Source organism: Agromyces bracchium (genome assembly GCF_009709675.1).
GTDB classification, from domain to species: Bacteria; Actinomycetota; Actinomycetes; order Actinomycetales; family Microbacteriaceae; genus Agromyces; species Agromyces bracchium.
This window is the reverse complement of the sequence record NZ_WMLB01000044.1, coordinates 1-46,810: the sequence shown is the minus strand read 5'-3', so window position 1 is coordinate 46,810 and position 46,810 is coordinate 1. Positions and strand designations below refer to the sequence as shown.

The window sequence follows — 46,810 nt, the reverse complement described above, 5'->3', positions numbered from 1 at the left end:
GGTTCGAGTCCCCTCAGATCCACCAAAAACCCCTGATGAATCGCAAGATTCTCAGGGGTTTTCGCGTTGCTGAGGGGCCTGTGGAAGGCCCATGCGGCCTTTTTGGGGCTCTTTTCGATTCGGCGGACGGCTTCCACAGGCATCCACATCCGGATCCCACTGACGGTCGGCATCGCGGCATGACGCGCACTCCTACGGAGTATGAGCAGATCACCGCAACCCAACGTCCCGGCCTACCGATTCGTCGAGAACCTCGGCGACTACCTCAGCGTCGACGAGCTCGCGCAGTACCTCCAGCTGTCCAGGGAGACGATCTACCACTGGCGGCTCGAGGGCGTTGGCCCGAAGGCCACGAAGCTCGGCAAGCACCTCAGGTACAGCCGCGAGAACGTCGCGGCCTGGCTGAGGGATCGGACGGACCGACGGTGACGGCGTTGACGGAGCGTCTGCTCTGCTCCAGCAGAGGACGAACACCATGGCACGACGCAAACTGGAGCCCGGATCGCACGGCGAGATCTCATTTCAGGAACTGCCGGCCGGGCGGGTGCAGGGCACCATCCGATTCCGGCGCCTCGACGGGACTCACGGCCGGCTCCGGACCCGGGCCTCTTCCAAGGCGCAGGCACGTAGGACCCTCCTCGAGCTCGTTCGTGAGGAGTACGAGGCCGTCCCCGTTGTGCCCGGTGGGCTGACGCGGGACTCGCCGTTCATCGACCTCGCTCGCGAGTACATGGAGCATGTGGCCTTCACCGGCGAGCAGCGCGACACCACGCGGCACGAGAACCTCAGGTTGATCGAGAAGAAGCTCTCGCCGCTCATGGGCGCGCTCACGCTTCGGGAGATCAAGGCGACGACGGTGCTGCGGGTCTACAAGGAGATCCACGCAGACACCCCTCGGCAGGCCGACACGTGTAAGGCGCTGATCAGCCAGATCTGCTCGTACGCCGTCATGAACGACCTCATGCTCGCGAACCCGGCGCGCGAGGTGAAGAGCGTGAAGCGTCGGCCGAAGCCGATCTACGCGCCGGACGCGATGCAGCTGAGCGAATTCCGCTCGATCATCCGCGACTTCCAGGAACGCGAGGATCGGCTGGGACCGAGACCGTCGGACCTCCTGGGCGATGTCGTCGACCTGATCCTGGCCACCGGCGCGCGGGTCAGCGAAGCCGTGGGGCTCAAGTGGCAGTTCGTCGACCTCGACACGACCCCGCCGCAGGTGACGATCGCCGGCAAGATCGTCGACTCGAAGGGACAGGCGAAGCGGTATGAGGACTATCTGAAGTCCGAGGCCGGGTGGCGAGTCGTCACTATCCCCGTCGAGCTGGTGCCGATGCTCCGGCGCCGCAGGCTCGCCGGCGGTGGGAACGAATTCGTCTTCCACACGCGGACGGGAGCGCCGAACGGCACGCAGGATGTCCACCGAGCCCTGCGGAGGGTTCGCGAATGGGCCGGCCTCGATCAGGAACTCGTGCCCCACGCGCTCCGGAAGTCCGCGGTGACTGCAGTGGCGGATGCTCTGGGCATCGAAGGGGCCGCGCAGTTCGCCGGGCACAAGCGATCCCGCGTGACCGAGCAGTACTACGCAAAGCGTGCGGTGCTGGCGCCGGATACGTCGACCGTTCTTGGCGCGCTGCAGCAGTCGCGGCAGCAGGATGGCGCGGTGCTCGACATGACCGCCGGCCGGGATGGCGACGAACGGGGCGCACGCGCGGCTGAACGATGAGCGGATCGTGGTGGGCCTGCACGGTGCCCAGGGCTCGAGACTCTATCAGCGAGATGGATCGAAACCCGTTTCGGACCTGCGCCGGCGTGCCAAGTCCGCCATGACGCTCTCTGCAAAGTCCGCGTCACGATCGGCGATAGTTGCGTCCTCGACTGCATCGGCGGTGGCCTCGCCAGGCCAGGTGGTCTGTCGCGTTGGTCGGTCGCGGTCGAGTCGCGTGCCCGAGATCGCGACCCAGTCGTGGAGGCGTTGACGGGCGTCGGCGAAGTCGCGGTGCCAGCCGAATGGCGCGGAGGCGTGCTGGTCGGGGTCATAGGCGCTGAGCCAGTGCAGGTGGAGAGCGGAGAGTTCCCATACGAGCTCGGGGTGGCGGTGCCAGAAGGGTGGCACGACGGACGCTGGCAGGCCGTAGGTTCGGCGGAGCCAGTTGACCCAGCGGTTGAGTTCCATCCATTCGATTTCTGCTTCCTCGGCGGTGAGGAGGTTCCAGTTGATCGGGTGGGGCGGCTCGGGCGTCAGCGGTCCGTCGAGGTCGTCGAACGCGTCGGCTCCGACGGCGCCGTCGTCGACCTGCCAGGGGAAGGAGGCATCCGCCATCTTCGACTCACAGCCCGAGGTTTGAACGGTCGTCCCGCACGAGCGCGGGCCGGCGGGATGCCAACGCATCGGGTGCAGCGTGCTCGACGGTCGGTCCGGCCCGGCGGGAGCGGTCGACGTCGTAGTTCGTGCGGGCGAGGTCATGGCCGATCTTCTTCGCCACGAACTCCTCGCGCTCGACGATCGCACCCTCGCGCTCGACCTCGAACGTTCGGACATAGCCCTCGGCGACGAAGCTGTCACCCTTCGCGAAGCGAGCGAGTGCGCGGTCCGCGGTGGCGCGGTAGGTCACGAGGTCGTGGAAACTCGGCTCGAGCTCGCTGAACGTACCGTCGTCCTCGCGGCGGAAGTGCGGCTGGCCGACGCGGACATAGAAACGCGTGTCGCCGCTCTCGGTGACCGACTGCTGCGGATCCGAGGCGATGAACCCGGAAAGCGACTGCTGCGTGTGAAGAGCCATGGGACCCAACCTCCTGTTTCGCGAGCGGCCACATGGTCGCTCGCGAAACAGGTGTGCCGCCAGCGTCACGACCGTGAACTCGAGGGCGCCCTGTCGGGTCATGTTCGAATGCGGCCCCTTCATCGAACGCCAGTGCGGGCACGTCAATTGAGATCCCAGGGGCGTGCAAATCATTGAGCGGTTGGTGCGAGGTCCACTTATCAGTTCGGGACCCGCATTCGGGCTGCGGGGAACCCTCAACCGACACCAACGGCCGGGTGAGAGCGGCCAAAGAGCTCGGCCGCTTCACTGTCGGGGATTGGCGCTAGCGTCGATTCGTGATCGAGATTGCCCGAACCCGCCGCACGTCCAGTGCCTCGGCCTCGTTGTACTTCGAACGCTGGTGCGCTATCGAAACACACCCCGAGTGGGCGCCGAGCATGGAGTACTTCAACCTGTCAGAACCCTTCGGCGCGGGCGCCGGCGGAGTCCTGAAGACGGTCGGTGGTCAAGAATCGCCGTTCCGTATCACGACGGTGGGGCCGGGCTTTGTTTATGCCGACACCACCGAACTCGATGGGGCGGAGTTGACCGTGCACCACGAGGCCGTCGAAGGGCTCGACGGTACCGAGGTCACACTGTCTGCATGGGTCGACGGGCCAGGCGAAGCGCAACTAGCAAGGGAGATGTCTGACGAGGTTCAGCACAGCTGCGAGCGCGACCTGGCCGCGCTCGCAGCGCTGCTCGAGGGCTAGCATCAGTCGGCGAACCAGGCGACGGTGCCAGCGGACGCGGAGACACGATCGAACGAGCGCTGCTGGTTTCCCAAGCGCTCAGGAAACCGTCTCACGTTGCTCGTTCGCGGACCCCGGCGCGGTCGAGGAGCTGCCACAGCACCTCTCCGGCCATTTGTCCGGCTGACTGGCGCAGGTTGCGCAGCCGGCAGTCAACGCCAAGCGAATTGCTCGACGAGCCACCCGGGCGGCCCACCAGGCATCAGATCCCCGCTGCCTCGGGTTCGTCCGAGCATTTCCACTGCAGGGGCCTCAGTGCCGTCTGGACGCCATGTCACCCAGCGGGCGAAGGGGGTGAGCCACAGGAAGTATGGCTCCTTTGCTGGGTCGTTGCTTCCGGCCGCAACGACTTGGTCGGGCGCGGTGGCACGGTAGAAGTTCAGGCCCTGGTCGTCCGTGCCACGAGCTGCGGTCACCTTCACTCCCAATGCCATCGCGATGTGCCGTGCGACGCCGGGCAGAACTGGCGGACTCCCCGTGCCGAGCAGATTGAACCGGAGCTGGTAGGCATTCATCGCAGGATCGGTGTCCCCGATGAACCGAGCCGTTTCGAAACCGCACCGGCACCCCCACACCTGCCACAGTGCGTCGGCGCGGTGCTTCGCCCGGAGCGCGTCCAGACGCTGTGGGTCGATGTGATCGAGCACTGGGGGAATGAGGGCGTCCTCAGCAACCAGCGCTGCCCTAGCTCTTGCCAGCGCCGAGCCCGCTGCAGAGTTCCAGGCGGCCGCAGCCGCGGCTGCGCGGCTACCCCCATCGAAGTCATACGCGAGGAAGAGTCCTACAGCGATTCCGTGTGTCACGACATGCACCTGCCGCACCGGCCGGGCAGCACGCAGGATCTCGTCGAGGATCCGGTCTTTGTGCCAGGCCTGCCGGACGAGAACCTGGTCTGCGGGATACTGACCTTTCACACACGAAGCAATCGTCGTGGCCGTCAGTTTCATCTGCTGGTTCGCATCGTTCCCATCTGGCCACGCGGGGGTTTGGCCGTCTCCTGAGTACCCGTAGAAGACGAGAACAGTTGCTATCGGTGACGCGACAAGGCGAAGTTCGCTTGGTGACCATTGCTGGTCCAACGCGGTCCAGTTGTCCAGCTTTACTCCGGAGACTCGATGGAATTGCCCGGAGATTGCCGCCGCCGACACCAGCTGAAGCGAGTCGCCAGCGGGCATCGTCGCGCCCTGCGGATCGACGATCAATCGGCCAGAGAGGTCGGCGTTCCCGGTGACACTCAGGCTGGAGGCACGGTTCGCGCCGGCGACGTTCCCTATCAAGATCCGCAGAACCGCCTTTGGCGTCTGCGAGTAGAACCCACGCACTTTCAGGGTGCCCGGACCTGCTCCTTGCCGAGGGATAGTTGCCCCCGACTGGATGACGTCGGCAGAGACCGTGCCGGCGCCCTGAAGCGCGCCTCCTGCCAGAACGATCGGGGATGTGTCAGAGACGGTTGCGCCATCTGCCACTTCGAGTACCCCGCGAGCACCCTGCGCGAACGCACGTCGCGTATGGTGCATCGCTAACGTCCCGCGAGCGACATGGATCGTCCCGTCGTTTCGGATCGGCACATCCTCAATGTCGACTGTCCCGTCGTCCTCGAGTCGGACAACACCGCGGTTGCGGATCGCAAACGTCCGCCCCTCCTTGAATTGCGCGCCCGCGCGCAACCGCGCCTCTCCATTGATATCGAGTCGTCCGTTGTCGGTGTCGTGCTCACCGGAGCCGAAGTCTGCGGCGCCGGCCACCGTTACGACACCCTTGCCGAAGGTGCGGGTGTTGGAGCCTGCAGACCTGAGGATGCCGCCTGGGTTGATAGTGACGCGCCCGTCTATCGTCCCGCCCGTCCAGAGAAGCTCCCCATCTGTCTTTAGGTGTTGAGGAGCGACAGCCCCGATGAGCTTCTTTGCGAGGCGTCCGGAGTGGGTGTCTTCAATGCTCCCGTCGCGGAGCTCGAGGACGGATCCACGGGCGAACTGCACGGTCGGCTCAACGTAGAGCCGGCCGCCCGCTTCCACAACGACTCGCCCGCTGCGGACAACGCAAGTCCCGGCGAGAACCACCGGTTGAATGAAGCCCCTGAGGCTGAGCGCCGCGTTTCCCGCGATCGCAAGAGTCCCGGTCGCCCGGAAGAGCATCTCGGTGACGCTGAGCTCACCGTCTCGGACGACCAGCATGCCGCTGACGAGCAGCGCCGGGTTCGCCCCGCCTCCGGCCCAAGCGATGGAAGACGTCCCGGTGGATGTGAGTGTCCCCTTGACTTCGATGCTTGCTCCGAACGAGCAGTCGACCCTCGCGCCGTCGATCACCCCATTTCCGATCACAAGCGAGCCCGTCATCCCTTTCGGGGCAGGTCCACTGATGGTGACCCGCGCGTTCAAAGGCGCGTCTATTCCGCGATGCTGACCTCCGCTCCAGAAGAAGGACTCGCGCACGCGAAGCGGCGACTCGAGGAGGCCTCCTGAAAAGTCGAATCGTTCAACGGTAGCGCCAGATGGTGGGACACACGCCCAGTTGGTTCTGCCGTCGAGTACGAGAGTGTCGTCGGAGCCGGGCGGCGAGCCGCCATCCCAGTTCTTCGTCCGATCCCACCGTGTGGTGCGATCCCCGCCTGTCCAGACGCACGTCGACATCGCGGGCCCCCAACGCTAACGACACTCGAACACACGTGACTGACAGCCCATGTAGTCTTCGAGGCTGATTCAGCCGGGCGCAACCCTGAAGCGCCTACGTGCGAGTATCCCACTCGGGGAGCGGAACGCGCTTCTCCCCGCACACGACCATCGCAGTGTGCGCCGTGCCTGAGAGTCGACCGGACAGCGACCGTCTACCGGGCGGTTCAGCCGGACGGCTCGTCGAGGGGATTGGGTAGGTAGGCCGTAATGTCGATCGGTTGTGTCGGTGGCAGCGCGGCCGCGGCGGCATCGATTCGGTAGGTCTTCATCGGTCTCTCCTTTGCGTGCTGATCAGACAGTCAGGTGCAGGCTGGCGCGTATCTGCAAGTGGTGGACGCACCTCGGTTGGTGGGCGCTTCAACTGGGCGTGCGATCGTGCGCGACCGGTGGGTGGAGCGATGCCGCGGAGGTCCGCCACATGAGTCGGAGTGCGTCGAGGACGTCGTCGGGTTCGACGTGGGCGGAGTCGGCGGCCGTGATGAGGTCGCGCAGACGTCGCACGATCGGACCGGGTAGTACCGCGGGGCCGTCGGCGACGCGGGTGCCGGCGCCGGTTCGGGTGACGACCAGGCCGTCGCGTTCCAGCAGTTTGTATGCCTTCGCGGCGGTGCCTGGGGCTACGCCGAGGTCGGCGGCGGTTTGGCGCACGGTTGGAAGTCGTTCGCCGGCGCCGAGCTGCCCGGACACGATCAGTCCACGGAACTGGCGGTAGATCGCCAGCGCGGGACTGCTCTCGTCCGACGCAGGGGCGGCCGGTTGGGCGGTCATCGTGCCGCCGCGGTCTCGACGACCGGATCCGCGTTCGGTGTCGCGTGGTGGCGTGACCGTGCGATGCGGAGGTCGCTCACCGCTAGCAGGAGCACGGAGAGCGCGGTGATCTCGACTGCGGGCGCGAGCCAGCCGGCGGCGAGGGCGAACTCGGCGTACCGCCAGGTGGTGTCGAACGTCTGTTCCTGCGCTCCGTCTTCGATGACCACCCGCGAAATCTTGCCTGCCTCGGCGATGAACCGCCATGCTCCGCCGAGCGCGAGCAGCATTCCGCCGGCCGCGATTCGGGCGATGGCGGTCGCGGTGCGGGTCCGGGCCAGGCGCTCGACGTTCACGGTGTCCGCACGACGGTACGGGCGGTACGCGTTGGCGCTCAAGGCAAGCCAGGTGACCGCGACCAGGGCGACGGTGCAGATGAGCACGGGCACCCCGAAGTCCCAGCCGTAGAACCAGGGCCTGACGGTAGGCATCGACGCGTTCGGCGCGATGAGGTCGAGGTAGATGAATCGACCGGCTGCGTCGGCCGAGGATGCCGAGCCCGCCGCGATCGTCGTCCCGACCAGCGCGACCGCTGACACGCTCAGCCCGATCAGGCCCATCTTCCCGCTGAAGCTCGCCCAGGTGCGTCGAGTCGGCGCGAGGACCGGTTGCTCCGTCCGACCGGACCGCTTGGACGCGATCACGACGAATGCCGCGGCGACACCGACTGCGGCCGCGAAGACCGGGGTCGCGTACTTCCACCACTCGACGATGTTCACCAGATCGAACAGGTATCCCGGCACGTGGTAGACGAAGACGAACGCCACGATGACCGCACCCGCAGCGACACTGAGCGTGACGCGCTCCGCCCGGTACCACGCCTCGACCGCCGGAGCCGACCCGACCGATCCACGCTCGACCTGTCGGTCTTCGCGGATCCTGGCGACGATCAGAATCACGGGCGTAACCAACGCCGCGACGACCAGCGAGAACGTCTGGATCGAGAAGGCGATGCTCAACAGGCCGACAAAGCCGATGCTCGAGAGTGATTCGTAGGGGGGCATTGCGCGACTCCATCCTGAAAGTTGTGACGCATGTCTAGCACAATTTGTACCGAGTGGGCGACACAATGCGTGGGCAGCCCTGCGTACGGCCACGCCAGAGGGGCAAGGGCGCTTGCGCGATCATGCGCCTGGCAGCGGCCAAGTTTGGCATCCGGGCAGGACCCGGAACGTGGAATGCTCAGGTCACTGCATTTGCCGAGAAGGGGCCCTCAATGAAGCCTGGTACTAGAGGCCTGGTCCTGGGCGCCGGCATGGCGGCCGTCGGAATCGGCCTTGTGTTCGCAGCGCTGTTCTCGCATTCGAGCCGCGTGTTCGCGCTGGACCACCTCGCCGGCACCGAGCATCACGACCTGATGGTCGAGCTCAGCGCTGCCACCCCGACCGAACGCTGGCTACTCACTCTTGGGGCGTTGATACTCGCGTGCGGGCTGCTGGTCCTCGCGCTCGGTTGGATTCGTCAACTGGCCCTGAACCGCAAGACCGCTGGCGAACGCTCGGGCGCCCGCTAAGGGATCCCGAACGACAGAAGTCACTCAGTCGGTCGCTTCGCTCGCTCGAGTTCCAACGGTGCCTCGACTGCGGTTGCAGTCCGCTCGGACGACTCCCGGATCACACGGAGCGAACCGGTCACACTGATGAGTCCGAGCAGGAACACGACGAGGACGCCCCCGAGAAGAGGATCCATTCTCAGACGCTACCGCCGGTGCATCGGCGGCGGGCCGTTCTCACTGACGGATCGAGATCGGACATAGGGTCGAGGCGTGAAGGAGACGGCATCCTCAGCGGTCGGAAGCATCAGCGTCTTCGCGCTGCTCGTCGTCCGAGGCGTCCTTCTTTGGATGGTCGTCCCGGTCGGCTTCATCGCTTGGATGCCCGTCGGCTGGGTCCTTGGCGTCGGACCTGGTCAGTTCCTCGGATGGGTCGACCTCAATCTGATCGCCGCACTCCAGCGGGTCCTTGTCCGCCGCGTAAATGGCGAGTGGCCAATGCCCCGAGTGGCTTTCGTACCGATCGGCAAGGTGCATTCCGTTCGTCATCGCGTTAGCGTCATCGATCCCGTCTGAGGGCGTCGTCATTGAGGGATCGGCTACTCGACGGCGACGGCCCAAGGCGAAGCCAACGACGGCAGCAAGTCCGATGAGGCCCACGATCGCGAGGACCCCGCCGACGATGGCTGCCTGCGACAGGACGATGAACCCGCCGGGGACGAACACCGCATCGGAAAGCGGCTGGTAGGCGAACCATCCGAATGACGCTGATGCCTGAGGCGCAAGGAGGATCACCAGCACACCGGTGACCACGAGAACGCCCGAAAGGATGAGCGCGACGAGTAGGGACGCCGGCATTCGCTGCATGGCGCCACAATACTGAGCACGCCGCCTGCACGCTCGCAGTGAGGGATCCGAACTAGGCGTTCTTCGCGATCATGGATCGCACGAAGCGCTGCGTATCGATCCACTCGCCGACGTCGCCGAGTGCCTCATCAGGAAGTGTCCAGTCGCTCGGCAACGCGACGAAGGAACGCGCGGCGTAGATGGTGCGCTGATTCACCTGCTGAGCGGACAGGTACTTGCGCGCGTCGCCATGATGAAGATGAAGCGCTACCTGTGTCGTGAGCGGAATAGTGAACGACGCCGCCTGATGCTGCGGGACTCCAATTCCGTGCTTCGCCCAGTTCTTGGCAGTTTTGTCGTAGGCCGCCTCGTACTCGGGCGCGACCCCGTACTGCGCCGCAAACCCGTCTGATACCACGAGGCGCGGTTTCTCGTACCGAAGCACATCCCACCTGAGATAGCCCAAGACGGAGACCATCGAGTCCCATTGATCCTTCGGTCTTGCGTACTCGTCCTTCGATGACTCCCAGGCACGGAGTACGTTTCTGGCCGTGACGTCAAGGATGGCGGTTTGCGTTTCGAGAGCGGAGCCCGTCATCGACTCCGCTTCAAGCCTGGCCTTCAGGTACCCCATGAGGGCGCGGCTTCTGTTGTGCTGCAGGCTCGCGAGCCATGGAAGCGCCGGATAGTCCTTGAGATCGACCGTTAGCTCATTCGAGGCCACCAGCTTCGCGATATCATCTGCGGCCGCTCCTTCGAGACTCGACATCCATTGCTCCAGGAACTCGCGGTCCACGGTCCCGTCCGGACGGACGCGGTTGTGACCGCCCTTAACCTGCCCGAGCCCCAGCGTCTTCGACGTGTAGGTGGCTTCGCGGTCAATGGCAAACACACGGAGGCTTCCGTCGGCGGATGCAAACTTGCGGAGCAGCATCTGCGGAACGAAATGATGCTTCTTGGGTGCCGTCACATCCTTAGTATCGTGTGTCGCGTTCATTCGCCGCGGTAGATGCGCGGCAGCGATCCCCGCGGGTTAGCGGCTGGTTCGCGCAACGCGTCGATTTGGACGCCACGCTGGCCTGCGCCCCACCGCTCGCCACGGAGCCTCATGCGGGCGATGCCCGCAAGGGGATCGTGCCTGCGATCGCGATCGTGAGCCACGAATACTGCCCGTCGGGAGAAGCTCATAGTCCGGATCGATGAGCAGGGATGTCATGCGGCTCAAGGCCGCGGCACGGGCCCGTGATCGAATGGCCGGTGGTGCTGCGTCGCACGGACGTGGGCGAGGTGGACGTTCTCGGCCGCGGTTCGGAGCCGATCGAATCGGCCGATCGGATTCCCTCGGTACTGGGCGAGGTAGTAGACGTCCGTGCCTTGGCGGGTGATGCGGATGCCGCCGTAGGTGTGGCCGTCGGCGTCGCGCAGGGTCCAGAAGCCTGGGCGGTTCTCGTCGGCGTTGAGGAGCGGGTGCCACTTGTCGGGGCCGTGCTGTCTGGCGTTCATCGTGATGTCCTCCGGCGGGGCGGTGGTCGCTTCCTGGTAGAGGCTCCAGACCATCTCGGCGCAAAGGCGGAGCTCGTCGATGGGGAAGTAGCCGATGAAGTCCCGCGTGGCGTCATCCGCTGCCCACGTGTCGGCGCGGAGCAACGGTCGCGGCGGGTAGCCGGCGTTAACGGTTCGGATGACGGCAATGCGCCGGCTGCCGTCGAACTGCAGCCAGGTCCCGGGTCGGACGCCCCGGAGCTTCGGCTGCCAGTACCGCATGCTTCGAACATACATTCGAAGACTGATGTCCGGAACTCAGTTGTCATCCACCGACGGCGTGTCAGTTGGCACCGCGCGTGGAGGCATCCTCAGGAGCTGCTCGATCTCGGTTCGATGAGCCCGCAGCTGCGAGGCATCCGCTCGGTTCGTCCACATGCGCAACTTGGCGATGACCGGGGGAGCGGCGCGCAGCAGGATGAGCCCGGTGCCGAAGGGAAGCGTTCGGATGGCGTCGGGCGGCATGGTTGCCACGCGGCGGGTCGAGCGCTGCGAGGAGCGGGATCCGCGGTCGCCGACGGTGGTGGCGTCGGTTGCTTCGTCGCGCTCGCCGATGAGGGTCGAGAGGTCTTGCAGGTCGCGTGAGTTGGATGCTCCGCCGAGGACGATCTTCACGATGGAGGAGTCCCAGATCGCGTTGGCGGCGTTGTCGCTCCACTTGGTGCGGGCCTGTGCCAGGGACTGCAGGACGGGCATCGTGGTGATGCCGGTGCCGCCGCCTTCGGCCATCAGGCTCGGGAGTGAGGGCAGCGGTGCGAGGTTGCCGATCTCGTCGAGCGCGAGCAGGAGTGGCGGGTCGAGGCGTGCGCCGGCGTTGCGGGCGGCCATCCTTCGGGCGGTCTCGATTAGGTCTTCGACGAATGCCGAGACGAGGGCGGCGGAGTTGTTCGCGCCGGCGCCGGTGGCGAGGAGGTACAGGGTGCCGTTGCTGCGGAGGAACTGTTCCGGGTCGAAGGCTTCGCCGTCGCCGGGGGAGACGGCGTCGAGCACGCGGGGGTCGGCGAGGGCGCCGAGTGAGAGCGAGACGCCTTGCCAGATGGCGTCGCGGGTGCGGGGGTCGGCTTCGAGCATGGCCTGGAGTGAGTCGCCCCAGCCGGTCGCGGCGTTCGGGTTGCTCAGCAGGATGGAGACGGCGTCGTGGGCTGCGGACGGGTCGAGGGTCCACCGGAAGAGCTCTGCGGGTGGGCGTCGGTCCAGGGCCGCGGCATGCAGCAGTGATTGGAGGGCGGTACGGGTCTTGGCTTCCCAGAAGCCGCCGGCGTCGACGCCGCCCGCGGAGAGCCCGGTTCCGGCGGCGAGCCCGGTCGCGCGGATCATCGCGGTGAGCGGGTCCTCGCAGCCGCGGATCGGTGACCAGCGCAGGCCGGCGGGGACGCCCGCCGCGAGTTGCTGCGGGTCGAACACCGCTACGGGGCCGACCCGCTGCCGGGCGCGGATGGTGACGGTGAGGTTGTCGGGTCGGGTGGAGGTCGTCACGACCGGTCCGGGCGCGTCGAGGATCGCGTTGATCACGATGTGCGCGCCTTTTCCGGATCGCGGCGGGCCGATGACGAGCATCGAGTCTTCAACGCTCGCCCAGACGGTGGTGCCGCGGGCGTGGCCGAGCGCGTAGCCGACGTCGGTCGGGCGTGCGTCCGTCAGGGAAGGGCGCAGGTGTGCGGCGCGCTTCATGAGTGCTGAGCGGGAGGCGGCCCGGGTCACCTCGGCGCGTGTCGCGATGCCAGCGAGCCGGTGCGGGTCGAGCTTGCGCGCGCGAGACGTGCGGCGAAGCATCCGCCACACCCAGGCCGCCGCGCCCATCGCGATCGTGATGAGCACGACGGCGGTGAGCCAGAAGGCGACGGGCTGCAGTCCGGGGGCCTCGAGGGCAGCGGATGGATCGGCCGGGTTCAGGAGCACGGCGAGCCCGGTCTCGGGCCCGCCGGCCGGCTGAGCGAGCCCGGTGGCCCAGGCGGCGATCGTTCCGGCGACTCGGAGCAGGAGGGCGAGTCCGGTCGCGCCGATCAGGAGCGCGATGCCGAGGTTGGCGAACTCGTCGCCGAGCGTGCCCGTTCGCGTCGCGGTCATTGGTCGAGTCTCGGTGGCCGGGTTCAGAGCACCAGGCCGGGACCGGCTCGATCGAAGCGTCGGGTGGGGGAGTAGGCGAAGATGCGGTCGCCGGAGAAACCCGAGGTCGAGTCGAGCAGGTCGGTGACGTCCTGTGCGTCGGTCACGAGGCTCGCCACGCCCTCCTGGATGAGCCGGTGGCATCCGGCACTTGCTGCGCTGGTCACCGGTCCGGGCACGGCGCCGACGGGCCGGCCAAGCGAGTGGGCCTGCCCGGCCACGCTGAGGGATGCCGACCGGTGCCCGGCCTCGACGACGACGGTCGCGCCGGAGAGCACCGCGAGAATCCGGTTCCGCTGCTGGAACCGCCAACGGGTGGGCGTCGCGCCCGGGGGCAGTTCGCTGACGATCAGGCCGCCGGTCTCGGCGATGCGGTCGAAGAGCTGCTCGTTCCCGGCGGGGTATGCGCGGTCGAGGCCGCTCGCGAGTATGGCGACGGTGGATCCGGGGGATGTCGCGGTCGCGGCGCGGTGTGCCGCCCCGTCGATGCCGTACGCCCCGCCGGAGATCACGACGCGTCCTTGCGCGGCCAGGTCGGAGACGAGCTCGGTGGCGACGTGATCGCCGTAGCTCGTCGACGCGCGTGCGCCGACGACCGTGACTCGCCCGGGCAACGGTGAGGCGAGCAGGCTCGGGTTGCCCTTGAGCCAGAGCGCGATCGGCGCGCCCGCGCCGAGTTGCTGGAGCTCGCCGGGCCAGTCGACGTCGTCCGGTGTAAGCAGCCGAAGGTCGTGGCGTTCCATGTCCGCGCGAATCCGCTCGAGCTGACCGGGGTTGAGTCGTGGCGCGAGTCGTCGCCGCCACAGCTCGCCCTCGGCGGGATCCACGCCGTTCGGCAGCCGGTCGCCGGTCGTGACCAGTTCGACAGTGGCAGTCGCGCCGACGTGCGCGACCAGGGTCCCGGTGATGATGTCATTCGGCTCGGACAGGGCGGCGAGCATCATCCTCGCTTCGCGGTTCTGCATGGCGCTCTCGGCCATCTGGGGTGCCTCCTCGTGCATGGGTGTCATCGGTTCGCGGTCATCCGGGCCGTGGTGTCGAACGCCGCGAGCTCGTCGGGGTGGAGCTGGTGCTGGACGACGAAGCTGCGGTCCTTGACCCGCCAGAGCCCCTGGCCTGTCCCGAGTGCGGGCAGGAGCTGCTGCTCGGTGCCGCTGAGTCCGAGAGCTGTCGCCGTGGAGCCGAGTTGGTCGGGTTCCTGCCGGTAGACGATCCGGGTCTCCGCGTTCGCGAGTAGGGAGGACGCGAGGGCACGCATGGCGGATCCGGAGTCGCCGACGTTGTCGAGGTCGCTGAGCTTGTGGAAGATCAGCATGTTCGCGATGCCGAAGTGGCGGGCGAGCCGCCACTGCGCGTCCATGCGGCGCAGTAGCGCCGGGTAGGCCATCAGCCGCCAGGCCTCGTCGTAGACGACCCAGCGTTGGCCGCCGGCGGGATCGGCGAGGGCGGATTCCATCCACGCCGACGAGCACGTCATCAAGACCGAGATGAGCGTCGAGTTCTCCGCGACTCGGGAGAGGTCGAGGGAGACCATCGGCAGCGACGGGTCGAACCGGACGGTCGATGGTCCGTCGAACAGACCGGCCAAGTCGCCGGCCACGAGCCGACGCAGCGCGTGGCCGACGAGCCGGCCGTCCTCCGCGAGCCGGCCGTCGCGGTCGTCGCCCGCGGGGGGCTCGAGGATGCGGTCTACGACCATCGGCAGGATCGGCACCTCCGCGCTTCGGACGGCGTCGGCGAGTGCGAGGTCGACCGCGGTGTGCTCGAGCGGGGTCAGCGCGCGGTCGAGCACGGTTTCGGCGAGTGCGCCGATGAGTTCGCGGCGCCGTGACGCGAGTTGCGCGGTCCATTCGGAGTCTGATGCGGATGCCGCGCGGTGGCCTTCATCGAGGGGGTTGAGGCGGTTGCGGAGGCCGTGGCCGAGGATGATGGCCTTGCCGCCGACGGCCTCGGCAACGGGCGTGTGCTCGCCCTTGGGATCGCCGGGAACGTAGACGCGGCGGCCGAACGGCAGCGACCGGGTGTAGAGCGACTTCGCGAGGGATGACTTGCCCGAGCCGACGATCCCGGCGAGCACGATGTTCGGGGCGGTGATCATCCCGCGCTGGTACAGCACCCACGGGTCGTAGACGAAGGAGCCGCCTGAGTACAGGTCCTGCCCGACGAAGACGCCGGCCGATCCGAGCCCTGCCTCGGCGAGGAACGGGTAGTGCCCGGCGAGCGTGGCGGAGGTGTCCTGGTGCTTCGGGAGCTTCAGCCGGCTCGGCATCCGGAGCTGTTCCGGGCCGACGTCGCCGGCGGCTGGGAGGTAGGCGGCCGATCGGGCTTCCGCTCGCTCGGCCTGCCACCGCTGGCGTGCCTCGAAGGTCTTCGCGCGCCGCGCATCCGCCTCGATCTGCGCGCCGTGCGCTTGCGTGCGCGGCGGTCGCTGCGGTGCTCGTCGCGTGGTACGGCGAGTGCCGCGGTGTGGAGCCGTTCGTCGACGGTGTTCACAGTGCGATCGCATGCCGGGAGCGGTGGGCCGACAGTGCCGGGTCGGCATCCCAGTGGTGCGGGACGGTGTCACGGAATGGTGCGGAGGTCTCGACGGATGCGCCCGGCGCGACCGTACCGGCATCCACCAGAGGTTCGTAGCGGCGCAGCAGGGAGACGTACCCGTAGAGCTCGCTGTAGGTGAGCGCGTACGGCGAATCGGGATCCTCGACGGTGCGATCGGCTGATCCCTCGGGGATGCGGTCGTAGACGTAGCCGTTCGCGAGCGCGGCATGCGTCGTGTCGTCGCCGACGTCCCACTGCTTCAGGTACTCGATGGCGGCGGCTTCGCCCTCGCGATCGATCATCGCGAGTAGCTCGCCGGCATCCTCGTCCTGGAGGAAGACGACGCTGATCCATCGGGACGGCGCAGCGCCCCTTCGTCCGTCGATCATGATGACTCCAATCGGATGCCTCGCACGGGAGGTGCCTTGCACAGCAGGTGTGCCGACCTCACACGCTCCGGCACAGTGGCAGCGCGGCCGCGGTGAAGGCCTGAGCCTGCTGGCCGATCAGGCGGCGGACCTCGCACGAGGCTTGGATCGCGGCCTGCTCGATCGTGGACACCGCGGCGTCGAGGTCGTCGATCGTGGGTGCGGTGACGCAGACGAGTCCGGTCGTTCGGAGGACGCCGTGGCCGGCGGTGAGGTCCGCCTCCTGCTGCAGCACGTCTTCGTACTCGGCGCTCGAGGTGGCATCCTCGATCTGGCCGATGCGTCGGCGCTGGTGGGCGTCGCTGATCAGTTCGGTCTTCTTCTTGCGGAGGTCTCGCGCTGCCTGGTCCGCGCGCACGGGGAGGTAGTGCAGCGAGACCGTGCGGAGCACGCCGTTCGTGAAGACGAGCGGCGAGAGGAACCCGGGGTAGACCTGCGAGCGTGGCCACTCGCTGATCCAGAGCACGGCGTGGAATGCGCTGTCGGTGCGGAGCCGGTCCCAGCGTTCGGCGACGGCGACCGGCCCGGCAGCGTCCAGTGAACGTCCGACGTCCGGATGGCGGTCGAGGTCGACGCCGACGGCTGGGTCGTAGGCGGTGCGCAGGATGCTTGCGAGTTCGTCGGCGGTGAGCCATCCGCCTACGGTCAGGTCGGCGGCGCGGAGCGCGCCTGTCAGCGCTGCCATCTCCTGTCGGAGCACGGTCGCCGCGCCGCGCATGCCGCCGCCGGAGGTGCGAACCTGTCGGGAGGCGGCCTTCAGGTCGAGGGAGAGGCTGATGGTGGTCGCGTGGCGTTCGCCGGCCGGGCCGGCGCGCTCGATGAGGTCGCGGTAGGTGGATGACGCCCAGCTGTCGTCTTCGATGCCGTGGCGTTCCCACCACTCGGCGAGCCCGGTGCCCGAGTCGGGGAGCGTGCGCTCGGTGACCTGCAGCCGTGCGATACGGCCGGACCTGCAGGCGCCGGCGAGGACACGACCCCAGCCGGCGACGCGGCGATGCTGTTCGCCGGGATCGAGGAGCGCGAACGCCGGGTGCGACACGGTGACGATCGCGGTGAGCGTCTGCGCGTGGGGGTCGTGGATCATGACGGCGCCCGATTCGGGGTCGTTCCACTCCCGCAGTGCGGCGGCGTCGCCGGGCAGGGCGAGGGTGCCCGCCGGCCGCGGCTTAACGATGCGGCGACGGTAGGTGAGCTGGCCGTGCGCGGCTCGCCATACCCAGCGGCTGACGATCGGTACCCATTCGACGACCTTCCGGCCGCCGATCGGGATCGTGGCCAGGGCGGCTGAGGTTACCCAGATCGGGCTCGTCCAGGCGACTCCCGTCGCGCCGGCGGAGTACAGCGAGACGACGAGGGTGAGCACGGCGATCGAGAGTGCGACGAGCTGGGGGAGTGAGAGGCCGAGCAGGATGCCTCGTCGGGTGAGCCGTGAGAACTGCACCGGCGCGAGCGGGAAGGTGGCGTTCGTGTCGGAGCCCATGGCTAAACGTCCTTTCGTGCGCGGCCGGCCGCAGAGGAAGCAGCATCCGGCCAGGGTTCGGGAGTCTTCGGCTTCGTGGGGCCGGCGACCGGCGGCGGCGCGCTCGGTGGCATGGTCGTGCCGGGGTCACCGGCGGCTGCCGAGTGCGCGTCAGCGGTATCGCCGACGGCGTGGCCGACGGATGAGCCGGCTTTCGCTGTCGCCGATACGACGGCAGCCCCAGCCGCGACGCCGGCGCCCACTCCGCCCGCGGCCGCTCCTGCGGTGGATGCGCCGGTGCCTGCGGATGCGCCCTGTGCAGCCGGTCCCGCCATTCCGCTGCTCGGAGGCGCCGACCCGCTGGGTCCGATACCGCGTGGCGATCGACCTGCGGATGTTCCGCCTCGACCGAACGCGGAGGCGGGGCCACGACCGCCGGTGCTCGCGCCAGCGCTGCCATCCTCGGAAGGCCCCAGGATCTTCTTCGCGCTGTCGGTCATCGGCCCGCTCGGCACGGGGACCGGACGGTTCAACGCCGACTTCGCCTCCTGCTCACTCGACATCGCGTGATACATGTCCAGACCGACGAAGTTGAGGAACTTGTACGTGATGTACGGCGCGAACGCGGCGATGAACATCAGCACGATCCCGGCAATCGGGTCACTGATCGAGGCCAGATCCGCATCGATCGGCGCAGAGACCTGCGCGACCGCGACCAGAAAGATCACGACCAGCACGAGCTTGGACAGGAGCAACGCGATCACGAACGCGACCCACTTCGAGAACCAACCCTTCGCGGCATCCCACGTCGCACCCGCCAGCGCGACTGGACCGAACACGATCGCGACAAGCAGCAGCGCCTTGCGGATCAGCAGTGAGAACCACACGATCGCCGCCGCGCTGATCGCGAGAGCGGACAAGAAGATCGTCACGATCGCACCGACTCCCGGCGCGCCGATGTTGATCGCCGCGAGTCCGGACGCGAGCAGAGCGATCCGATCGGCCTCACGGATCTCTCGCTTCGTACGAGCGAGCTCGATCGGCTCGACCTCGCGCCCGAACGCGCCATCATCATCGAGAACGAAATCACGTTCCTCAGCGTCACCGTTCCACAGGGCGGCGTGCTGCTCTGGGGGAAAGGCTACGATGCGAACCAGCCCGCGAGCCTCAGTTGGCTGCGGGGCACCCCAGTCGCCTATTGGGGCGATATCGACACGCACGGATTCGCAATCCTGAATCGAGTACGCACCCACCTACCGCAAGCGACTTCACTGCTCATGGATAGGGCGACGCTACTTGCGCACGAAGACCGCTGGGGGCAGGAAGCTTCGCCGACCTCCGCCTCGTTGTCCGACTTGTCCCATGCCGAATCCGCGCTCTACGAGGACCTCGTCACCGATCGGTTCGGCGCGTCGGTCAGACTGGAGCAGGAGCTCATTGACTGGAAATGGGTGACCGAGGCACTGGGCGATTGAAACGGAGGGTATGGCGTGCCTCTAGTGCAGGAGTCGAGCCTAGGCGATCCTGAGCTGTGTTCTTGGTTCTAGTCAATCGATGAGCCTGGAGGATTCGTGCGACTCTCAAGCGAGCGCCCGAGGACTGAATCCTGTTGGCACGGCGGGGCCCCTGCCCGGCTGACCAGAGCACGTTGCCCGACGTCTGTGGCTGTTGCGGCTCTCTTCATTCGCAGACACAGAATCGACCTCGCTTTCGATCCGTACTTCAAGCAAGGATGGAACACGATGAACAGGGGCAGACCCCGTCGCCCTATCGTGTTGGGCATGGTTGATGCCGAACGTCCCGAGAAGTACCGATTGTCGTTTCTCGTCGGAGAGATCGTCCGCAACGACGTTTCGACCGAGAACGAGACCCGGATGCTGTGGCGTCGGGGCAGACCCTGTCCGACGCACCGGATCACACGCTCAGTATAGTCCCGCAGCGGATTCCGCCTTAAGAAGTGCGCGAGCACTGGAATGCTGCACTGGATCCCGTAAGAGATAATGACCTCGAGGACGCCTATCGCATGCTGTCAGTCACCGAATGGGTCAGCGCCGTTCGCGCGCGAAGAAATCGGGTGCCGTGGACATAGCTAGGTGATGCCCACGGTGAGCATGTCCTATTAAATGAGGACTACTCGACTGCCGGATCGACGAGTAAAAAGACGTAAGGTCGGCTCCTTCGAATCAGATGCCTTCGAAATCCACGCTCCACGGCGGATGACACCGCGCGCTCCGGGACTCCGCGCTCATGTGTTCCCACATTCGGTGCTGCGTTCACGCCCGTCGCCGGCATCCGGATACGAGAGAGGCGGCGAGCCGATGATCGAGGTCGTACTCGTGGCTCCGGTGCGTGCCTATCGGGAGGCGATCACCGCCGCGTTCGCGGTCGGCGAGGAGTTCCACATCGTCTCCCACGGTCAAACGGTGGTGGAGGCGATGTCGTGCGTCGCCCCACGCCACCCGCACGTCACACTGGTCGACTTCGCTCTCAGCGACTTCCTCGGGGTGCTGCGCGCCGCCCGCGGCCTGGCGCCTTCGACGCTGCTGGTCGGCTACGGCATCGACGTGTCACGGCACCAGACGGATCTCGTCCTCAGAGCGGCCGAAGCGGGTCTGACCGCGTTCGTCGAAGCCGAGCAGCCCATCGACGATATCGCCGCGGCCGTCCGGCTCGCGCTCCGGGGCGAGTCCTCCTGCAGTCCACGGGTCGCGACCATCCTGCTGCAGGCGATGCGCCGGCATCCGGAGCCGCCTCGCAGCCCGCTCGCGGTCATCGGCGCTGCGGAGCTCACGCCGCGGGAGCGCGTCGTCGCCGACCTCGTCGCGCGAGGGCTGACGAACAGGCAGATCGCGTCTCGCCTCGTCGTCGGCGAGTCGACGGTGAAGACACACGTGCACTCCGTCCTCGCCAAGCTCGGCGTCGCGCACAGGACAGAGATCCCGGTCGGGATCGACGCCTTCGTTCCCGCCACTCGCGCGTCTCACCCGGTGGAGGTGGAGGTGGAGTCGCGACCGTAGATCGCGCTTCACCCGCTTCTCCACCCAGGCGGCCGACGAAGGCGTGCGCGGGCGACGTGAGGCTGGGGCCATGCCGACCGTGGATGCCGCCCCGAGCGCGGCCGCGACGCGCGACCGCAGCGTCGCCCACTCGCTCGACGAGCTGATCGAGTGGTGCGCCGCCGTGCTGCGGGACGGGGTGGGCGGATCGCCCGCGGCCTCACCGCCGATGCCTCCCCACCTCCGCGACCCGCTGCGTCTGCACGGCTTCGAGACGTTCGACGAGATCGCGCTGAGCATCGTCCTGGCTCCCGACCTCGACCCGGTGCTCGGTCTCAGGATGAGCGAAGTCACCGGTGTGCGCGACTCGCGGTATTCGACGGTCGGCGCGATCGCCGCGCTCATGGGAGCCCACGCCGAGCGCACTTCGGTCACCGTGCGGCTCAGCGAGTCGGGGCCGCTCGCGAGACTCGGTCTCATCACCGTGCACGCCCCGCTCGACGCGGCGGCCGAGCGCGGGCCGTCCACGCTGAGTCACGTGGTCGCGACCCAGACCCTCCTGCGCTGGGCGTTCGGCATCACGCAACTCGATCCCCGCCTCTTCCCCGCCGTCCGCGACGACCTCACCGCACCCCCCACCCCCGCCGACGCCGACCTTGTGAACGAGATCGCCGGCCGCGTCCACGCACGGGACCCGCACCTGGTCACCCTTCGGACGAATTCGACCGCCGCCGCCCTCGGTGTGGCTCTGGATGCGGCGGCCCTGGCACGCCGGCCCGCGCTCGTCGTCCGCGCCGCCTTCCTCGCCGACGCGGCCTCCCACACTCGTCTGGCTGCGGAGGCCCTGCTGCGGGATGCCGTGATCATCGTCGACGGAGATGCCACGCGCGTACCGCCCCACCATTGGGATGCCTTCGCGACGGTGATCGCCATCGGTGCGGAGCCGGTCCTGTCCGCTCGCAGCGCGCACGATGTCGTGTCCGTCGACGTGACGAGCGCCACCGGCTCCGCCACCGGTGTCCACCTCGTGGACCTGATCCGCTCGCGTGGCTTGCAGGTCGCGCCCACGGAGGCCGATCGCATCGCGCGCTGGCAGCATCTCGAGTACGGAGACCTCGACCACGTGGCCGGTGTCATCGCCGCACGCGCCGCGTCGCGTGGCCGCACGGGCGTCACCGCACAGGATGTCGCCGACGTCATCGAACCGGCTCGGGACGAGTCCCTGCGGCCGGACCGCGAGCTGGATCGTTCCCGATGACCACGCTCGCACTGCTCGACGCCACCGCCGGCAACGACGGCGACGTCTACGAGGACGTTCGCGATCGCGTCGAGCGCTTCCTCCTCCGGGCCTGCGCGGGTGACGCCTCGCCCGCTGCCGGCTGGGCGGACGTCGACTCGCTCGTCGCCGGCGACCCACTACGACTCGGCGAGCGGCTCGCGCTCGATCCGGTCGACCAGGCGATCGTCGCGCTGGCCGTCGTCACTGAGCTGGAGCCGCGGCTTGGCGATCTGCTGGATCGGGTGAGCGGCTTCCTGCTGGGATCGCTGACGGTCGACCTCGTCGTGCAGCTCCTCCACGGCGAGGATTCGCGACGACTCGACGTGATGCGCCGGCTCTCGTCCGAAGCGCCGCTCGTCGCGACCGGCCTCCTCGTCGACTGCGGACCGGATCCGGGCCCCCGATCCCTCATCCGGACCACCCCGGGGACGATCGCGGGTGTGCTCGGCGCGGCGCCGATCCCCGACGTCGCGGGCCCCCGCCACGGGCTGTCCGCCGCACAGCTGGCGCCGATCGAGCACGCCTGGAATCGGGCGCTGGCGACGATGATCCATCCGCGTCTGGTCCTGTTCGGCAGCGACGACCACATCCGCCGCGGCGTCGCGAGCGCCCTCGCCGCGCAGGTGGATCGTCCGCTGATCGCGTTGACCGATGCGGCCGCCGGTGCCGCGGAGGTGCGCCGTGCGAGACGGGATGCCGCGCTCGCGGGCGGTGTGCTCTACGGCGTCTCGCCGGCTCACGTGGAGGGTCTCACCGCTCCGGCGATCCTGGGATCCGGCGACCCGCTTCCCGGCGCTCCGGCAGTGGCCGTTCCCGACGTGGACGACGGCATCCGGCTCGGCCTGTGGGCGTCGCACCTGGGCGGGGACGCCGGCCTCGCCCGGGCCGCGCTCGCCCGTCTTCCCCTGGATCCTACGGGAATCGAGTACACGGCCGGGCTGGCGGCCGGGCTGGGCGCGGCGCGCCGGCGGCGCCCTGGGCTCGCCGACATCACCACCGCGGCCGGCGTGAACGCGGCGCGGCGGCTGACGCGCTTCGCCACGACCGTCCCCGCTGATCGGAAGTGGAAGGACCTGATCGTCGCCCCGTCCACGCGGCGAGGTCTCGACGAGCTGACCCAGCGCGTGCGCCAGCGCGCGGCCGAGTTGCCGCGTCGCACGGCGCCACCGGCCGGAATCTCCGCGCTCTTCGCCGGATCGAGCGGGGTCGGCAAGTCGATGGCGGCGTCGGTCGTCGCAGGACGCATCGGGATCCCGCTATGGCGGGTGGAGCTCGCGCGCGTGGTGTCGAAGTACATCGGTGAGACGGAGCAGAACCTGGAAGAGGTCTTCTCCGCCGCCGAGAGCGCGGCGGCGATGCTCCTGTTCGATGAGGCCGACGCGCTGTTCGGCAAGCGGAGCGAAGTGCAGGATGCACGCGACCGCTACGCGAACCTGGAGATCTCGTACCTCCTGCAACGGATGGAGACGTTCCGCGGCGTCGTGGTCCTCTCGACCAATCTCGCCCGCCACCTCGACGCGGCGTTCGCACGGCGCCTGACGTTCGTCATCCACTTCCCGTTCCCCGACGAGGACACTCGGCAGAAGCTGTGGCGCGCGATGCTCCCCGGCGAGCGAGCCGGCGGAGCGAGGGTCTCGACGGCGGAGCTGGCGCGGCATCCGCTGTCCGGGGCGAACATCGCGAGCGCTGTGGAGACGGCCCTGCACCTCGCCCACACGGACGGGGTCGCCGTGTCGCACGAACTCGTGGAGCGCGCGATCGCCCAGGAGCTCGCCAAGCTGGGCGGCCCGACCTCGGCGGAGGTGCCGCGATGAAGGCGCACCTGACACGTCCGCTCGTCGCAGGCGACGGGAGCGAGAACGCCGCACTGGACCTGGCCGGCGGCGCGCTCGCGGAGACCGTCTCCGGCCCCGGATCGCCCCTGCCCGACGCCATGCGCGCCGCGTTGGAATCGCGCCACGGGATGGACCTCGGGGACGTCCGCGTGCACCGGGGCGGGTCCGCCGAGTCGGCCACCGCGCTGGCGAACGCCCGGGGGATCTCGGTCGGCGACGACATCGTCCTCGCCGGCGACGCGGATCACGGGACGATCGAGCACGAGGTCGCGCACGTGGCACAGCGACGCCTGGCCCCCAGTGTGCGAGACGGGTGGTCAGAACCGGGAGACGCGACAGAACGCGGCGCCGACGCGCATGCCGCGGCGCACGGTCCCGCGGCGAAGGGCTCGGCAGCTCCCGCCGGCCCGGTGACGGCCGTCGGCCGGCAGAGCAGGTCGGCGGAGGCCGATGCGCAGAAGGTCTACGCGGTGTTCCTGAGCGAACTCATCGTGCTGCGGGCGGCGGACCCCTTCCGTTTCTCCAAGTACCTGCAGTCCAACGAGGCGCTGATGTACAAGCTGATGGCGCCATACGGCTACCGCGGGTGCTGGAACGATCTCGACAAGTACGACGACGACTTCGACAACGCCCTGAACGCGTGGCTGATGGCGCAGAAGTTCACCGTTCCGCCCGAGGTCAACCGCGCGTTCGGCGAAGCGCGGATGCTCGAGTGGGAGCGACGCCAGAACGAGGTCATCCTCGACCGGCTGCCCGACGGCACGGGCTACATCGGCACCCGGCGGGGCTTCGAGGCGACCGCGCGCGGCCAACGGGCGGAGCGGGCGTTCCGGACCCTGGACAACATCCGCGGCGGCATCTTCGGTGCGATCGGATACGCGATCGATGGCGACAGGGGATCGGATGCCGGTGCCATGGCCGATGCCGTCGCCGGCGGTCTTGCCGGGATGAAGGGCCAGCGCGACGCGATGCGCCAGCCGATGGGCCCGCAACCCCTCCGACGCGACAACGGTGCGGAGGTGCGGCGCGCGTCCCCGACTCCGACGGCACCGACCGCCAAGCCTCCCGTGGCCCAGACTCCGCCGCCGGCCCCGCCCTCCCCGCCGGCGATGCCGCCCGCGAACGCCCCCGCGCCGGTGAACCCCCAAGTTCCGCAACAGGAGCCCCCGCGCACGTACTCGGAGTTCCCGCCGATGCGGGTCGAGCAGCCCAAGGCCGCCCCGGTGCCGGTCACGCCCACTCCGACTCCGGTCAAGCCCGCCCCGGCACCGGCGAAGGCCGATGCGAAGTCCGTCGCCCCCACCGCCTCGAAGGCGTCAGTCGGCCCGGGCGCGACATCCGGGAAGACTCCGACCGAGAAGAGCGCCCCGACGGAGAAGAGCGCCCCGCCCGAGAAGGGCGCCCCGACCGAGAAGGGCGCCCCGACCGAGAAGGGCGCCCCGACCGAGAAGAAGGGATCCGCCTCGAAGCCGGCACCCGATGCGGCGAAAGGGAGTGGTGCGACCGGGAAGTCGTCCGCGTCCACCAAAGGCGGAAAGGTGTCCGGGAAGGCGGGCCCTCCGCCCGCCGACCGATCGGCGCTCGCGAAGAGCATCCCCTCGCACGCATCCCCCGAGCAGGTCAAGCGCATCGAACGGCTGCTGGACGACATCGAGAAGTCCGGAATCTCGCTCAGTGATGCCCAGTTCCGCGAGCTGATGCGGCGGATCTCGACCACGTCGTCGTCCGCGGAGCTCGACGGCCTCCTCGGGCGCCTCGAGAAGCAGCTCGCCTCCGCCGCCGACGTCGCCTCCGTCGCGCGTGAGGCGCAGCGGACCGGCAAGGGGTCCGGGTCGCGTGAGGGTGCCTCCAAGTCGACGCTTCCTGAAGGAACGCAAGCCAGCGGAACCACCACGAAGCCGCGGACCAAGGAGATGTCGGATGCGGCGGTGTTGGCTGCCAACCTCACCAAGGCCGTGGGGCCGAGGCCACCGGGCCATGAAGCGCACCACGTCGTCCCGAAGGGCATCAAGTCAGCCGAGGAGGCCCGCGAGATCCTCCGCAAGGCGGGGATCGGCATCAACGACGCGGAGAACGGGATCTGGCTCCCGAAGGACCCGTCGACGCCGAATGAATCGACGACCGAGGTGCACTCCAAGGTCCATTCCGACAAGCAGATCGGGTGGATGACGGACCTGCTCCGCGAAGGTGCAAAGAACGGCCCGGAAGGGGTCCGCCGTGCTCTGCAGGACATCAGGACCGAACTGGGATCGGGACGGTACGGCCCATGATCGACGTGATCGACGACACGATCCGCTCGGCGCTGCTCGCGACGGTGCCGGGGCTCACCGGTCAGCAGATCGGATTCCAGCCTCCCGACGCCGAGTGGCGTGCCGGCCTGTCCGGCGCGCAGGGGACTAGCGTCAACGTCCACCTCGCCACGATCGACGAGGACAGCCGCTACCGCTCGAACGCGGTGCACCGCGAGATCGTCAACAGCGCCACGACAGTGACGCGGGCGCCCGAGCGGCTGCGCCTGCGCTACCTGATCAGTGCGTGGCACAGCGCGAGTGAAGCCCCGCAGACACCGGCGACCCAGTTCGAGCATCGGATGCTGGGTGCCGTCGCGGCCGGGTTGTTCGCCTGTGCCCCGCTCAATCCTTATCGCCTGCTCCCCGCAGTACAGGCGCTCGCCCTGCCGGACGCGTTCCGCGACGACCTGCCGACCGCGATCGCCGAGGACGAGATGCTTCGGCTCGGCGAGTTCTGGGGGACGATGGGCCGGCCTCAAGCGTGGAAGCCCGTCATCACGCTCGCGGTGACGATGCCGATCGTCCCGGCGACCACCCCCGTCGACGGCGTGGTCGAGACGATCCTCGCCGACCTGGTCCTCGGTACCGGGCTCGAGGCCGACCCGCTCCCCGAGGAGCGCATCCTCGTCGTCGCGGGTGTCGTCACAGCGGCGGGAGCCCCCGTGTCCGGCGCCGTCGTGCACCTGCGCGGCACACCGGGCGGCGCGACCCAGGGTCTCACCCAGGACGAGATCGCCGACCACGAGGGCCGCTTCGACTTCTCCGGACTCCGTGCGGGCGAGTACCGCCTGCAGGCCGTCCACCCCTCCCATCCCACACCGCCGCCGGTCGCTGTGGTCCTGCCCCTCGTGGCCGGCCACGTCGACCTCAACCTCTAGGAGCCGAAATGGCACAGCTGCTGCATCCAGGCGTGTTCATCGAGGAGTTCACGCCCGCGTCCCCGATCGTCGGAGTCAGCACCTCCGTCGCCGCCTTCATCGGCGTGACGCAATCCGGCCCGATCATGGATCCGCAGGAGATCACGAGCTGGGACGAGTTCGTCGCGACCTTCGGCGGACCCCTCGACGAAACCTACGCGAACGGCGACAAGGCCTACCTCACGGCCTCCGTCAAGGGCTTCTTCGTCAATGGCGGGACCACGTGCTACATCGTTCGCACGTCGAGCGCCGTGAACGCCTCGGGCGAGCTCGTCACACGGAACGCCCCGAACGATCCCGTCATCATCGCCACGGCGCAGCGGGAGGGTGCGACGGCCAACGGGATCACGGTCACCGTCGCCGACCGCAGCGTCGTCGAGGATGTCCTGGCGGCGCAGCTGAACCTCGCCGAAGGGACCACCCCCATCGGGGCCGTCCCCGACGCGCGCACCCTCACGGTCGGAGCGACCGGCGCCTTCCAGCCCGGCGACGACGTCGCGGTCTCCAAGAACGGCCTCGCGACGCTGCGGCGGGTCGTCGAGTCCGTGGATGCGACCACGCTCACGCTGACCGCACCCCTCGGACCGGGCAACTACGCGAACGGCGCGGTGCGCATCGCCAACCTCGACGAGACGACGGGACGGATCCGCGTCGATCTGCCCGCGGTCCCGCTGCGGCGATTCCTGCTTCCCGGCACCATCGTCGAGATCGACGTGGGCAACGCGAACGCCGAGTTCGGCGTGGTCGCCACGGTGACGAACGACTCGTTCACGCTGCGGAGCAAGCTCACGAAACAGCACGTGACGACGGCGCCGATCGCGATCACCTCGCGCGAGTTCGATCTGCACATCGCAGACCCCGCGACCGGGACCGTCGAGGACTTCACCGGACTGTCGATGGACAGTGGGCATCCGAAGTGGTGGCATCGCATCGACTCCGCCATCGTCAGGCTCGCGGCCCCCGCGCTCCCGCCGGGCGGAGCGATCACCGACCCGCGACCTTCGCTTGCGGCCCCCGTCGTGCTGGCGAACGGCACCGACGACGACCGTGGCCAGTCCTGGACCGACCTCATCGCCGATCCCACGGATGTGCTCGCCACCCTGGCTCCCTTCGATCGCGTGTCGATCGTCGCGATCCCCGGGGCGACGACCGCCGCGGCGCACGCCGCCCTCGTGGCGCATTGCGAGCTGCTCGGCGACCGCGTCGCGATCCTCGATCCGATCCGAGGGTCGGAGCCGTCCGACGCCGTCGCGCAGGCGGCCGGCGCCACGGGCGACAACCGCGGCTTCGCGACGCTGTACTACCCCTGGATCCAGATCGTGAATCCGGCCACCAAGCTCCTCGAGTCGTGGCCGCCCTCAGGGCATCTGGCGGGGATCTACGCCCGGACGGATGAACAGGACGGCGTCCACAAAGCCCCCGCGAACACGAACATTCGCGGGGCACTCGGCCTCGAGCGCCGGCTGACCGACGCCGATCAGGACGGCCTCAACGACTTCGGCGTCAGCGCCCTGCGCATCCCACCGGGGGGAGGTGCACCGGTGGTGTGGGGCGCGCGGACCACGACGATTCAGAACCGCAACTGGCAGTACGTCAACATCCGTCGGCTCTTCAACTATCTCGAGGAGTCGATCGCCGATGGAATCCGCTGGGCGGTATTCGAACCGAACGATCGGTCGCTTTGGCGCGGGCTCGAGCGCTCGATCGGGGCGTTCCTCGTCGAGGAGTGGCGAAAGGGCGCGCTGTTCGGTGACCGCCGCGAGGAGGCGTTCTACGTCCGGATCGACGACGCGCTCAACCCTCCCTCGACGAGGGCGACCGGCCGCCTCTACATCGAGATCGGCGTCCAGCCGACCTACCCGGCGGAGTTCCTCGTCGTCCGCATCGGCATCTGGGACGGCGGTTCGGAAGCATCCGAATCCTGAATACACGACACCACGAGGAGTAGATCATGCCCGTATCCGAGTTCACCGACCCGCAGCTCAGCCACAACTTCCATGTCGAGATCCTCGGCATCAGCCGCGGCTCGTTCCACGAGGTCACCGGCCTCGACTCGACCGTCGACGTCGTCGAGCACCGCGAGGGTGGCTGGAACCAGTCACCGCGCAAGCTCGCCGGACAGACGAAGCACTCCAACATCGTCCTCAAATGGGGACTGAACGTCGATCGCGACCTCGTCGATTGGCATCAGCGCATCGTGGACGGGGACATGGAGCGTCTCGATGGGTCGATCGTGCTGCTCGACCGGCGGAATCAAGAGATCGCGCGCTGGAACTTCGTGCGCGCGTGGCCCGCGAAGTACACCGGACCGTCGTTCTCGGCCGAGGCCGCAGAGGTCGCGCTGGAGACGCTCGAACTCGCTCACGAGGGCGTACGGAGGGCGAACTGACATGGTCCGCATCGAGCACGAATTCCTGCTCCCCGTCGGCATCCTCGGCGAGGACGGCGCCCTGCACCGGGAGGGGACGATGCGCCTCGCGACCGCGGGCGACGAGATCCTGCCCCTGCAGGACCCCCGCGTGCAGCGCAATCCCAGCTACCTCACGGTCATCGTCCTCAGCCGGGTGGTCATCGCGCTCGACGGGATCGACCCGATCACACCGAAGACGATCGAGACCCTCTTCGCCGCCGACCTCGCCTACCTGCAGGACCTCTACAACCGCATCAACGCGATGGACGACGACACCGGGACCACGGTGGCGGTGTGCCCCGCGTGCGGAGAGGAGTTCGCCGCCGGGCGTGAGCGCCTGGGGGAATCCGCGCCTACCCCGTCGCTCAGCTGAGGAGCGAGATGGCGTTCATCGCGTATCACTTGCATTGGCCCCTGGCGGAACTGATGGATCTTCCGCACGGGGAGCGGCGCGCCTGGGTCGGCGAGGTGTCGTCGATCAACTCGAGCCTGAACGCCGCAGCACAGGGGGGTCTGACATGATCGTGGTCGCGCAGCCGCCGCGTGCGGGGCAGTTCGCGGACGCCGTCCGGCGTCGAGCGATGCTGCGGCTCGCGGCGCGGCCGCAGCGCCCCCCGCAGCGCGCGCGCGATGCCCATCCGCCCGTCGACCTCGTCCTGCGCGTCGCACTGCGGCCGCTCGTCCAGCATCGGCACGAGCATCGGCGCGCCGTGACCACCGCCCACGTGCGGATCGCGCTCGCCGCTTCGTACATCGCATCGACGACCCGGATCCTCCGTGCGGGGCGTGCGCCGGACCACCGGACGCCCGCGGACGGTGCTCCGACACGGGCCGCCGCGACGTGGTTCCCGATCGTGAACGGCGCGCCGGCCGCCATCGATGCGCCGTCGCTGACGCCTGGCCACCCCGCGCCCCTCGTGCGGCGCGCCCTTCCCCGTCGGGCGGCGTCGCCGGCTCCGGCACCCGCAGTGCCGATGATCCCGGTGCTGCCCGCCCGCATCCCTTCGGCGGACGCGCCGCCGGCGACTCCCGCGACGATCCCGCCGATCGCCGCGCGGTGGAGCGACGAGCAGGCGCCGACGGCCGTCCCCGTCCTCGGCGCCGCCGACATCCCGGCCGTCGTCGAGCGGGTCGTCGGCGAACTCGACCGGCGCGTCACCGCCGCGCGCGAGCGCAGGGGGTGGACCGCATGAGCTCACTCGAGAAGGCCACCCTGACGAATCTCGTCACGGGCCGCCGCGTGTCGGTGCAGTTCAACCCGGAGGAGTACACGGTCGACCGCGAGTCGACCTTCGCCCAGCTCGCCGTTCCGGGGCTGTCCGCACCGCTCGTGCAATTCGTCAACGGCAACGCGCAGACGATACAGCTCGATCTCCTCGTGGACACGACCGAGGAGAACCCGGCCGGCCCGGCCGGAACCGACGTCCGCGTCCTGGTGCGCGACGTGACCTCGCTCATGGACATCGATCCGGATCTGCACGCGCCGCCACCCGTCGTGTTCGCATGGGGCGAGTTCACCTTCACCTGCATCGTGCAGAAGGCCTCGCAGAGCTTCGTGCTGTTCCGCGCGGACGGGACTCCGCTGCGGGCGCGTCTCAAGGTGACCCTGAGCGAGTACCGCAACGTCGAGCTCGAGGCGAAGGAGATCAAGCGGCAGACGGTCGACTACACCAAGACCCACGTCGTGTCCGAGGGGGACACCCTCGCCGTCCTGGCCTACTGCGAGTATGGGGATGCGACATCCTGGCGCCCCATCGCGATCCGCAACGGCATCACGGATCCGCGTTCGCTGACGGTCGGCGCGGTCTTGACGATCCCACGGCTTCCGTACACCGATCCGCAGGGCGTCGTCCACGTCGCACGCCCCGCCCGGGAGGCGTCATGAGCCTGGCACCCGGGTACGCCCCCGACCTCCGCCTCGTTTTCGACGGCCGGCCATCGCCTGCGACACTGCGGGCATCGGTGACGGGCGTGAGCGCGACGGGGGGGCTGGGCGATGCCGACCGGCTCGAGATCTCGGTCGCGAACGAGGCGCTGCGCTGGCTCGACGATCCGCTCTTCCGGCTGGACACGCCCGTCGAGCTGTGGCTGGGATACGCACCCGACCAGCCCCGACGCGTCTTCGCCGGACAGATCGTCGGCAGCGACGCGATGTTCCCGAGCGGCGGGATGCCGACGATGACCGTCGTCGCGCAGGACCGCCGCACCCGTCTCGCGGAGTCGTCCCCCTCGCGGTGGTTCGGCATCCCCATCCCGACGGTCGGTGTGATGCCGATGCCGGATCTCGCGGTCGCTCCGATCGTGACGCTCGAGCACGGGATGCTGCCGATGATCGACCCCGTCGGTGCAGCGATCTCGGCCGCGGTGGGCGGGGTGGGCGCGGCGGCGTCTCTGAGCGATCCGAAGATCGCCCAGAGCCTCGTGCGCCACCAGGCGGGGCAGACCTCGCTGGAGTTCCTCAAGCAGGTCGCCGCGGAGAACGCGTGGGAGCTGGCCATCGACCACGAAGGCGAACCCGCGGGGCTGAAGCTGCGGCTGATGTCACCCGCGTCGCACATCAGCGCGGACACGACGCTGCGCTACGGGCATTCGCTGCTCGACTTCGCTCCGCGATTCAGCCAGGTCGGGCAGGTCGCGAACGTCACGGTCCGCGTGTGGGTGCCGTCGATCAAGCTGCAGCTGACGGTGAGCGTCGGCTACGACTGGGACCGGCAGGCTCTCGACATCGACGTGTCGCACGGTTTCGGGAAGAAGGCCGGCAAGAAGGCGGAATCGACGCTCGTGAACGAGGCGGTCTCGCCCGCGACGGCTTCCCGGGTCGTGCTGGGCAAGCTCCTTCCCATCCTCAACAAGCGGCTCACGGCGAAAGGGACCTGTGCGGGCGACGCGGCGCTCAAGGCCGGTCACGTCGTCCGGATCGAAGGCGTGGGCGAGACGTACGGCGGCCTGTGGCGTCTGACCTCCGTGACGCACACCCTCGACGGGGGTGGCTGGCGCACGGGTTTCACCGCGCGCAAGGAGATCTGGTTCGGCGCGATCCCCGCACCGGCCCAGGGCGCCGTCCCGGTGCGCGGCGGCCTGCTCGATCTGGCTCTGGGGAGGTGACGGCATGCAGTGGACGGATCAGTTCCTCGAGGATGATGCGTCGACGCGGGAGACCCGCGTCGAGGGCGTCGTGATCGCCGAGGTGGTCGAGATCCTCGATTCCCTCATGCTGGGGCGCGTCAAGGTCCGCCTTCCGTGGAACCCCGACGTCGAGGCCTGGGCGCCGGTGTGCGCGCCGTTCGCTGGCGAGGGCTACGGGCTGTGGTGCATGCCGCAGGTCGGGGATGCGGTCGTCGTCGCATTCGAGCACGGGCATCCCGACTGGCCGGTCGTCGTCGGCAGCGTCTGGAAGGCCGCGGGCGATCCGCCTATCGACCAGCCGCTCGACGCCGAGTACAAGCGCGTGCTGAAGACCCCCGGCGGTCATGCGCTCGTCTTCGACGATCTGGAGCAGAAGATCTCGCTCACGCACGCGCGGGGACACACCCTCGAGCTCGGCGCCACGAAGGTGCACATCTCCTTCGCCAACGGCATGGGCTCGCTCACGCTCACGATCGACGGCGACGTCTCGCTGGAGGGGGCGAAGTCCGTCGAGGTGAGCGCACCGCAGGCGAAGCTCTCCGGCGATGTGACCGCCGACGTGTCCGCCGCGACTACCACCGTCAAAGCCGATTCGACCCTCCGAATCAGCGGATCGCTCGTGACCATCAACTGAGGAGGGATGAGGATGCCACCCGCAGCCCGCGTGACCGACCAATCGGGTCACCCCGGCGTCGTCACCGGCCCCGGCGTCGCCACCGTCCTCATCGGCGGCCTGCCGGCGGCCGTGCTCGGCGATCTGCACACCTGCGCGTTCCCGCCGCCGACGGTGCATCCGCCCAGCCCGATCTCCAAGGGCAGCGGATCCGTGCTGATTGGCGGACGCCCTGCGGCGCGCCTGGGGGATCTCGCCGCGTGCGGCGCCCCCATCGTCTCGGGCTGCGTCACGGTCCTGGTGGGAGGCTGAGATGAGCAACGGCGCACTGGGCACGCCCCACGACGCACGCATCCTCGGGCGAGGCTGGGCGTCGCCCGCCGCCGTCGAGACCGCCGGGGAGGCGGCACTGTCGGCGGGCCCCGACAAGGTGGCGCAGTCCATCCGGCTGATTCTCGGATGCCGCAGGAACGAGCGGGTTCTCAGACCGGACTTCGGCGCCGGACTGGAGGACTTCCTCTTCGAGCCCATCTCGAGCACCACGGCGGCGCTCATCCGGCATCGCGTGGAGACGTCGCTCGTCCTGTGGGAGCCGCGCATCGACGTCCAGGAGGTGCGCGTCGAGGTCGCCGATCGCGCGCGGGGCCGGCTCGATGTGCGCATCGCCTACCGGCTGCGCTCGGCGAACACCTTCTACAACCTCGTCTATCCGTTCTTCCTCCACGAGGCAGGTGCGACATGAGGCTGCCCCCGGCATCCGACCGGCTCCTGTCCCGGAACCGCGATGAGATCCTCGCCGAACTGCTCGACGCGCGCACGTCATTCGTGCCGGAGTGGCTCCCCGAGGAGGGCGGACCGGGGCGCGGCCTCGCCGAGATCGCGGCGGGGCAGTTCGAACTGCTCCAGCGCCGCCTCGCCCAGGTGCCCGATCACCGCCTCGCCGTGCTCCTGGACATGCTGGGCGGATCCCGCCTGCCCGCGCAGGGCGCCCGCACGCACGTGGTCATGATCGCGCCGCCCGGCACCCGCTCCAGCCTGGTGCCGCGTGGCGCACGGATCGGGGCGGCGGTGCCGGGGCGCGACGCTCCCGTCGTGTTCGAGACGCAGGACGATGTCGCGATCTCGTCGGCGGCCATCGCCGAGGTGCACAGCGTCCTCCCGGGATCGGATGCGGAGCAGGATCACTCCGCAGACGTCCTCGGGCATCGCGCCTTTGCGATCTTCGGCGACCCGCGCGCCGTCGATCGGGAACTGTACGTCGGCCACGACGAGCTGCTGGCCTTCGACGGCCGGTCGGTCGTCGAGCTCGAGTTCGGGATCTCGGTGCCGCCGCCGCATCCCCTTCCGATCGAATGGGAGTGGTGGGACGGCACGACCTGGCGCCCGTTCGCACGCAGCGTGGCGTCGGCCGACGCCGCCGGCGACGACGACTCGGTCGACGGCACCGCCGGGCTCACCCGCTCGGGCACGGTCCGTCTCGTCGCTCCCGTGGCCACCGCGGTGCCTCTCGAGGTCGACGGGCACCGCACCTACTGGATCCGCGGCAGGCTCACCGCCCCCTTTGACCTGCCAGACGGCGCACCGCTGCCGACCGTCTCCCGATTGCGGCTCGCCGTGCTCAACGAGCATCGGCGGCTGCGCGTGTTCCGTCGCACAAGCCCGGGCGCGCCCGCGACGGCGACGATCGCGTGGGCCGATCGCAAAGACGATCCGGGGCTCGTGCTCGTTCAGCGCGACGAGAGCACCGGGACTGACGACCTCCAGCTCGTCCCCGGCGACCCCTTGGCCGCGGATCCCGTCCCGTCCTCCCTCGGTCCCACCCACCGGGAGGGGCTCGCGGTGGGCCTCGCGCAGCTCCGCGACGTGCGATTCGGTGTGGACGTCTCGGCGGCTCGGCGCGCCAGTGATCCGCGCGACAAGACGACCCCTCGGCGCGTCGTCCTCAACGCCCTGGACGATCTCACTGCGCCGCAGCGGATCGATGAGGGGACGCAGCTGACGCTCGTGGTGAAACGAGGGCTGGAACTCGACAAGGGCGTCGCGGACCGACGGGCCGTCGACCTGACGAAGACGTTCGCGCCCCTCGGACCCTCCCCGGAGCGGGGGACGGCCTTCCACTTCGCCTGCGCGACGGCGACGGCCCGGCCGGGCAGCCGCGTCACGCTCGTGATCGAGCGCCCGAGCACCGCGTCCGAACAGGCGGATGCGAACGCCGACCTGCAACGGGATGCCGCGGCGACGACGATCAAGGAGCGCGACGAGATCGTGACGCTGCTCTCCACCGGGGTCGTCGCCGACCTGGAGCTGGCCATCGTGCATCTCGATGACGCGAAGGCCCACCTCCCCGATCTGCTCGGACCGGCCATCGACGCGGTCGGGGAGACGGCGACGGCGTGGTTCGCGAAACTGCGGGTGGACCTCATCGTCGGCATCCAGGCGGTCCGCGACGAGGTCGACGACATCCGCGATGCGGCCGCCGTCGCCGGCGGCGCGCTCGCCACCGCGAACGTCCCGGTGGCGGCGGGGGCGCTGGTGTCGCAGGGGTTCGACATCGACTCGGCGTACACGGCGCTCAATGCGCTGACCCCGCTGCTTCCTCCGTTCGCCGTGCCGAACGACCTCCTCGCCCAGGAGCCGCGAGTATTCCTCGACCAGACCCGCGCCCGCCTCGACGTGGTCCGCGCCGACATCGACCGGGCGAAGGCCAAGCTCGCCACCGCCATCGATCGGCTGTCGCGGCTCAGCCCGACGGCGCTCGCGGTGGAGCTCGCCCGCCCGGAGACGACGAAGCTCACGCCCCCCAGGGTCGACTGGGAGTACTACGACGGAACCACCTGGCGGGCCCTCGGGGTGTCCGGCGACGAGCGCGTCGTGTCGTTGATGGACTCCGGCGCCCTGCACTTCACTGTGCCCGACGACATCAGCGACGTCGACCTCGACGGCGACGTCCGTCGCTGGCTGCGCGCCCGGCTCGCCGGGGGCACGTTCGCGCGGATGACGCTGGTCAGCTGGGTCGACCCGAAGAACACGACGAACTTCCTCTCAGTGGTCGAACCGCGACCGCCCGTCATCGACCGGATCGAGGTGTTCTACACGCACCGTTCCGAGTCGTCGAACGCGGCCGCGGTCCGGGTGCACGACGTGCATCGCTGGGACGACCTGACCGGCGCGGTCGCGTGGCCGTCCACGGGAAGCACCCCGTTCGTTCCGATGGGCGAGTCGGCGCCCTGCCTCTACGTCGGATTCGACGCGGAGCTGCCCGCGGGCTGGATCGGACTGTGGATGCAGCCCGCGACGCCGTCGCCCTGGGCGAGCCCGCATCGTCCCGTCTGGGAGGGATGGGACGGCCGGGGATGGGTGCGTCTGCCCGTCGAGGACGGCACAGACGGATTCCGGCGACCGGGTGTCGTGCGCCTTCTGTGGCCGGGGACGGATGCCGCGGCAGGAGTGACCGTCGTCGGCGCCCTCGGCACGCGGATCACCCTCGCCGGACGCGGCGCCGGCCTGCGGTTCGCGCCGGGCGACCGGCTCCTGCTCACGGATGCGCAGGGTCAGGCATCCGTCATCGTCGCGGAGGCATCCGGCGAGCTCGTCGTCGCGCGCACCCCGGTGCCCCGGGCGTTCGGCGGCGCACGGCTGGTCCCCGCGCCGCCGTCGCGTTTCGGCGAACCGCGGACGTGGGTGCGAGCGTCCTTCGATGCGCATCGGCCGCCGCCGTCGCTGACGCTCGCCTCCCTCGCGCCGCACGCGGTCGAGGTGGTGCAGAGCGAATCGATAGAGGGCGAGGTGCTGGGCTCGGGTGACGGGACCGCCGGCCAGGTGATGATCGCCCAGCGGTTCCCCATCGCCGAGGACGTGCTGCTGGAGGTCCGTGAGCTGGACGGCGACCGGGCCGATCTCGACCGGGAGGTCCTCGATCGCACCCTTCGGCGCGAGGGGATCGACCCGGCGACCGTGCGGCCGGTCATCGACTCCCGGACACGCCGAGTGACCGAGGTGTGGGTGCCGTGGAGACGGGTCGACGCCCTCGGGGGCGCAGCAGGCTCCGACCGTGTCTTCGTCGTCGACAGCGCCCAGGGGCGGTTCCTGTTCGGCGATGCCGTCCACGGCCGGCCGCTGCCCTCCGGAATCGACAACGTGCGCCTGCGCCGCTACAGCACGACGGATGGCCGCAGCGGCAACGTCCCCACGGGAGCCATCTCGCAGCTCCTCAATGCCGTCCCGATCAGCGAGATCGTGAATCCGCTGCCGGCGACGGGCGGTGCCGAGGCGGAGGGACTCGATGCGGCACTGCGCAGGGCCCCGGCGCTCCTCCGCCATCGCCGTCTGGCGTTGACCGAGTCGGATGTGGAGGCGATCGCCTGCGAGGCCTCACCCGCCGTGGTGCGCGCCCGCGCCGTGGGTGCGAGGGATCGGTGGGGGAGGGCGCGGCCCGGTGCTGTCCGGGTGGTCATCGTGCCGCGCGACGGCAGCGCACGCCCCGCACCGGGTGCGGCTCTGCGCACGGTCGTGCACGACGCCGTGGTCGCGGCCTCGCCGGCGGCGGTGGGATCGACGGTCACCGTCGACGGCCCCGCGTACCGCCCCGTTGGCGTCTCGGTCAGCGTGATCCCCCTCGCCTCCGCGAGTCCGGGAGTCGTGCGGGAACGTGCGCTCGCGCGCCTCGCCACTTTCCTCCACCCGCTCGACGGCGGTCCCGAGGGCACGGGATGGGAGTTCGGCGTCGGAGTCCACGTGAGCGATGTGGCGCGCGTCCTCGAAGCGATCGACGGAGTGGATGCCGCGACGGGCCTCGTCCTCACGGTGGACGATTCGCCGATGGGCGACACGGTCGCGCTCGCGACCGACGAGATCGTCTGCGCCGGCCAGCTCGCCGTGCGCCTGAGCGGAGGTGTGTGATGCCCCTGTTCCCGCCCGTCACCGACACGCTGCGATGGGACGACCTCGTCCGCGAAGGCCGCGCGCAGCTGCCACTGGTCGCTCCGGAGTGGACGGACCAGAACACGAGCGATCCGGGGATCGCCCTGCTGGAGCTGGTGGCGTGGCTCGTCGAGACCGACAGCTACCGCTCCAGCGCGGTGGCGGCCCGGGAGCGCCGGCTCCTGCTCGAGCTCGCGGGCTTCGCTCCCGCGCCGGCACGCGCATCCCGGTGCCTCGTGCGGGTGAGCGCGCCCCCGGGCACGGTCGTGCCGGCGGGAGAATCGGCGGACGCCCACCGCGACGGAGATCCCGTGCCCTTGACGCTCGTGGAGGACGTCGCCGTGACCGGCGCCGCGATCGTCGTCGTCGCGCGGGCCTCGGCGGACGCCGCCGACGACGACTACCGCTCGGCGTGCGCGGACCTCACCAGGGAGTGGGCGGCGCAGCGAGCGGTCGCTGCATTCGGCGACGACCCGACCACCGGGGACGCTTTCGTCCTCGGGATCGAACCGTCGGCCCCCTTGCAGTCCGGGCCGCTCGATCTGTGGCTCGTGCAGGCGGACACGACCGACCGCACCGAGGTGGACGGTTCCGGTGCGCACCATTCCGTCACGGCCGTCTGGGAGGTGTGGGACGGTGCGCAGTGGATCCTGCTGCCGGCCGAGGACGCGACGGCGTCGCTGACGAGGAGCGGCCGCGTCCGGATCCTCCTGCCCGCCGTCGGGGTGCAGACGCTGGGCGACCAGGCGGCGGGGGTCTTCGCGGGCCGCTCGCTGATCTGGGTGCGCTGCCGGATCGCCTCGGGTCGACACGACGCGCCGCCGCGCCTCGGCGGCATCCACCTCGACGCGGGTGAGGCGATCGCCGCGCGTCGCTACGGGGGCGCCTCCGTCGCCCCGGCCGCGGGCGTTCCCGGGGAGCGGATAAAGCTTCCCCACGCCTGGTGCGACCAGGCACCCACGGTGTGGCTCGTCGACCAGGGGGCCGTTCGCGAGGTGCGCGTCGTCTCCGACCTCGCCCTGGCCGGCCCGCGGGACATGGCGGCGGTGCTCGAACCGGACGGCCTGACGCTGCGTTTCGGCGATGGCCGCTGGGGCGATGTGGTGCCGCCGGCGTCGCAGGTGCATGTCGAGGGCTTGTGGACCACATCTGCGGGGGTGGGATTCGTCCGACCGCCGATCGCTGTCGCCGCGGGAGGGGCCGGTGCGCCCGGCTTCGACGTGCTGGCAGGGCTGCGGCCGGGATCTCCCGCCGAGGATCTCGCCCAGACCGCGGCGCGAGCCGAGCGCGCCATGTGGGTGCACGAACGACTCGCCGAGCGGGTGCGCGAGCACGGGGTCCCGAGCCTCGACGATCTCCCGCTCGCCGAGGTCCGGGGCCTCGCGGTTCCGGAGCGAGCGGTCACCGCGCTCGATCTCGAGCGGATCGCGCTCGCCACTCCGGGGGTCGCGCTCGCTCGCGCTCGCGCTCTGCCGCAGACCGATCCAAGGCTTCACGGGCTCGTCGCCGACGGATGCGTCACCGTGGTCGTCGTGCCGTGGTTGCCGGTGTCGCGGCCCGAGCCCACCGCCGGAGCACTGCGGAGCATCCGCGCGCAGCTGGCCGCCGGCCGCACCGTGGGGACCCGGTTCTTCGTCACGGGTCCCGACTACGTCTCGATCGGCGTCTCCGCGACGATAGTGCCGCGCCGCGGCTTCGCCCCCGCGGCCGTGCGTGACGCCGCCACGACCGCGTTGCGCCGGTTCCTGCATCCGGTCACCGGCGGCTCGTCCGAGAGGGGCTGGGTGTTCGGGCGGACGGTGCGCCGCACGGAGATCCTGCAGATGCTCGATGCGCTCGCCGCCGTCGATCATGTCGACGACCTCCGTCTCACCCGCGAGGAGCCCGGACATGACCGCGACTGCGGCGACATCCCGTTGTGCGGCGCCGAGCTCGCGATCGCGGGTGCCGTGAAGCTGACCCTGACCGCACCGGAGGGCCGCCCATGAACGCACGGTCCCGGTCTGCGGCCGCGGCGCCGCGGATGCAGCACATCGACGGGGAATGGCTGCGCGCGCGCGATCTTCGCGACGACTCGAAGCTGCGCACCGCGCGGCTCGCGCAGCATCATTCCGCGGCCCACCGCACGTGGGGCGTATCGGCCGGCCTCGACGTGTCGGTGGAAGGCGAGGCGCTCGTCGTCGGCCCGGGGATCGCGATCGATCGCTGCGGTCGCGTCGGCGTGCTCGCAGCGACGTGCCGGTGGAACCCCGGTCGCGAGAAAGGTCTCGGCTCCGACCGCTCGGTGGTCCTCCGCGTCGACCGCGACGGTCCCGCCGCGCAGGTGCGGCTCGCCGACCCAGGATCCCACGACGAGCGGGATGTGCCCCTCGCACGGCTCGACGCCGGAGGCGTCGTGCACACGGGCGACGGCGACCGGCAGTGGATGCGGCGGCCCGGCCCGGCCCGCACCCTCGCCGGTACCATCGAGCGGGGCTCGCCCACGGTCGCGGTCGCGCGGGCGGACGGCGGGATGGAATGGCCCACCGACCTCGCCTGGTCGGTGCACGTGGATCTGGGCGCCCATCGGCTCGCGGGCGCACCTGCCGTCGTTGCGATGGCGGCCGGTCCCGCCCCGTCGACGATCGACCTGCTCCGCGATGGCGGTGTCGCGGCGACCATGACCGTGACCGGTACGAGCATCGATGCCCGCAACGTCACGGCGACCGGCTTCGACGTGACGGTCCGCCATCACGTCCGGCCGGACGCGGCGCTTCTCGCCCGGATCGACGCCGCCGCCGCAGGGCGTGCCGGATCGGAGTCGCGCATCTCCCGCATCGCCGTCACGTGGCTCGCGCTCCTCCCGGCGCCGAGGCCCGCCATCCCGGCATCCCCTGAGGAGGAGCCATGACTCTCGCAGATCCCGCACTGCCGCGCGCCCGCAGCCCGCGGTTCTTCGCCGGCCAGCTCCTGACCGCCGACGACCTCAACGCCGAGCAGGATGTCGACACCGGCCTGCGACGGTTGCACAACCGGATGCTCCACGGCTGGGGCATCGCGGCCGGGCTCGCCGTCACCGGAGGCCGGGGAGGCACGTCGGTCACCGTCGGGGCCGGGTATGCGCTCGATGCGGCGGGCCGTGAGCTCGTCGTGCCGGATGCACGCGTGGCGGCGATCCCCGCTGTCGCCGGGGGCGTGGACGGCGGCCCGATCCGGTTCACCCTCGTGCTGCGGTGGCGGGACGACGACGAAGCCGCGGTGGACACACGGCCGGGCGCGTGCGCGACGGAGGGTGCCGTGCGCCGCGACGACGGCCCCGCGCTCGAGTGGCGCGAGCCCGGCCAGGTCTCGGCCGGCATCCACGTTGTCCTCGCCGACGTCGACGTGCAGTCCTGTCGGCTTCTGGGCCCTCCGGATGACTCGGGCCGGAGGCTTCTCAACCCGCCCCCCACGCCGTACGCCGGCAGCGGCGCGACCGTCGCGGGAGAGACCGTGTGGCGAGTTCGTTCCGCGCAGGGTGTCGCGCCGTGGGCGCTGTGGACGGATGTCGACACGTCGGAAGCCGGCTTCGGCGACATCCCCGCGTACGTCGCGCGCATCGTCGGCCCGCGCGAGGTCACCGCCGCGCAGGCCCCGCACGGGACACCGTGCCTTCTGGACGGTCCACCGCACATCGAGGCGAGCGAGCCGGGCCGCTTCCGCGTGGTCGTGCCGCTGCTGCGCGCGGTGCTGACCGATCCGGTCCGCGGAACGCTCATCGAGGTGAATCCGATCGGGCTGATCGCCGCGCCGGCGCTCGCCGACATCGCGTCGTTCACGCTGAAGTGGACGGTCGAGTGGATCGGCGTGCAGACATGAGCGTGTACCGCTGGCTGGGTCGCGGCGACTGGACCGACGCTGCGCTGCACTCCCTCGAGGTCTCCCGCGGATCCCTCGTGCTCGCGGGGCCCGAGACACTGCCTTCGCGGCGAGGGATCGCGCTCCTCGATGCCGGCCGGCCTCTTCCGCAGGAGCGGGAGTCCACGACGGACGACCGCTGGCGCGACGTGCGCATCCTCCTGGCCGAACCGCTGCCCGACGGTGCCTGGGTGCGCCTCTGGACGCGCGTCGAACAGCCTCCCGCGCAGGGACCGGCCGCGGCCGTGACCGCGCCGACACCGGCAGACTCCCTCTTCGACGACTCCGCGCCGGCGACCCCGCGGGGGCTGTGGCGTCCCGCCGCCGTGGACGCCCTCGGCGCGCGCGTCTTCTGTCGCGAGGACGGATTCCTGTGGGTCGCTGTCGAGCTCGGCTCGACCGGGGAGGGGTCGGCGTCGGTCGCCGAGCTGCTCGTCCTCACCGGCGACGACGGACCCGTCACCCGGCTTCCGATCGTCTACCGGACGACACCCGAGGATCGCGCGCTCGACCGCGCCGCCGAGGTCGACTCCGGGGACGGGCTGCTCGGCCGGTACCTCGGTCTCGTGGCGAGCCAGCTGCGGCACACGTCGTCGCTCCTGGACGAGCTCCCGGTGCAGCTCTCGCCGCTGGTCGCCCCCGACCGCGACGACGCACCGTGGATCGACCGTCTGGCCCGGTGGGTGGCCCTCGATCCGGATCAGCTCCCACCGCGGACCGACACCTCGGGACGCCGCGAGCGCGTCACGCACGCCGTCGCCCGGCATGCCCGCCGCGGTACGGCGGACGGCATCCGCGACGAGATCGCGCGGCGCACCGGCATCCCCTCCGAGCGCATCGAACTGGAGGAACCGCTCCTGTCGGCGGAGATCTGGCGCTTGGACGCGAATCCCCTGACGAGTGCGTTGGGGCTCACGACAGGGCTGGTCGCCGCCGATCCGGGTCCGCCCGCGCTCGACGCGAACGCGTATCTCGATCGGTCGGCGCTCATCGACCCCCGGGATGCCGGGCTTCCCGTGCACGCGACGACCGCGCATCGACTGTGCGTGCACATCGTCGACGGCACCCCGGACGAGATCGCCGCGGCGGATGTCGTCGTGCAGAGCGAGCGCCCCGCGCATGTCTGGGCGCGCACGTGCGCGGTCGCTCACGAGACGGGCGCCGATGCGGTCGTCGGCGTCGATGCGATTCCCGCCGAAGGTCCTCCCGGCCTGTTCGACGATGCGGTGCAGGATCCGGATGTCGACGGCCCCGGCATCCGGATCGGAACCGCCCGGCTCCCGCGAACCGAAGACTCCCCGCACCATCGACCCGCCCCTGTGCCCACTCGAGAAGGAGAAGCGTCATGACCGATATCAGCGCCGGCATCGGATCCCCTCGAGCCGCGCGAGAGGACGACTGCGGATGCGGCGACGCTCGCCGTTCCGCCTCGCGCGCGGTCGCCGCCCCCCACGCTCCTGCGCCTTCCGGCGATCCGCTCGCCGCCTTCGAGCGCAATGCGTTCTATCCGCGAAAGCGCATGGAGGTGCGGCACTGGCAGGCCGAGCAGGACTATCACCGCGGGACCCGCGAGCTCTTGACGCGACTGGGAACGGGATGCGGCGTCCTCTGCGGTCTGGACGTCTACGCGACCGAGACCGGCACGGTCGTCCTCACGGCCGGCGCGGGCGTCGATGGCAGGGGCCGCGAGATCGTGGTGCCCGTCGACATCGAGGTCGACCCGTCGCAGCCGACCGACGGATGCGGGCGGCCGCAGGGCGAGCCCGTGGCTGAAGGGCCGGTGACACTCTCGCTGTGCTATCGCGAGTGCGGCACGGACGTCGTCGCGCTGGAGCCGGATCCGTGCGACGGCGACCCGCGATGCGTGCCGAGCATGATCCGGGAGGCGTTCGCCGTGCGGGTCACCGTCGGGGAGTGCGATCCGCAGGACGACCGGCTCTGTTCCGCGCTGTTCGGCGGTCAGGACGACGGGGAACGGGGACACACCGCGGCCGCAGAGGGCGAGGAGAGCTCGGACCGTCCGCAGCCCGGGGCCGCCGACGAGGGTGTCCGGGCGCGACGCGCTCGCCTGGACCGCGTGGCGCCCCGCGATTGCGCGGGCGGATGCGGATGCGACGGGGACTGCATCCCGCTCGCGACGGTCGAGCTGCGCGGCGACGCGCCCGTCCGCGTCGACCAGCGGGCCCGCACCGTCATCCGATCCAACCGGGAAATGCTCGCCCTGATCCTCTGTCTCGCCGAGCGGCTCGAGGAATGCTGTGGCCGCCCCCCGGTGCCGACCGCGGCGGCGCCGAAGATCGTGGGCATGTTCCCGTGGCCGAGTGCCGACCCAGCGGACGTCGTCGCCGCGCTGCGGGACGACCCGGTGGTCGAGATCGCCTTCGACCGGCCGATGGACGCCACCGACCTCGCCACTCCCGACGGATGGCTGGGTCTGTGGATGCTGGGCGGGCGCGAGGCGTTCCGGGCCCGTCTCGTGCCGACCGCACTGGTGGGGCGTGTCTCGGCACCGGCGGGAGGAGTCGTCGCCGCGTATCGCATCGAGGTCGAAGGCCCCCGCGGGTCGCGCGCCCTCTCCCGTGCGATGCGTACGGACCGGGGCGCTCAGAGCGCGGCGCTCGTCGTGATGGTGCGTTCGGATGCCACGGGTGTCATCCGGGCGGGAGCCGCCGATCGGCTGGCGCTCGACGCGGATCTCGCCGGAACGAAGCTCGACGACGCGCGCCGTGCCGCACTTTGGGCGATCCACGTCGGCGACCAGGCTCCGTTCGACGGGATCGCGCAGGCCGTTCCGGCCGATGTCATGCCGGCTGTCCCGTCGGGCGACGACGATCCCCAGGGCGAGCTGCACATCGTGCTCACCCTCGAGCGGGAACCGGTCGAGGAAGTGGATGCGCCGCATCTGGTCGCGGTCTGGCCGGCCGCGGGGACTCGCCGACGGCCAGCCACTGCGGACGACGACTTCCTCGAGAAACCGCGCCTCCGCCTGACGATCTCGTCCGCCCTGGATCCGGCCGCGGTCGCCTCGCCCCGGGACTGGCTGCGAGCCTGGCACTGCGAATTCGGCGACGGGCGGCTCGGTCCGGCCTTCGAGGAGTTCCACCTCGACCCCGGGGCGGCCGATGCCGGCGCCGACGGTGCAGTCGACTACACGTTCATGATGCCGGACGCCCGTTTCGCAGGCACCTCGGCGGTTCTCGTGCTCCTGAGGCCCGATGTCGCCGGAGTGCCGGTGGGTGAGGATCCGGGAGCCCCGCTGCTTGATGCGGACTGGGCCTCGACAGTCTTCCGCGACGACGAGCTCGACCGGCTGTGGGCGGGAGATGCCTTCCCCTCGGGCTCCGTGGCGCCTTTCCCACCCAGCATCCCGAGCCCGCTGCATGACGGTACCGCCGGCGGGTCCGCCCACTGGGTCTTCGTTGTTACGACGCGATGACACCCCGATCGAAGGAGATGAGATGCACGCGCAGATGACGACCGTCGACCTGGGGCTCGCGTCGACCGGCCTGGACACGGGATGCCGCGACTGCGGTGGCCGTCACGACGACGGCGGGTGCGGAGGCGAGGGATGCGGGTGCGGCCACGGGCAGCTCGAGCGCCCGCGCTGGTTCCCGGGCCAGCTCGTGGGGCCGGCCGACCTCGATAGCCTCCAGCAGTGGGTGCTCGGCCGTTCCCGACGACACAATCGCATGGTGCACGGGTGGGGAGTGTCGTGCGGACTCGCTGTCGAGGCGACCCGTACGCGCGACCAGGACCCGGTGCCGTGGTCGGTCACGGTGTCGCCCGGATTCGCGCTCTCGGCGTGCGGCGATGACATCTGCCTTCCCGACGCGGTCCGCATCGACATCCGCCAGCCGCGGCCGAGCGGGAGCGACGTGTGTGGGCCGCCGGTCGATCCGTGGTGTGCGCCGATGCGGCAACGCCGGGATCCCGACCGGACGTATTACCTCGCGATCCGCTACGCGGAGCAACAGACGCGTCCCGTCCGCGGTGCCTGCTCGTGCGGCTGCGACGGCGATCCGTGCGAATACAGCCGCATCGCGGAGTCGTGGACGTTCGCCGTGCTCGACAGCCTCCCCGACTGCCACGACGAGTCCACGCGCGGTCCGGTCGGTGGCGAGGAGGGCGGGCTCGCGTGCTCGCGTGAGATCCGGGCGCGCGGCACCAGAAGGTGCCCGGACTGCTGCGACCCCTGGGTCGTGCTCGCGGACCTCCGGGTCACCGCGTCGGGCACTGTGAGCGTCGACCCGCTCGCCCATCGGCGCTTCCTCGCCCAGCTTGGCGAGCACGCGTTCTTCTGCGGCCCGGATACGCAGCCCAAGCGGGTCGACTTCTCCGCTGTCGAGCGCGAAACGATCGCCGGCCTTTTCGCGGCGGGGGAGCGCAGGGTCGTCGATGCGGGGGCGCGCGAGGCGGTGCTCACCTCGCCGGCCACGGCGCTGCGCGGCGGGAAGGCGTCGAAAGCGATCCGCACCCTCGTCGAGTCGATGTCGGTGGGGGAGCTGGCAGGTCTCGACAGCGCACTCCTGCATGCGAAGGCCGCCGACCTCGGTGCCGATGCGGACGCCGTCGATCGGCTCGTGGAGAGCGCGAGGATCGCGGTGCGACTCGCTCAGCCCGGGTAGCCCACCCGAGCGTGGTCAACGGATCGAGACGAGTCGGTGAGGTCGTCGCGGGGGAGGTCGTCGACGACAGTGCCGACGGTCAGTTCGACGAGCGCTGGGCGCCCGCTCAAGGCGTTGAGGAAGGCGGTGCCGGCGGCATCCCGGCTGGTGACGATGCGCACGACCGAGGATCGCGGCGCGAGGGTCGTCGCTTCGAACGCGCGCCAGACGCCGCGACACGGTTACGAGCCACTCTTTACATGAGAGCTTCAAACGCCGCACCAACGTGGTCGGCACGTTCCCGAACCAGGCCGACATCCTGCCGTTGCAGGCACTGAACACGGCCGCATGGACCGCCGGCGGCAAGCTCGACGGGCTGGTCCATCACGCCGATCATGGGTCGAACTACCTTGCCGTGGTGTACACCGACCGGATCATCGAACTCGGCGCGGAACCGTCCACCGGAACCGTCGGCGACTCGTACGACAACGCCCTCGCCG

Annotated in this window: 40 protein-coding genes and 2 pseudogenes; 28 read left to right on the top strand and 14 right to left on the bottom strand. The window is 69.9% G+C overall.

Going from position 1 to position 46,810, the window contains the following annotated elements; genetic code table 11:
* Nucleotides 1-201 precede the first annotated feature (201 nt).
* Together GJ743_RS18380 and GJ743_RS18375 are read left to right on the top strand one after the other, a co-directional pair.
* Nucleotides 202-429 carry a helix-turn-helix domain-containing protein gene (locus GJ743_RS18380; protein WP_155053358.1) on the top strand — a complete coding sequence of 76 codons (228 nt, stop codon included), beginning with the start codon at nt 202-204 and terminating at the stop codon, nt 427-429.
* A 46-nt stretch (nt 430-475) separates the two neighbouring features.
* Complete coding sequence (locus GJ743_RS18375; protein ID WP_155053357.1) at nt 476-1,723, top strand: tyrosine-type recombinase/integrase; 1,248 nt, start codon at nt 476-478, stop codon at nt 1,721-1,723.
* Nucleotides 1,724-1,768: 45 nt separating this feature from the next.
* Here GJ743_RS18375 and GJ743_RS18370 read toward each other — a convergent pair whose 3' ends face one another.
* Both GJ743_RS18370 and GJ743_RS18365 read right to left on the bottom strand, forming a co-directional pair.
* Complete coding sequence (locus tag GJ743_RS18370; RefSeq protein ID WP_155053356.1) at nt 1,769-2,320, bottom strand: hypothetical protein; 552 nt, start codon at nt 2,318-2,320, stop codon at nt 1,769-1,771.
* Between the two features lie 7 nt (nt 2,321-2,327).
* Nucleotides 2,328-2,780, bottom strand: a complete 453-nt coding sequence (locus GJ743_RS18365; protein WP_155053360.1) for a single-stranded DNA-binding protein — start codon at nt 2,778-2,780, stop codon at nt 2,328-2,330.
* A 317-nt stretch (nt 2,781-3,097) separates the two neighbouring features.
* Between GJ743_RS18365 and GJ743_RS18360 the strand changes: the two genes are divergently transcribed.
* A complete protein-coding gene (locus GJ743_RS18360) occupies nt 3,098-3,514 on the top strand; it encodes a hypothetical protein (RefSeq protein ID WP_155053355.1) in 417 nt (138 codons plus the stop codon).
* Between the two features lie 191 nt (nt 3,515-3,705).
* On the opposite strand, the gene GJ743_RS18355 is transcribed toward GJ743_RS18360, so the two are convergent.
* The 3 genes from GJ743_RS18355 to GJ743_RS18345 all read right to left on the bottom strand — a co-directional run bounded on the left by GJ743_RS18355 (nt 3,706) and on the right by GJ743_RS18345 (nt 8,036).
* The gene (locus tag GJ743_RS18355) at nt 3,706-5,859 is read right to left on the bottom strand and encodes a hypothetical protein (protein ID WP_155053354.1); all 2,154 of its coding nucleotides are present in this window, start codon (nt 5,857-5,859) and stop codon (nt 3,706-3,708) included.
* Nucleotides 5,860-6,582: 723 nt separating this feature from the next.
* Nucleotides 6,583-6,993: a GntR family transcriptional regulator gene (locus GJ743_RS18350; RefSeq protein ID WP_155053353.1), complete on the bottom strand. Its 411-nt coding sequence runs from the start codon at nt 6,991-6,993 to the stop codon at nt 6,583-6,585.
* A complete protein-coding gene (locus GJ743_RS18345; RefSeq protein ID WP_155053352.1) occupies nt 6,990-8,036 on the bottom strand; it encodes a hypothetical protein in 1,047 nt (348 codons plus the stop codon). The genes GJ743_RS18350 and GJ743_RS18345 overlap by 4 nt, the downstream gene beginning before the upstream one ends.
* A gap of 212 nt (nt 8,037-8,248) precedes the next feature.
* On the opposite strand from GJ743_RS18345, the gene GJ743_RS18340 reads away from it, so the two are divergent.
* Entirely contained in the window at nt 8,249-8,545 is a 297-nt protein-coding gene (locus GJ743_RS18340; RefSeq protein WP_155053351.1) for a hypothetical protein, read from the top strand.
* A 270-nt stretch (nt 8,546-8,815) separates the two neighbouring features.
* On the opposite strand, the gene GJ743_RS18335 is transcribed toward GJ743_RS18340, so the two are convergent.
* From GJ743_RS18335 to GJ743_RS18300, 8 genes and pseudogenes are all read right to left on the bottom strand, one after another.
* On the bottom strand, nt 8,816-9,391 hold the full coding sequence (locus tag GJ743_RS18335) for a hypothetical protein (RefSeq protein ID WP_155053350.1): 576 nt from the start codon (nt 9,389-9,391) through the stop codon (nt 8,816-8,818).
* 52 nt (nt 9,392-9,443) lie between these two features.
* Nucleotides 9,444-10,340: a DUF4238 domain-containing protein gene (locus tag GJ743_RS18330; RefSeq protein WP_196217062.1), complete on the bottom strand. Its 897-nt coding sequence runs from the start codon at nt 10,338-10,340 to the stop codon at nt 9,444-9,446.
* 251 nt (nt 10,341-10,591) lie between these two features.
* Nucleotides 10,592-11,134, bottom strand: coding sequence for a hypothetical protein (locus GJ743_RS18325; RefSeq protein ID WP_155053348.1), 543 nt, complete (start codon nt 11,132-11,134; stop codon nt 10,592-10,594).
* Between the two features lie 36 nt (nt 11,135-11,170).
* Complete coding sequence (locus tag GJ743_RS18320; RefSeq protein ID WP_155053347.1) at nt 11,171-12,979, bottom strand: type IV secretory system conjugative DNA transfer family protein; 1,809 nt, start codon at nt 12,977-12,979, stop codon at nt 11,171-11,173.
* A gap of 23 nt (nt 12,980-13,002) precedes the next feature.
* A complete protein-coding gene (dprA, locus tag GJ743_RS18315; RefSeq protein WP_230386914.1) occupies nt 13,003-13,998 on the bottom strand; it encodes a DNA-processing protein DprA in 996 nt (331 codons plus the stop codon).
* A gap of 26 nt (nt 13,999-14,024) precedes the next feature.
* Nucleotides 14,025-15,511 (bottom strand): annotated as a pseudogene (locus tag GJ743_RS18310) (ATP-binding protein).
* Nucleotides 15,508-15,945 carry a hypothetical protein gene (locus GJ743_RS18305; RefSeq protein WP_155053344.1) on the bottom strand — a complete coding sequence of 146 codons (438 nt, stop codon included), beginning with the start codon at nt 15,943-15,945 and terminating at the stop codon, nt 15,508-15,510. The pseudogene GJ743_RS18310 and the gene GJ743_RS18305 overlap by 4 nt, the downstream one beginning before the upstream one ends.
* 58 nt (nt 15,946-16,003) lie before the next feature.
* A complete protein-coding gene (locus GJ743_RS18300) occupies nt 16,004-17,464 on the bottom strand; it encodes an SCO6880 family protein (protein ID WP_155053343.1) in 1,461 nt (486 codons plus the stop codon).
* 977 nt (nt 17,465-18,441) lie between these two features.
* On the opposite strand from GJ743_RS18300, the gene GJ743_RS19275 reads away from it, so the two are divergent.
* The 23 genes from GJ743_RS19275 to GJ743_RS18180 all read left to right on the top strand — a co-directional run bounded on the left by GJ743_RS19275 (nt 18,442) and on the right by GJ743_RS18180 (nt 46,331).
* Nucleotides 18,442-18,918 (top strand): DUF2220 domain-containing protein, encoded by a 477-nt coding sequence (locus tag GJ743_RS19275; RefSeq protein ID WP_328289338.1) that lies wholly within the window; start codon nt 18,442-18,444, stop codon nt 18,916-18,918.
* Nucleotides 18,919-19,761: 843 nt separating this feature from the next.
* Entirely contained in the window at nt 19,762-20,460 is a 699-nt protein-coding gene (locus GJ743_RS18285) for a LuxR C-terminal-related transcriptional regulator (RefSeq protein ID WP_196217061.1), read from the top strand.
* A 70-nt stretch (nt 20,461-20,530) separates the two neighbouring features.
* Nucleotides 20,531-21,697 carry a hypothetical protein gene (locus tag GJ743_RS18280; RefSeq protein ID WP_155053340.1) on the top strand — a complete coding sequence of 389 codons (1,167 nt, stop codon included), beginning with the start codon at nt 20,531-20,533 and terminating at the stop codon, nt 21,695-21,697.
* On the top strand, nt 21,694-23,532 hold the full coding sequence (locus tag GJ743_RS18275; RefSeq protein ID WP_155053339.1) for an ATP-binding protein: 1,839 nt from the start codon (nt 21,694-21,696) through the stop codon (nt 23,530-23,532). The genes GJ743_RS18280 and GJ743_RS18275 overlap by 4 nt, the downstream gene beginning before the upstream one ends.
* A complete protein-coding gene (locus GJ743_RS18270) occupies nt 23,529-25,823 on the top strand; it encodes an eCIS core domain-containing protein (protein WP_155053338.1) in 2,295 nt (764 codons plus the stop codon). Before GJ743_RS18275 ends, GJ743_RS18270 begins: the two co-directional genes overlap by 4 nt.
* Nucleotides 25,820-26,722, top strand: coding sequence for a Pvc16 family protein (locus GJ743_RS18265; RefSeq protein ID WP_155053337.1), 903 nt, complete (start codon nt 25,820-25,822; stop codon nt 26,720-26,722). The genes GJ743_RS18270 and GJ743_RS18265 overlap by 4 nt, the downstream gene beginning before the upstream one ends.
* Before the next feature lie 8 nt (nt 26,723-26,730).
* The gene (locus GJ743_RS18260; RefSeq protein WP_155053336.1) at nt 26,731-28,686 is read left to right on the top strand and encodes a phage tail sheath subtilisin-like domain-containing protein; all 1,956 of its coding nucleotides are present in this window, start codon (nt 26,731-26,733) and stop codon (nt 28,684-28,686) included.
* A gap of 26 nt (nt 28,687-28,712) precedes the next feature.
* Entirely contained in the window at nt 28,713-29,150 is a 438-nt protein-coding gene (locus tag GJ743_RS18255) for a phage tail protein (RefSeq protein WP_155053335.1), read from the top strand.
* 1 nt (nt 29,151) lies between these two features.
* The gene (locus GJ743_RS18250; RefSeq protein WP_155053334.1) at nt 29,152-29,544 is read left to right on the top strand and encodes a hypothetical protein; all 393 of its coding nucleotides are present in this window, start codon (nt 29,152-29,154) and stop codon (nt 29,542-29,544) included.
* 8 nt (nt 29,545-29,552) lie between these two features.
* On the top strand, nt 29,553-29,693 hold the full coding sequence (locus tag GJ743_RS20425; protein WP_376861963.1) for a DUF6760 family protein: 141 nt from the start codon (nt 29,553-29,555) through the stop codon (nt 29,691-29,693).
* Entirely contained in the window at nt 29,690-30,364 is a 675-nt protein-coding gene (locus GJ743_RS18240) for a hypothetical protein (protein ID WP_376861966.1), read from the top strand. The genes GJ743_RS20425 and GJ743_RS18240 overlap by 4 nt, the downstream gene beginning before the upstream one ends.
* Nucleotides 30,361-31,056: a CIS tube protein gene (locus GJ743_RS18235; RefSeq protein WP_155053331.1), complete on the top strand. Its 696-nt coding sequence runs from the start codon at nt 30,361-30,363 to the stop codon at nt 31,054-31,056. The genes GJ743_RS18240 and GJ743_RS18235 overlap by 4 nt, the downstream gene beginning before the upstream one ends.
* Nucleotides 31,053-32,276, top strand: a complete 1,224-nt coding sequence (locus tag GJ743_RS18230; RefSeq protein ID WP_155053330.1) for a phage late control D family protein — start codon at nt 31,053-31,055, stop codon at nt 32,274-32,276. The genes GJ743_RS18235 and GJ743_RS18230 overlap by 4 nt, the downstream gene beginning before the upstream one ends.
* A 4-nt stretch (nt 32,277-32,280) precedes the next feature.
* Nucleotides 32,281-32,931, top strand: a complete 651-nt coding sequence (locus GJ743_RS18225; RefSeq protein WP_155053329.1) for a phage baseplate assembly protein V — start codon at nt 32,281-32,283, stop codon at nt 32,929-32,931.
* A 12-nt stretch (nt 32,932-32,943) separates the two neighbouring features.
* Nucleotides 32,944-33,222: a PAAR domain-containing protein gene (locus tag GJ743_RS18220; RefSeq protein WP_155053328.1), complete on the top strand. Its 279-nt coding sequence runs from the start codon at nt 32,944-32,946 to the stop codon at nt 33,220-33,222.
* A 1-nt stretch (nt 33,223) separates the two neighbouring features.
* Nucleotides 33,224-33,652, top strand: a complete 429-nt coding sequence (locus tag GJ743_RS18215; RefSeq protein WP_155053327.1) for a GPW/gp25 family protein — start codon at nt 33,224-33,226, stop codon at nt 33,650-33,652.
* Complete coding sequence (locus GJ743_RS18210) at nt 33,649-37,809, top strand: baseplate J/gp47 family protein (protein WP_155053326.1); 4,161 nt, start codon at nt 33,649-33,651, stop codon at nt 37,807-37,809. Before GJ743_RS18215 ends, GJ743_RS18210 begins: the two co-directional genes overlap by 4 nt.
* Entirely contained in the window at nt 37,809-39,818 is a 2,010-nt protein-coding gene (locus GJ743_RS18205; protein ID WP_155053325.1) for a baseplate J/gp47 family protein, read from the top strand. Before GJ743_RS18210 ends, GJ743_RS18205 begins: the two co-directional genes overlap by 1 nt.
* A gap of 35 nt (nt 39,819-39,853) precedes the next feature.
* The gene (locus GJ743_RS18200) at nt 39,854-40,720 is read left to right on the top strand and encodes a hypothetical protein (protein WP_155053324.1); all 867 of its coding nucleotides are present in this window, start codon (nt 39,854-39,856) and stop codon (nt 40,718-40,720) included.
* Nucleotides 40,717-41,667, top strand: a complete 951-nt coding sequence (locus tag GJ743_RS18195) for a hypothetical protein (protein WP_155053323.1) — start codon at nt 40,717-40,719, stop codon at nt 41,665-41,667. The genes GJ743_RS18200 and GJ743_RS18195 overlap by 4 nt, the downstream gene beginning before the upstream one ends.
* Entirely contained in the window at nt 41,664-43,055 is a 1,392-nt protein-coding gene (locus tag GJ743_RS18190) for a phage tail protein (protein ID WP_155053322.1), read from the top strand. Before GJ743_RS18195 ends, GJ743_RS18190 begins: the two co-directional genes overlap by 4 nt.
* The gene (locus GJ743_RS18185; RefSeq protein ID WP_155053321.1) at nt 43,052-45,142 is read left to right on the top strand and encodes a hypothetical protein; all 2,091 of its coding nucleotides are present in this window, start codon (nt 43,052-43,054) and stop codon (nt 45,140-45,142) included. Before GJ743_RS18190 ends, GJ743_RS18185 begins: the two co-directional genes overlap by 4 nt.
* A gap of 322 nt (nt 45,143-45,464) precedes the next feature.
* On the top strand, nt 45,465-46,331 hold the full coding sequence (locus GJ743_RS18180) for a hypothetical protein (RefSeq protein ID WP_155053320.1): 867 nt from the start codon (nt 45,465-45,467) through the stop codon (nt 46,329-46,331).
* Here GJ743_RS18180 and GJ743_RS18175 read toward each other — a convergent pair.
* Nucleotides 46,319-46,492 (bottom strand): hypothetical protein, encoded by a 174-nt coding sequence (locus tag GJ743_RS18175; protein ID WP_155053319.1) that lies wholly within the window; start codon nt 46,490-46,492, stop codon nt 46,319-46,321. The genes GJ743_RS18180 and GJ743_RS18175 overlap by 13 nt on opposite strands.
* A 191-nt stretch (nt 46,493-46,683) precedes the next feature.
* On the opposite strand from GJ743_RS18175, the pseudogene GJ743_RS19830 reads away from it, so the two are divergent.
* Nucleotides 46,684-46,810, top strand: a pseudogene (locus tag GJ743_RS19830) (IS3 family transposase); the annotation flags it as partial.

Coding starts and splice junctions, on each gene's coding strand:
- GJ743_RS18220 (WP_155053328.1), top strand. CDS start 32,944: ATGCCACCCGCAGCCCGCGTGACCGACCAATCGGGTCACCCCGGCGTC.
- GJ743_RS18300 (WP_155053343.1), bottom strand. CDS start 17,464: ATGGGCTCCGACACGAACGCCACCTTCCCGCTCGCGCCGGTGCAGTTC.
- GJ743_RS18305 (WP_155053344.1), bottom strand. CDS start 15,945: ATGATCGACGGACGAAGGGGCGCTGCGCCGTCCCGATGGATCAGCGTC.
- GJ743_RS18255 (WP_155053335.1), top strand. CDS start 28,713: ATGCCCGTATCCGAGTTCACCGACCCGCAGCTCAGCCACAACTTCCAT.
- GJ743_RS18335 (WP_155053350.1), bottom strand. CDS start 9,391: ATGCAGCGAATGCCGGCGTCCCTACTCGTCGCGCTCATCCTTTCGGGC.
- GJ743_RS20425 (WP_376861963.1), top strand. CDS start 29,553: ATGGCGTTCATCGCGTATCACTTGCATTGGCCCCTGGCGGAACTGATG.
- GJ743_RS18185 (WP_155053321.1), top strand. CDS start 43,052: ATGACCGATATCAGCGCCGGCATCGGATCCCCTCGAGCCGCGCGAGAG.
- GJ743_RS18260 (WP_155053336.1), top strand. CDS start 26,731: ATGGCACAGCTGCTGCATCCAGGCGTGTTCATCGAGGAGTTCACGCCC.
- GJ743_RS18325 (WP_155053348.1), bottom strand. CDS start 11,134: ATGCGGTACTGGCAGCCGAAGCTCCGGGGCGTCCGACCCGGGACCTGG.
- GJ743_RS18205 (WP_155053325.1), top strand. CDS start 37,809: ATGCCCCTGTTCCCGCCCGTCACCGACACGCTGCGATGGGACGACCTC.
- GJ743_RS18340 (WP_155053351.1), top strand. CDS start 8,249: ATGAAGCCTGGTACTAGAGGCCTGGTCCTGGGCGCCGGCATGGCGGCC.
- GJ743_RS18280 (WP_155053340.1), top strand. CDS start 20,531: ATGCCGACCGTGGATGCCGCCCCGAGCGCGGCCGCGACGCGCGACCGC.
- GJ743_RS18265 (WP_155053337.1), top strand. CDS start 25,820: ATGATCGACGTGATCGACGACACGATCCGCTCGGCGCTGCTCGCGACG.
- GJ743_RS18195 (WP_155053323.1), top strand. CDS start 40,717: ATGACTCTCGCAGATCCCGCACTGCCGCGCGCCCGCAGCCCGCGGTTC.
- GJ743_RS18230 (WP_155053330.1), top strand. CDS start 31,053: ATGAGCCTGGCACCCGGGTACGCCCCCGACCTCCGCCTCGTTTTCGAC.
- GJ743_RS18235 (WP_155053331.1), top strand. CDS start 30,361: ATGAGCTCACTCGAGAAGGCCACCCTGACGAATCTCGTCACGGGCCGC.
- GJ743_RS18370 (WP_155053356.1), bottom strand. CDS start 2,320: ATGGCGGATGCCTCCTTCCCCTGGCAGGTCGACGACGGCGCCGTCGGA.
- GJ743_RS18380 (WP_155053358.1), top strand. CDS start 202: ATGAGCAGATCACCGCAACCCAACGTCCCGGCCTACCGATTCGTCGAG.
- GJ743_RS18270 (WP_155053338.1), top strand. CDS start 23,529: ATGAAGGCGCACCTGACACGTCCGCTCGTCGCAGGCGACGGGAGCGAG.
- GJ743_RS18215 (WP_155053327.1), top strand. CDS start 33,224: ATGAGCAACGGCGCACTGGGCACGCCCCACGACGCACGCATCCTCGGG.
- GJ743_RS18250 (WP_155053334.1), top strand. CDS start 29,152: ATGGTCCGCATCGAGCACGAATTCCTGCTCCCCGTCGGCATCCTCGGC.
- GJ743_RS18225 (WP_155053329.1), top strand. CDS start 32,281: ATGCAGTGGACGGATCAGTTCCTCGAGGATGATGCGTCGACGCGGGAG.
- GJ743_RS18275 (WP_155053339.1), top strand. CDS start 21,694: ATGACCACGCTCGCACTGCTCGACGCCACCGCCGGCAACGACGGCGAC.
- dprA (WP_230386914.1), bottom strand. CDS start 13,998: ATGGCCGAGAGCGCCATGCAGAACCGCGAAGCGAGGATGATGCTCGCC.
- GJ743_RS18320 (WP_155053347.1), bottom strand. CDS start 12,979: ATGACCGCGACGCGAACGGGCACGCTCGGCGACGAGTTCGCCAACCTC.
- GJ743_RS18365 (WP_155053360.1), bottom strand. CDS start 2,780: ATGGCTCTTCACACGCAGCAGTCGCTTTCCGGGTTCATCGCCTCGGAT.
- GJ743_RS18285 (WP_196217061.1), top strand. CDS start 19,762: ATGATCGAGGTCGTACTCGTGGCTCCGGTGCGTGCCTATCGGGAGGCG.
- GJ743_RS18200 (WP_155053324.1), top strand. CDS start 39,854: ATGCAGCACATCGACGGGGAATGGCTGCGCGCGCGCGATCTTCGCGAC.
- GJ743_RS18210 (WP_155053326.1), top strand. CDS start 33,649: ATGAGGCTGCCCCCGGCATCCGACCGGCTCCTGTCCCGGAACCGCGAT.
- GJ743_RS18190 (WP_155053322.1), top strand. CDS start 41,664: ATGAGCGTGTACCGCTGGCTGGGTCGCGGCGACTGGACCGACGCTGCG.
- GJ743_RS18375 (WP_155053357.1), top strand. CDS start 476: ATGGCACGACGCAAACTGGAGCCCGGATCGCACGGCGAGATCTCATTT.
- GJ743_RS18350 (WP_155053353.1), bottom strand. CDS start 6,993: ATGACCGCCCAACCGGCCGCCCCTGCGTCGGACGAGAGCAGTCCCGCG.
- GJ743_RS18240 (WP_376861966.1), top strand. CDS start 29,690: ATGATCGTGGTCGCGCAGCCGCCGCGTGCGGGGCAGTTCGCGGACGCC.
- GJ743_RS18345 (WP_155053352.1), bottom strand. CDS start 8,036: ATGCCCCCCTACGAATCACTCTCGAGCATCGGCTTTGTCGGCCTGTTG.